This window comes from Neisseria sp. HMSC066H01 (genome assembly GCF_001837375.1).
Classification (GTDB): Bacteria; Pseudomonadota; Gammaproteobacteria; order Burkholderiales; family Neisseriaceae; genus Neisseria.
Genome location: NZ_KV832193.1, coordinates 243270 through 300464, shown reverse-complemented (window position 1 = coordinate 300464; position 57195 = coordinate 243270). Strand labels below are relative to the sequence as shown.

The window sequence follows — 57195 nt, the reverse complement described above, 5'->3', positions numbered from 1 at the left end:
CCGATACTCATTCCACGCGATTGAGATTGCATTAATTGTTTCTGTTGCTCTTCATATTCAGAGAGTTGTGCCGTTTGCTGGATTTGATTAAAACTCTTTTCCACGGGAATAGATGCAGATAGTCCTATATCCATAGAAGCAAGATTTAATGTAGGATTTCGGTTCCCGATTAGATACTGGTCGTTTTTTACACTAAATAAAGTAAGATCAGTTATATTTTTTGACTGAGCCAAGGCGGTAAGTGCCATAGCGGAATTTTGTAGTTTTCCCTCATCAATAGACAGGTTGTTTGTCTTATGATATGCCGTTAGGTGCGCCATTGCAGTATTGAAGAGCTTTTGGGTTTCAGGGGAAAGGAATTGCGGTTTGGATGAAGAAGCTGCCTGCGCGTATTGAGGCACATCTTCAATGTTTTTTATAGAAGGCAAAATATCATTAGTTTTACTTAGAATATTTTTCTGGCTCCAGCTTTGCTTCGGTAAAGGTCGTTCGATTGTTTTATTCAATGGGCTGTGAGGAATAGGATTAGAAATATCTTTTAACTCTTCAATATTTTGAGGAACACGAATAGCACCTTCATGGTCAACCAGCCCAGTAATATCATTACCATAAACTTGTTTATGATAAATATTTCCCTCTTTTAAAGCAGTATAAAGAAAATCTACACAGCTATTACTAAAAGCATTATAAACTGAAGAATTAAATCCATGTTTATCAGGATGTAATCCAAAATCTTTTAAAGCATCATATTGCTTTTTTGTAATTTCCATAGTGCGTTCAAGAACAGGGTTTTGATATATATTAAACTCATTATCCACGACCTTTCCTTTCCAAATAGGTGAAGAAATAGTAGGAGCAAACCCCCATCCCATCTTACTATTTCCATCACTTATTGAATAATATACATGCCCTACAGTTGACGTATCTTTTTTTCCATCCTTCAAAGTAGGCGTACCAGGTGCTGCAACATAAATCGTTAATGTATAACGATTTTCCATTTTTTACTCCTAAGATAAAAGTTAGTTGATTTCACGAAATATTTTTTTCAGCCAATATATCTGAAACATTGAGTTAATTATAATTGGAATTCCGCATAAAAAATATATTATTGATATTCCAATAAAGCAGGCATCTTCTTTTTGGAATACACATGTTGTAATCCATATAATTATAGATGGTATTAGAAAAGTTATTAAAAATACTACTTTTCTACCTATAGAATTATCTCTTATTTTAAATATTGAAACAAATATAGCCGTTATTATAGTTGGAATAAAAAACAAATATAGAAAATTTTCTCCAAGGCTAATTAGAAAGTCATGTAAAGCAAGCCGACTACTGGAGTCAAATTTTAATAAAACTGAAATAGATGCTGCCAATAAAAAAGACAATATGGCATTGAATAATACAAAATGCGTAATCACAGCTTTATACGGATATTTCTTTAAATAAAACATGCTTTTATCCTAATAATCAAAAATTTAACCAAATAAGCACTATAATATACTTCGATTTCGGATTGGTTCTTACTCAGTCTTAGTAGTCCTTTCTTTTAACAATGAAGTTACTTTCAAATATTGTTTCAATAGATTCCTCCCTATTTTATCTTGTTTTTGAGCGGCAAGCATCACGGGCGTGCCGTTGGCATACGGCAGCGCGGAAGTGATAAGGATTTTGCGTGTCATGGTTTGTGCTTTTAAAAACAATGAATAAAGATGTCGGGAATTATACCGCAAAACAATAGGCAAAGGCCGTCTGAAACCCGATTGCCGGTGTTTCAGACGGCCTTTTGAGACGTTATAGAAAGGTTTTGTTACCCGATACTCATTCCACGCGATTGAGATTGCGCTGTTTTAGAAATTCTGAGATGGTTGTCAATAAAAATGCTGTAAACCATAAATACAATCCTAATCCGTAAGTTGGTTTTTCATGCCCTCCCGCTTCATTCACAATTACTTCGTTTAAGGTAAATGTAAGTAGTGCCACAACCCATAATAAACCATGCAAAGTAAAGATAAGTTTTTTTGCTTGTGGTCGGATAAGAGATATGAATATTAAAATGAACCAAATATAATTTGCATAAACAGCAAAATATCCAATGTGGCCTAAACCAGGTCCAAATATTGTTCCAATAATGAGAACAAAGAATCCCTCATATTGTCCTTCTTTTCCGAAAGTAAATACATTTTGAAATAAGGAACAAATCCAAATGAAAATGGCAACAAAGAAACATAGTTTATGGCCATAATGGGTTATCCGTTTCTTTGTCGTGTGTGATGAACTGTTCATAATGAATATTGATTATATGGAAGATTAGTAGTGAATAATCATTAGGTTTACTACTGCTTTAATGATGCTTTTTGTATCAACCAGATTAATTTTGAGAAGATTGGACGGTAGGTTTTCTGAGTGGTTACTAATCGAAAAATCCTATTTCTTATCTTGTTACCTGCTTTTTATTTCACAAGTAGATAGGCCGTCTGAAAACAAGCATAGCGAGTTTGCTAGATTTTGTTTTCAGACGGCCTTTTATTTATCGGCTGCGTATGGGATTAACCGCGTACGCGTTCGATTTTTGCGCCTACGCCGCCGAGTTTTTTCTCGATGTATTCATAGCCGCGGTCGAGGTGGTAGATGCGTTCGACGATGGTTTCGCCTTCTGCGACCAAACCGGCCATGACGAGGCTGGCGGAGGCGCGCAGGTCGGTTGCCATCACGACGGCGCCGGAGAGTTTTTCCACGCCTTTGATGTAGGCGGTGTTGCCTTCGGTGGTGATGTCTGCGCCCATGCGGTTGAGTTCGGGAACGTGCATGAAGCGGTTTTCAAAAATGGTTTCCACCACGCGGCTGCTGCCTTCGGCAATGGCGTTCATGGCCATAAACTGCGCCTGCATGTCGGTTGGGAAGCCTGGGTGGACGACGGTGCGGATGTCCACGGCTTTGGGGCGTTGTTGCATGTCGATGGAAATCCAGTTGTCGCCTGCTTCGATGATGGCGCCTGCTTCGGTCAGTTTGTTTAACACAACTTCCATGGTTTTGGGGGCGGCATTGCGCAGGACGACTTTGCCTCCGGTCATGGCGACGGCGCAGAGGAAGGTACCGGCTTCGATACGGTCGGGAACGACGCTGTGTTCGCAGCCGTGCAGCTCTTTTACGCCTTCGATGGTCATGGTTGCTGTACCGATGCCGCTGATTTTTGCGCCCATTTTGACGAGGCATTCGGCCAAATCGACGACTTCGGGCTCGATGGCGCAGTTTTCGAGGATGGTGGTGCCTTCGGCGAGCGTGGCCGCCATCAGCAGGTTTTCAGTGCCGCCTACGGTCACGACATCCATGGTGACACGTGTGCCTTTCAGACGGCCTTTAGCTTTGACGTAACCGTGTTCGATGGTGATTTCCGCGCCCATGGTTTCGAGGCCTTTGAGGTGTTGGTCAACCGGGCGCGAACCGATGGCGCAGCCGCCAGGCAGGCTGACTTGGGCTTCGCCGAAGCGGGCGAGGGTCGGGCCCAAAACCAAGATGGATGCGCGCATGGTTTTCACCAGCTCGTAAGGTGCGCAGGTGTTGTTGACGGTGCCGCCGTTGATTTCAAATTCGGAGATGTTGTCGGTCAAAACGCGTGCACCCATGCCTTGCAGCAGTTTTTGGGTGGTTTTGACGTCGGCGAGCATGGGTACGTTTTTCAAGCGCAGGGTGCCGGAAGTCAGCAGGCCGGCACACATCAGCGGCAGGGCGGCGTTTTTCGCGCCGGATACGGTGATTTCTCCGTTGAGGGGGCCGTTGGCAGAGATTTTGAGTTTGTCCACAGGATGTCTTTCGTTATTTGTCTGTACGGCTTATGCCGCACAAATGAAATGAGATGGATAATAAACCATCAATTATAAGGGATTATGCCCTTGCTGTTAGATTTGGCAGTATTAAATTTTCACAAGGTTTGTTTACGTTGCGAAAGGATAAGATTTCAGGCCGTCTGAATGGTTCAGACGGCCTGTTTGCCAAGGCTTATTTTTTGGCTTTGAAGCCTAAGAGGTGTTGCGTGGTGGCCAGCCATGCGCCGAATACGCCCAGCGCGATGACGAAGCCGAATACCAGCGACACTTCGCTAAATGTGAAGAAACGCCAGCCGATGTTCAGACCGTAGGGTTTGAAAATCGCGTCCACCAGCGGCCGTACTTCGGCCAAAAGCCAAGCCGACAAGCCCAAGCTGACGGCGGCGGAGAAAATGCTCTGCCACATTGCCTGATAAAGGAAAGGACGGCGGATGAAGGAAGCGGGCGCACCCAAAAGCTTGGTGATTTCCAGCTCTTCCTTGCGGCTGAGGATTTGCAGGCGGATGGTGTTGTGTGCCACCAAGACAAAGGCCATGCCCAATGTCAGCGAGAGGAACCACAAAATCTTACGGATAAATTCGTTAATACGATAAAGGGTTTGTACCCATTCCGTATCCATGGTTGCCGATTCGACGCGCGGCAGTTTGGTAATGTCTTTATAGATGGCCTGCATCTGATCCGGCGAAGTGGCAGGGTCGGGCGTAACGATAAAGACGTCGGGCAACGGGTTGCCATCGAGCATGGAAACGAGGTTTTGGTCGAGATTGGTCTGCAATTCTTCCAAACCTTCCTGCTTGCTGATAAAGCGGACTTTATCGATACGGCTGTCGCGTTGGAGCAGGTTTTTCACCGTATCGGCATCAGAACTTGCCGCATCGGTGTCCATATAGACCGTAATCTGTGGCGACTCGTTGAGTTTGCCCAACACGCTTTGTCCGCTTTGGATACCCAAATACATAAACAGCGGCAAGGTCATGGCAACGGCAAGCATGAGCAGGGTCAGCAACGTGCCGATGGGTTGGCGCAGAAGCTCTTTGAGCGCGGCGCGCGCCGATTCGACGTGTAACGAGATGTAGTGAATCATGCTCATGCGAGGCGTCCTTTCTGCAGGCGCAAGACGCGGTGGCCGTAATCCGCCATCAGTGTTTCATCGTGCGCCGCAACGATCACGGTCGTGCCTGCTTCATGGAAGGTTTTAAACAATTCCATAATATCCAGCGCGTAGGCGCGGTCGAGGCTGGCGGACGGCTCGTCGGCAATCAGCAGGCTGGGTTGGTGAACCACTGCGCGCGCGATGCACAAACGCTGTTGTTCGCCACCGGACAAAGTGATGGGCATATCGTTTTCGCGGCCTTTCAAGCCGACTTTCTCAATCGCAATACGCGCGCGCTCTTCCGCTTTGCGCGGCTGGTAGCCGCCAATCCGCAAAGGCAGGATAACGTTTTGCAAGACATTGCGGTCATAGAGGATTTTGTGGTCTTGGAAGACAATGCCGATATGTTGGCGCATAAAGCCGATCTGATTGTCGCTCAAGGTGCCGAGGTCTTGGTTGTTGAACCAAACCTTGCCTTTGGTAGGCTTGGTAATGCCTGAAATCAGCTTCAAAATGGTGGATTTGCCCGAGCCCGAATGGCCGGCGATAAAAATCATCTCACCTTTGTTAATCTGGAAACTGACATTTTTCAGGGCTTCGAAACCGCCGGGATAGGTTTTGGAAACTTGTTCGAAACGGATCATGGGTTTTCCTGAAAATAGGGTTTCAGACGGCCGGCATCATCGATAGGGCAACATGCCGTCTGAAAAAATGGGGATATTCACAGATTATAAATATTTCGGCTGCTTTTTGATAGTGAAACCCCGGTTCTGCCGGCGGATACACTGCCGGTTTGCAACACAAAACAACATGGTTTGAAAAAAGGCCGTCTGAACGATTGGGTCTCAGACGGCCTTTTGAGTTTATCGGCGTATTCCCCCAAAAGTAGGAATACAAACAAAGATAAGCAATGTTTCTAATTGAATCCTTATTCAAAATAGGCAACAATACCCAGAATAATTTCGTAATATTAAGTGGGAATAAATATGGATCATTCCGTTCATAACAAGCTGGTTTCTTTTATCTGGAGCATTGCAGACGATTGTTTGCGCGATGTCTATGTGCGCGGTAAATATCGAGATGTGATCTTGCCGATGTTTGTACTTCGCCGTTTGGATACCTTGCTTGAGCCAAGCAAAGAAGCGGTATTGGAAGAAGTTCGCTTTCAAAAAGAAGAATTGGCATTCACCGAATTGGATGACCTTCCCCTTAAAAAAATTACCGGCCATGTTTTTTATAACACCTCAAAATGGACCTTGAAATCCCTCTACCAAACCGCCAGCAATACACCACAGTACATGCTGGCAAATTTCGAAGAATATCTCGATGGTTTCAGCGCCAACGTGCAGGAAATTATCAACTGCTTCAAACTGCGTGAACAAATCCGCCACATGTCCCATAAAAATGTTTTGCTGAGTGTATTGGAAAAATTTGTATCGCCCTATATCAATCTTACCCCTAAAGAGCAACAAGACCCGGATGGCAACAAATTACCTGCCTTAAGCAATCTTGGCATGGGCTATGTGTTTGAAGAACTGATCCGTAAATTTAACGAAGAAAACAACGAAGAAGCTGGCGAACACTTTACGCCACGCGAAGTAATTGAGCTGATGACGCATTTGGTCTTTGATCCGCTCAAAAACCAAATCCCGGCAATTATTACGATTTACGACCCGGCTTGCGGCAGCGGCGGTATGCTGACCGAATCACAAAATTTTATTGAACAAAAATATCCGCTGCCAGAATCGCAAGGCGAGCGCTCAATTTTCTTATTCGGTAAAGAAATCAACGACGAAACCTACGCCATCTGCAAATCCGACATGATGATTAAAGGTGACAACCCTGAAAACATCAAAGTCGGCTCTACCCTTGCCACTGACAGCTTCCAAGGCAATTACTTTGACTTCATGCTTTCCAATCCGCCATACGGCAAAAGCTGGAGCAGCGATCAAGCTTATATTAAAGACGGCAACGATGTTATCGACAGCCGATTTAAAGTCAGCTTGCCTGATTACTGGGGCAATGAAGAAACCCTCGATGCCACGCCACGCTCCAGCGATGGACAGCTGCTATTCCTAATGGAAATAGTCAGCAAAATGAAATCGCCGAATGACAACAAAATCGGCAGTCGAGTAGCCTCCGTACATAACGGCTCAAGCCTCTTTACCGGCGATGCAGGTTCGGGGGAAAGCAACATCCGTCGCCATATTATTGAGAACGATTTGCTGGAGGCCATCGTACAGCTGCCTAACAACCTGTTCTACAACACAGGCATTACCACCTATATCTGGTTGCTGTCCAACAACAAACCTGAAGCGCGCAAAGGCAAAGTACAGCTGATTGATGCCAGCCTCTTATTCCGTAAGTTGCGTAAAAACCTAGGCGACAAAAACTGCGAATTCGCGCCGGAGCATATTGCGGAGATTACTCAAAACTATCTTGATTTCAGCGCTAAAGCACGCGAAACCGACAGCCAAAATGAAGCGGTCGGCTTAGCTTCGCAGATTTTTGACAATCAAGATTTCGGCTATTACAAAGTCACCATCGAACGCCCAGACCGTCGTTCTGCACAATTTACCGTAGAAAATATTGCGTCTTTACGTTTTGACAAAGCCCTGTTTGAGCCGATGCAATATCTTTATCAGCAACATGGTGAACAGGTTTACAACGCCGAATTTTTAGCCAAAACCGAGCCAGAAATCAGCGCTTGGTGTGAAGCGCAGGGCATTGCCTTAAACAATAAAAATAAGGCTAAGCTGTTGGATGTCAAAACGTGGGAAAAAGCCGCCGCACTTTTTCAGACGGCCTCAACCTTACTCGAACATTTCGGTTCAACCCAATTTGACGATTTCAACCAATTCAAACAAGCCGTGGAAGGCCGTCTGAAAGCCGAAAAAATCCCGCTTTCTGCCACAGAGAAAAAGGCCATTTTCAATGCAGTGAGTTGGTACAACGAAAATGCCGCCAAAGTGATTGCCAAAACACTCAAGCTTAAACCAAACGAATTAGATGCCCTTTGCCAACGCTACCAATGCCAAGCCGACGAGCTGGCAGACTTTGGCTAATACGCCACCGGCAAAGCAGGCGAATATCTCCAATATGAAACAAGCAGCGACTTGCGCGACAGCGAATCCATACCGCTCAAACAAAATATCCACGATTATTTTAAAGCCGAAGTGCAACCGCACATCAGTGAAGCATGGCTGAATATGGAAAGCGTGAAAATCGGCTATGAAATCAGCTTTAATAAATACTTCTACCGCCACAAACCATTACGCAGCCTTGCAGAAGTAGCCCAAGATATTCTCACTTTGGAAAAACAGGCTGACGGCTTGATTAGTGAGATTTTGGGCATATAAGCTGCATTGGGTATATTCAAGCGGTCAGATTTTAAGGATTTTTTGCAAATGAGACGATACGAGAGTTACAAAGATTCAGGTGTGGAATGGCTGGGGGACGTGCCGAGTCATTGGGAAAGTTTCCCATTATTTGTACAGGCTAAAATTTCAAGTATTACTAACCATATAGATAAAGAACTACTTTCTGTTTATTTAGATAGGGGGGTTGTCAGATTTAGCGATGTTGATGAAAAGAGGACCAATGTTACAAGTTTTGATTTAAGTAAATATCAGCTCGTTAGAAAAGGAAACTTGGTTTTAAATAATCAACAAGCATGGCGTGGTTCAGTGGGGGTTTCCAGCTATGAAGGTATTGTTAGTCCAGCGTATTTAATACTTGAGTTATCTAATAAATTTGATCCACATTATGCGAATTATTTATTTAGAAATGGTTCTATGGTTTCGCATTATCTTATTGCATCTAAAGGTGTGGGAACAATTCAGAGAAATTTATATTGGGGAAATTTAAGAAGAGCGCCTATTTTTATTCCTCCTCTCTCCGAACAACAAAAAATCGCACAATTCCTAGACGACAAAACCGCTAAAATCGATCAGGCGGTGGATTTGACGGAAAAACAGATTGCCCTGCTGAAAGAGCATAAGCAGATTCTGATTCAAAATGCCGTAACCCGTGGCTTAAACCCTGATGTGCCGTTAAAAGATTCCGGTGTGGAATGGATAGGGAAAGTGCCGGAGCCTTGGGAAGTGAAGCAAATTAAATATTTAACAAAAATTTATCGTGGAAAGTTTGGACATAGACCAAGAAATGATCCTGCCCTATATGATGGGATATATCCATTTGTTCAAACAGGTGATGTTGCTAGAGCAAATAAATATATAACGAACTATACTCAAACTCTAAATGATAAAGGGATAAAAGTAAGTCAGTTATTTCCCCAAGGAGCATTACTGATGGCTATTGCTGCTAATATTGGTGATGTAGCAATTTTAGATTTTGAAGCTTATGCTCCCGATAGCATTGTTGGATTTACACCTAATAAAGAGATATCTCTAAAATTTCTCTATTACTGTTTCATTACATTAGCAGAGGAATTAAAAAGATCAGCAATTCAAAATACACAAGCAAATTTAAATATAGAAAGAATAGGGTCTATAAAATCTGTATATCCAAACATTGAAGAACAATGCCAAATTACCAATTATCTTGATATACAAATAGGCAAAATAGACCAAACGATAGAATTAAAAACAGCCCATATTGAAAAACTGAAAGAGTATAAAAGCGTGTTGATTAACGATGTGGTAACTGGCAAGGTGCGAGTATAGGGTGTGAAAAGTGCGGCCAAAAAATCCGATGGATTTTGAATATTGGCAGCGCAACTTGGGTGTAATAAATAAATTTTAAAACATTCACAAAAGGGTGAAAAATGGTCTCAGGAACTAAGGAAAAAGATTTAGAAATTGCCATCGAAAAAGCCTTAACCGGCACTTGGCGTGAAAACATGGAAAATAAGCTGGGCGAGCCGAAGGCGGAATACCTGCCGCGACATCATGGTTTTGAGCTGGCATTTTCACAGGATTTTGATGCGCAGTTTGCGATTGATACGCGCCTGTTTTGGCAATTCCTGCAAACCAGCCAAGAGGCAGAACTTGCCCGTTTTAAACAGCTCAATCCAAACGATTGGCAACGTAAAATTCTAGAGCGGTTAGACCGCCAGATAAAGAAAAACGGTGTCTTGCACCTGCTGAAAAAAGGCTTGGATATTGATAGCGCCCATTTTGATTTGCTCTACCCTGTTCCGCTTGCCAGCAGCGGCGAAAAGGTCAAGCAGCGTTTTGAACAGAATCTGTTTAGCTGTATGCGCCAAGTGCCTTATTCTGCCTCAAGCAATGAAACGGTGGATATGGTGCTGTTTGTTAATGGCTTGCCGATTATTACCCTTGAACTGAAAAACCATTGGACGGGTCAGACGGCCATTGATGCCCAAAAACAATATCGCAACCGAGATTTAAGCCAAACGCTGTTTCATTTCGGGCGTTGTTTGGCGCATTTTGCCTTAGATACGGAAGAAGCTTATATGACCACCAAATTGGCGGGGCCTGCTACGTTTTTCTTGCCGTTTAATTTGGGCAACAACTGCGGCAAGGGCAATCCGCCGAATCCAAACGGACACCGCACGTCGTATTTATGGCAAGAGGTATTCAGCAAAGCCAGCCTTGCCAATATTATTCAGCATTTTATGCGTTTAGATGGTTCAACCAAAGATCCGCTGGAGAAACGCTCGCTCTTTTTTCCCCGCTATCATCAATTAGAGGTGGTGCGCCGTTTGATTGCTGATGTCAGCGAACAAGGCGTGGGCAAACGCTATCTGATTCAACACTCTGCCGGCTCGGGCAAATCTAATTCCATTACTTGGTTGGCGTATCAGTTGATTGAGGCTTATCCGCGCAATGAAAAGGCGGCAAACGGTAGAGAGGCAGACCGCCCGATTTTTGATTCGGTGATTGTCGTTACCGACCGTCGTTTGCTAGATAAGCAACTGCGCGACAATATCAAAGATTTTTCAGAAGTTAAAAATATTGTTGCGCCGGCGTTGAGTTCGGCAGAATTGCGCCAATCGCTTGAGCAGGGCAAAAAAATCATTATTACCACGATTCAGAAATTCCCGTTTATTGTCGATGGCATTGCTGATTTGGGTGATAAACAATTTGCGGTGATTATTGATGAGGCGCACAGCTCACAATCCGGTTCGGCACACGACAATATGAACCGAGCCATCGGAAAAACGGAAGACCTTGATGCCGAAGATGTGCAAGATTTGATTTTACAAGCCATGCAATCCCGCAAAATGCGCGGCAATGCGTCGTATTTTGCTTTCACCGCCACACCGAAAAACAGCACTTTGGAAAAATTCGGCGAGAAACAGGCTGATGGTAAATTTAAGCCGTTCCACCTTTATTCCATGAAACAGGCGATTGAAGAAGGCTTTATTTTAGATGTGATCGCCAATTACACCACTTATAAAAGTTTTTATGAGATCACTAAATCGATTGAAGATAATCCGGAATTTGATAGTAAAAAGGCACAAAGCCGTCTGAAAGCTTATGTGGAGCGTTCTCAACAAACGATTGATACTAAAGCAGAGGTGATGCTGGATCATTTTATCCAGCAAATCTTTAACCGTAAAAAACTCAAAGGCAAAGCCAAGGGAATGGTGGTAACGCAAAATATTGAAACCGCCATTCGCTATTTTCAGGCGTTAAACCGATTGCTGGCTGAGCGAGGCAATCCATTTAAAATTGCGATTGCGTTTTCAGGCAGTAAAGTGGTTGATGGTGTGGAATACACCGAAGCGGAAATGAATGGGTTTGCAGAAAGCGATACTAAAGAGTATTTCGATCAAGATGAATATCGTTTGCTGGTGGTGGCCAATAAATATCTGACCGGTTTTGACCAGCCGAAATTGTGTGCGATGTATGTGGATAAGAAACTCTCCGGCGTACTTTGTGTGCAAGCTTTATCACGTTTAAATCGCAGTGCGAATAAGTTGGGTAAACGCACGGAAGATTTGTTTGTATTGGACTTTTTTAACAGCGTTGAAGATATTCAGCAAGCATTTGAGCCGTTTTATACTTCTACGTCGTTGTCGCAAGCAACTGATGTCAATGTCTTGCATGATTTGAAAGATCAGTTGGATGAAACTGGCGTGTATGAACAAGCGGAGGTCAACGACTTTACTGAAGGCTACTTTGCCAATAAAGACGCACAGCAATTAAGCAGTATCATTGATGTGGCGGTTCAACGTTTCGATCATGAGTTGGATCTTGAGCCAACCCAAAAAGTCGATTTTAAAATCAAGGCAAAGCAGTTTTTAAAAATTTACGGGCAAATGGCCTCCATCATCAATTTTGAAAATATTGCTTGGGAAAAGCTCTATTGGTTCCTCAAATTCTTAGTGCCCAAATTAAAAGTACAGGATCCGATGGATGAATTTGACGAAATTTTAGATGCAGTGGATTTAAGCTCTTACGGCTTGGCGCGCACCAAACTGAATTACAGCATTAAATTAGATGATGAAGAAACAGAGCTTGACCCACAAAATCCCAATCCACGCGGCACGCATGGTGAAGATAAAGAAAAAGATCCGATTGATGAAATTATTCGTGTATTTAACGAAAGATGGTTTCAAGATTGGAGCGCAACGCCGGATGAACAACGGGTAAAATTTATCAATATTACTGAGCGCATTCGTAGCCATAAAGACTTTGAGCAAAAATATCAAAACAACCCGGATGTTCATACCCGTGAATTAGCTTTCCAAGCCATTTTGCGCGATGTGATGAGCGAACGCCATCGGGATGAACTAGAGCTATACAAACTTTTTGCGAAAGATGCCGCATTTAGAACCGCTTGGACGCAGAGTTTGCAACGAGCTTTGGCTAGGTAGAAAAAAAGGCCGTCTGAACGATTGGGTTTCAGACGGCCTCGGTATCAGCGTAGGTTAAGCACCCTATCCGCTGTTTTATTTACATTTGGTTTTGGCCAAATTCACAGCAGCAGTCAGGCTTTTTTCGTTGACTTCGCCGGTGATGGTTTGTTTGTAGCCGCATTTCGGCGCTTCAACGACAGTGAAAGGCAATACGCCGACGTTGTTGCCGTGGGCTTTCATGAAGTTGCGGCTGTTGGCGCCGGTGTAACGCCAAATCGGATAACTGACCGGTGTTTGTTTCAGGAACTTGCCAATGTTGTCAGTGGTATCCAGCGCGATGCCGACCATATCGACGCTGCCTTTTTTCTGCGCTTTGTACCATGCGGACATGGCGGGCATTTCTTTACGGCAGGGGCCGCACCAGGTTGCCCACAGGTTGACCACGCGCACGGGGGCTTTGAGCGATTCCAGGCTTTGCGGTTTGTTGTCCTGCCAACCAGCTGTTTCATCGGCGGCAAAGGCCGGTACAGCGGTAAAAACGGTGGCGGACAAGAGAAGGGCGGTTAAGGCTTTCATGGTTGTATCCTTGAGGTTGCCAATCGAAATTGTGTTTATTGTAAAACGGTTTGGTGGGTATGCCTACCGATTCGTATCAAGATATCAAGTAAAAAGTTTGAGTAAAAATCAGTTGCAGACGATAATAACCGCCATCATTGAATGATTTTGCAATAATACGGAGACTTTCATGCCGTCTGAATTCACACTTTATCACAACCCGCGTTGCAGCAAATCGCGTGCCGCGCTGGCTTTGCTCGAAGAAAAAGGCGTTGCCGCCGACGTGGTCAAATATCTGGATACCGCGCCTGATTTGGCGACTTTGCAGGATATGTTTGCCAAACTCGGCATCGAATCGGTGCGCGGCATGATGCGCACGAAAGACGATTTGTACAAAGAATTGGGTTTGGACAATCCCGATTTGGACAATGCCGCCCTGCTTCAGGCAATCGCCGAACACCCTGCCCTGCTTGAGCGCCCCGTTTTGGTAACGCCTACGCGTGCAGCCATCGGCCGTCCGTTGGAAAACATTGCCGCCCTACTCGGCTGATAGGGTTGGATAAGGCCGTCTGAAGATGATTTCCCTGCTTAAAAGCCGCAATGGCCTGCGATATTACCTGTTTCGCGGCCTTGCTTTGAGCGTTTTGCTGGTGTGCGGTATTTTTTTGAGCGGCACATGGCAGATTTACCGGACAGGTTCGCACACCTTGCCGAAGGACGTTCATGCCGATGCGGCGGTGGTATTGGGTGCGGCAGCGTGGGACAAACGCCCGTCGCCGGTATTCCGTGAGCGCATCAACCACGCCATCACGCTCTACCAAAGCCATCGTGTCGGCAAAATCATTTTCACCGGCGGCACGCCCAAAAAAGGATTTATGACCGAAGCCGAAGTGGGGCGCCGATACGCGCTCAAGCAGGGCATACCGGCGCACAATATCCTGTTTGAAAACACATCGCGCAACACTTACGAAAACCTGCGCAATATCGTCCCCATCATGCACGCCAACGGCATCGGTAGCATTATCGTTGTCAGCGACCCGTATCATTTGGCGCGCGCCGAAGAAATGGCCGCCGATTTGGGCTTGTCAGACGCACAGTTCTCCGCCACCCCGACCACGCGCTTTGACGAGCGCAACAAGAAAGCCAAGTTCCTGATGCAGGAGAGCTATTCTTTGTTTCTCTACCGTATCGGCAAATGGAGCGATGCAGTTTGGAATTGGATAGGTGCTTGAGCTTTCGGTAATCCATGTAAAAGGCCGTCTGAAGCCTTTTAGGTTTCAGACGGCCTAAATGTATTCTTACTTATTGATATTGATTTGCAGCTACACTGCCAAAAAAGACTACAGCCAGTACCAGATAAATTACCATTACGATGGCAAACAGAATCAAGGTAGCCTTGAAATAATTAGCTTTATTTGGATTGGTGTTTGAGCCGAATGCCCATACAAGCATCATAACTATATTGACCAGCGGAATCATCATAATCAAGTTTGTTATCAACCATTCTTTGACGCTTACAATTGGAGCCTGTTGATGGCCGATTTGGTTTTGTCCGTTCATTATGTACTCAGTAATTTTGTTGAAAGAACAGTAATTATACTCATTAAATCTTTATCGGCATAGCATGCTCAGGCCGTCTGAATCTTCAGACGGCCTGAGCCTATGATTTTTGCAGCCGCTATTTCAATCGGATGTAAAACGTACCGTCCGGCACGACGGGCAGGTATTTGCGGTAGAAGTCCAGATAGGTCTTGTTTGGGTCTATGTCGGCAAACTGCTGCGGATACAGGGTTTTGGCGATAAATTGCGCGCTGGCCAAATCGGTGAGCGAGCGGGAGGCGGTGTGGTAGATGCCGTAAACGCGTTTGTTTTTGACGGCAGGAATGTCTGCCCAGCCTTTGCGTTTGACAAATCCGGCCAGTCGGCGTTGCGCATCGGCCTGGCTGATGCCTATGCCCATCGCCATAATGTCAGGCTTGTCTTTATGGCCGTTTTCCGTCCCCGAAATGACGATGACGTCGGGTTTGGCCGTCAGGAATTTTTCAGGGTTTACCGGTCCCCAGTTTTTAACGTAAGGCGCGGCGATATTGTTGCCGCCTGCTGTGTCGGCAATCGCGCCCCACATATCTTTGCCGAAGGTGTAGCTGTATTCGGACGGGCCTTTGTCGCCGAACTCGATATAGATTTTCGGTTTGGACTGCTTGGCGCGTGCGACGCGTTTTTGGATGTCGGCAATGCCTCGGGCGTATTCGGCGGCAATTTTTTGGGCGCGCGCCTGCGTACCGTTGAGTTCGCCGAAAATTTCCGCACTGCGCGTGTGCCGCGCGACGGTTTCGGCGTTGAAATCGACCACGACGACGGGTATGCCTGCCGCTTTAATGCGCGGCAGATGGGTGGCGACGGCCTTATACTGCCAGTCGGCCAGAATCAATACGTCCGGCTTGAGCGCGAGCGTTTTCTCCAGTGAAAACGTGCCGGTGTTGATGTTGCCGATGTCGGCAATGTTTTGCAGCGTAGGCAGCTTCTGTTTGAACATCGCCCAGCTGCCGGGATTGAATTTCTCCCAAAACTCACGCGAAATGCCGATGACGTTTTTAAATTTGTCCGCGCCCGTTACCGCGATATAGTCGGGATAGTAAAACGCCAAAACCGCGCGTTTGACAGGGACATCGACTTTGACTTCGCGTCCCAATACGTCTTTGATAGTTTTGATTTCGGCTTGGGCAAAAAGGGGCAGGAGGGCGAGGGCGGCAAATAAAGCGCGTTTGTTCATGAGCGGATACTTTCAAAGAAATGATTATCATTTGTTTTGTTTTCAGGAGAAAAGTTCCCAGACGGTCCTTCTGCGCCGACATTATTTTCAGACGGCCTTACATTGTTTAAACCTTGCCGAAAAAGTAAAATAACCATTTTAAAAGATTTTGGAGCCATCATGACCGTCAAAACCCGTTTCGCCCCCAGCCCCACCGGCTACCTGCACATCGGCGGCGTACGCACCGCCCTGTTCTCATGGGCGTTTGCCCGCCATCATAAAGGCGATTTCCTATTGCGTATCGAAGACACCGACTTGGCGCGCTCTACTGCCGAATCCGTCAACATCATCCTCGACGGCATGAAATGGGTCGGCCTGGACTACGACAATGCCGACAACGTCGTTTACCAAACCCGCCGTTTCGACCGCTATAAAGAAGTCATTGCCGAACTTTTAGAAAAAGGCCATGCCTATTACTGCTATTGCAGCAAAGAAGAGCTGGAAGCCATGCGCGAGAAAGCCGAAAAAGAAGGCACGGCGACTTACGACCGCCGTTGGCGTCCGGAAGAAGGCAAAACTCTGCCCGAAATCCCTGCCGACGTGCAACCCGTCGTCCGTTTCAAAACGCCTTTGGACGGCGTCACCAAATGGACGGACTTGGTCAAAGGCGAAATCTCCATTCCCAACGAAGCGCTCGACGACCTGATTATCGCCCGCGCCGACGGCACACCGACCTACAACTTCTGCGTTGTCGTGGATGACTACGACATGGGTGTTACCCACGTTATCCGCGGCGACGACCATGTGAACAACACCCCGAAACAAATCAACATCTTAAAAGCCATTGGCGCCACCCTGCCCGAATACGGCCACCTGCCCATGATTCTTAACGAACAAGGCAAAAAAATCTCCAAACGCAGCGGCGATACCGTTGCCATTACCGACTTCGGCGCAATGGGCATCCTGCCCGAAGCCATGCTCAACTATCTGGCGCGTTTGGGCTGGGCGCACGGCGACGACGAATTCTTCACGATGGAACAATTCATCGAATGGTTTGATTTGAAAGACGTTTCCCTGTCTCCAAGCCGCATGGACTTGAAGAAACTCTACTGGATTAACGGCGAACACATCAAAATCACGCCTAACGACAAACTGGCCGAAATGGTAAAACCCCGCCTCGCCCTGCGCGATATCCATGAAACCAGCAAGCCCGCTTTGGAAGACGTGTTGGCATTGGTCAAAGACCGCGCCCAAGACCTGAACACGCTTGCCGACGAGTGCCTCTACTTCTACGTCAAACAAACCCCTGCCGAAGCAGATGTGCAGAAACACTGGGACGATGAAGCCGCCGCCCGTATGCTGCGCTTTGCCGAACGCCTTGAGGGTTTGGAAGACTGGACCGCCGAAGCCATCCACGACCTCTTCAAACCTTTCTGCGACGAAGAAGGCATCAAAATGGGCAAACTCGGTATGCCCCTGCGCCTCGCTGTCTGCGGTACGGCAAAAACCCCAAGCGTCGATGCCGTATTGGCATTAATCGGCAAAGAAGAAGTGTTGAAACGGATCCGTTCGTAAGGCATGAATGATAAAAGGCCGTCTGAAAGTTTTTCAGACGGCCTTTTGAGTTGTTCAGATTTAGTCTTCAGACTATAATCATTACGTCTTTATAAGGGTATGATTATGAAAAAAATTTCTTTTAAAGTTATTCTAGTACTCATATTTATATTAATAGTGTTTATTTGTCTATTTTTTAGATTTTTAAATGGAAATAATAACTTATTTCCATTAATTCAAGGAAAAAATAGTATCCCTTTAATCGAGATTTTTAATGGGTATGATGAAGTTTGTATTCAAGAACCTTATGTATTGGAAACTGATTTTGAGAATAAATTAGGACAAGATTTATTTTTTTACAAAATGGCCGAAGATAAAACAATATTTTGGGGTAAAAAAAATGGAAAATTTGAGAAGGTTTATTACATTGAATCGTGGCCTATGAACAAACAACCCGAAGTTTGTTATCCTGTAAATGAAAATATTTGTTTACAGGCAGAAATATCAAATAATTCAAGTTTTTCTAACTTTAATTTAGGGAAGTGTGAAAATGAGTGATTACTATTTTAGTCTTAGTACTGTTAAGGCGTATGTAGCTGGTACTTTTGTGTCGCATGCAGTAAAAAAGGCTAATGAATATGGTGGCTTTGCAGGGGAAGATGATATAGACCCACATAATAATAGCTATGATGCATATAGACATGCTCTTTTAAGTGCAGTTATGACTCAAAATATTCAAGAAGTAGCTGAAGGTATATTAATATCTGATTCTGGTATTGCTTACCCTGTATCTCAGGATCAATTTCATGAATTATCCAAGGTAATAGGACGTGATCAAGCTAAAGCAATACTTGATGATCATGAAGATATTTCTAAAAAGCCTGCTAACATGAGTATGGAGGATTGGCGAAAAGAAGTTAACATGGATAAATGGAATAACGCCGTTGGACAAAAGGAATATTTCAAATGGGAACAAGCAATAATCAAAGGAGAAACTAAAGATCCATTGGAAAAATGGATCTATGATGCAGTAAAAAGAGGAGAGACAATAAATAATTTGGATGATAATCGCGTTTTTACTGAGGAAATGAAATTATCATTTAAAAATGAGAAAGAACAGCTACTACAATATTCACAGTCCTTTTTTGTATCCAAACTACAATCCCTTGCTCCTGAAACCCAAAATCTTTTCAATGCAGTAAAAGGACATCTAACCGAATACCATGAGAAAAATGGGATACCGATTGAGGAAGCAAAACTGCAAAATTCCGCAATGGCTCTTACTGCGTTGGGTTATTCCAAAAAAATGACAGATGTCACGCTGTTTAATGTAAAAGACGGACAGTATCTGATTGGTGAGCGTAATCCCGTATTGAATCGAGTATCTATGGATATGCAGACAGCAGCCTATATTCCGATAGAAGAAAGCCTTGCAAAGGTTCAAGAAGCGACGCAGCGTTTTGAGTATGAAGAACAACAAAGACAGTATGCTCAGTCACAAGCACAGGGGATGAGTCGTTCTTAAAACGTAATTGAAGGGAAGGCCGTCTGAAATGTTTCAGACGGCCTTTTCTAATAAAACCAGAAAATAATGGAATCAGGCGGAGAATATGAGAAAATAATGCCTGCCTCTCGAAACAGATGATTGGATTAACTTTTATCAGCAGCCTAAATGTCCGGATTGGATAAAATAAGCCATTAAGAACAAAGACCAATAAGCCTATTATGTAAACTTGGCGGCTGGAAAATCGGCTCTGCGCTTTACTTTACAAATCAAACAACTTTAAAGGAAAACCCATGAAAAAAACCTTACTTGCCCTGATGATGTTATCCGCCGCCGCCGCGTATGCCGGTGAGGCGGAAGACCGTTTGCTGTCCGTCCAATCGGTTTACCGCGCCGCTTTGAATGAGCAAAACAGCAACGATAGCAAAATCATTTCTCTGCAAAGCGATTTGGAAAGTGCGCAGCGCCGTTTACAGGCTGCGCAATCCGATATTGACCGTTTGAAAGGCGAAATTCAGACGGCCTTGGCTCAGAAAGAGCAGCAAAATGCCAAGCTGCAACAAGCCGGCCAGATGTTGGATGCGGCGTGGAATGCTGTTTACGGTGTAGGCGGCAGCAAGGCGAATCAATAATTTAGACATTGTATTATATTTGCGTTTTACGCTTCTTTTATTATATTTATAAGGAAACCTCATGTCCCTACCTCCCTGCCCGAAATGCCACTCCGAATACACTTACGAAGACGGCGCCCAATACGTTTGTCCTGAGTGCGCCTATGAGTGGAACGAGGCCGATGCTGCGGCCGTCGGCGATGATGCCTTGGAAGTCAAAGATGCCAACGGCGCGGTCTTGCAAGATGGCGATACGGTTGTCTTGATTAAAGATTTGAAAGTCAAAGGCAGCTCTATGGTCATCAAGCAAGGCACCAAAGTCAAAGGCATCCGCTTACAAGAGGGCGACCACAATATCGGTTGCAAAATCGATGGCAGCGCGATGAACTTGAAATCTGAGTTCGTCAAAAAAGCCTAAAGATTTTATTTTTGAAAGGCCGTCTGAAATCCTAATATCAGGTTTCAGACGGCCTTCATTTATTTCACTCAAGATAAAATAAATTCTTATTTAAAATTGAATAAGTTTTATAAATTTGAATTTTGGGCCGTCTGAAAAAACGGCGGCAAAATGTTCCGCACATACGCGGGTGCAAAACCGTTAAAATAACGCTTTCCCCTATTCTACGGAACCATTATGCCTCAGCCGACCGCCAAACAGATTTTGCACGAAGTATTCGGTTATCCCGAATTTCGTGGTAAGCAGGAGGCTATCGTCAATGCTTTGGCCGGCGGCGAGAGTTTGATGGTGCTGATGCCGACGGGCGGGGGCAAGTCTTTGTGTTACCAGATTCCGGCGCTGATGCGCGAAGGCGTGGCGGTTGTCGTATCGCCGCTGATTGCGCTGATGAACGACCAAGTGGCCAGCCTGCATGTGGCCGGGATTGAAGCGGCGGCAGTCAACAGCAGCACATCGGCGGATGAGGCGCGCGAGATTGCCGACAAGCTTGCCCAAGGCCGTCTGAAACTGCTTTATGTCGCGCCGGAACGCTTGGTTACCGACCGCTTTTTGCGTTTTCTCGACCAACAAACCGTCAGCCTGTTTGCCATTGATGAGGCGCATTGCGTCAGCCAATGGGGACACGATTTCCGCCCCGAATATCAACAGCTCGGCATGCTTGCCGAACGCTATCCGAACGTCCCGCGCATCGCCCTGACCGCTACCGCAGATGCGGCCACGCGCGCCGACATCAAGCATTATCTGCATTTGGACGATGCGCCCGAATTTATTTCCAGCTTTGACCGTCCGAATATTTATTATCAGGTTATCGAAAAAAATAATGGCAAAAAACAATTGCTGGATTTCATCCGCAAGCAGATGCATGGGCAAAGCGGCATTGTGTATTGCTTAAGCCGCAAAAAAGTCGAGGATGTGGCGCAGTTTTTGTGTGAAAACGGCTTGGAGGCGATTCCGTATCATGCCGGTTTGAGCATGGACGTGCGCGAGGAAAACCAACGCCGTTTTACGCATGAAGACAATATTATTGTGGTGGCGACCGTGGCGTTCGGCATGGGCATAGACAAACCCGACGTGCGTTTTGTCGCCCATCTCGATATGCCCCAAAGTGTCGAACATTTCTATCAGGAATCGGGGCGCGCCGGCCGGGACGGGTTGCCTGCCGTGAGCTGGCTGTGTTACGGCTTGAACGATTGGGTGTTGCTGCGAGAACGGATTGCCGAAGGCAACAGCGACGAAGTGCAAAAGCAAATCGAAATGCAAAAACTCGATGCCATGCTTTCCGTCTGCGAAACCGCCGCCTGCCGCCGCGTGTTGCTGCTCAAACATTTCGGCGAAGAATCCGGACCCTGCGGCCATTGCGACAACTGCCTGCATCCGCCTGTGCGGTTTGACGGCACGGTGTTGGTGCAAAAATTACTCAGCTGCGTGTACCGCGCCGGACAACGTTTTGCCGCCGGTTACATCACCAACCTTTTACGCGGCAAAAGCGACGATTGGATACAGCGCAACGGCCATGACAAGTTATCCACATTCGGCATCGGCAGCGAACAGACCGACAAAGAATGGCGCAGCGTTATCCGCCAGTGCATCAGCCTGGGCTATCTCTCTGTTAACGTCGAGCAGCATCAAGCCCTGCAGCTGACCGAAGCGGCAAAAAAAGTCCTCAAGGGCGAAACCGAAGTCATGCTGCGCCCCCTGCGCCGCGAAAAAACGGCCACCCAAAAGCCGAAAGACGATTGGTTGCGCACCGAGCGCGAAGAGCGTTTGTGGCAGGCATTGCGCCAATGGCGGCAACAACGCGCCCGGGCAGAGGAAGTGCCGGCCTATGTGGTTTGCGGCGACAAAACCCTGCGCGATATTGTCGAAAAAATGCCCCGAAGTTTGGAAGATTTGCATCAAATCTACGGCTTGGGCGAGGCGAAAATCAATAAATTCGGTTTGGAGATACTCGACGTTTGCGAAACGGCCGAAGCCGGTACGGTTTCCACAGACAGTACACAAGTTATCCATAGTTTGAGCGAGCGCGAACAGGCCTTAAAACAGGCTTTGGAAACTTGGCGTGAGCAGCAGGCAAGTGCCGATCAAGTCACGCTGGGAACGGTGTTCTCCAACGAAAGCATGGACGACTTACTGACCAATACGCCTGCTGAACCCATCGACCTTTTAGGCGTGTATAAACTCGGCGAAAAACGCATCGAACAATACGGCGAGGGCATTTTAAACATCTGCCGCCCGTTTTCAGACGGCCTGAGCGAAGAGGACAAACGCAAACGCCGATTGATGCGCCGTCTGCTTCAGTGGAACATCGACACTGCCCGTCATGAAGGTCTCGAAGCCTATCAGATATGCAGCAAAGTTACCCTGCGCGCCATTGCCGCCCGACGGCCGCAAGATTTGGCGGAGCTGGCGGAAATCCACGGCATGAGTGCGGAGAAAACCGACAAATACGGTGCGGAAATTGTCGAATTGTGCAAACAAGCGGATTAATGGATTGCGATTATCATCAAAGGCCGTCTGAAACCCAATCAAACATGGTGTTTCAGACGGCCTTTTTGAATTTTTAATCTTTATAAAACAATGAATAAGAAAATATCTTCATTTATTTTGTCAGTTTTTTAAAGCTGCCGCGTCTAAACAGGCATGAAAAATGGGATGGTGCCGATGGATTTTTCGTCCCATCCCATTCGACACACATCGATTAGGAAAATAAATGAACACCTCATCCAACCCCTCTTGGCAGGCCGCTTTCGGTTTGTTGGCACTCAGGCTTTTTGCCGCGTATGAATTTCTTGAATCCGGCTTGGAAAAATGGAACGGGGAAAACTGGTTTGCAGAAATAAACAGCCAATTTCCCTTTCCGTTCAATTTGTTGTCGGATACGGTCAACTGGAATTTGGCGATGTGGGCGGAACTGGTTTTGCCTGCGCTGCTCATCGTCGGCTTGGCAACGCGGCTGTCCGCGTTGGGATTGATGGTTGTGACGGCTGTCGCATGGTCTGCGGTACATGCCGGCTTGGGTTACAATGTGTGCGACAACGGTTATAAAATGGCACTGATTTATTTGGTTGTTTTATTTCCTGTCCTGTTACAGGGCGCTGGCCGTCTGTCTTTGGATGCACTGCTGAAGAAACGCTGTTGCCGCATCAAGCATTTTCTTTAAGGATTATCTTTAAGGATTAATGGTCGCGGGCCGACTTTAAATGCCCGATATTATCCCTTGATTTGTTTTAAAACCCATATTTTAAAAAGGAAGTTGAAATGAAAAAAAATGTAGCTGCTGCTCTGGCCGGTGCACTGTCCCTGTCTTTGGCTGCCGGTGTTGTTGCCGCTGATAAAGCCGCCAGCGACGTGGCCGTTGAGAAAACTGTTAAAGCTGCCGAAGGTACTTGCGGCGCGGCTGCCAAAGCCGGTGAAGGTACTTGCGGCGCAGCCATGAAAAAAGCACACGCCAAAAAAGGCAAAGTATCTAAAGCCAAAGCTGCCAAAGTAGTAGAAGGCAAATGCGGCGAAGGTAAATGCGGTTCTAAATAATCCTGCAACATACCTTTAACAAAGTCGCATTTTACAAACGAAAATGCGACTTTGTCATTCATACAGCACCATAACAGGACATCACCATGATTCAACACGCAGGCTTGGGCTACCGCCGCGACTTGGCGGAAGACTTCCTCTCGCTTTCAGACGACAGCCCGATACGCTTTATCGAAGCCGCCCCCGAAAATTGGCTGAAAATGGGCGGCAGGGCGCGCAAACAGTTTGACCGCGTGGCGGAACGGCTGCCGTTGGCATTGCACGGATTATCCATGTCGCTGGGCGGACAAGCCCCGTTGGATACTGCCTTGATAGACGGAATCAAAGAAATGATGCGCCGTTACGATTGCACGTTTTTCTCCGACCATTTGAGCTACTGCCACGACGGCGGTCATCTCTACGATTTGTTGCCGCTGCCTTTCACTGAAGAAATGGTGCAACATACCGCGCGGCGTATCCGCGAAGTGCAAGACCGATTGGGCTGCCACATTGCCGTAGAAAATACGTCCTACTACCTGCATTCTCCGCTTGCCGAAATGAACGAAGTCGAGTTCCTTAACGCGGTTGCACGCGAAGCCGACTGCGGCATTCATTTGGACGTGAACAATATTTACGTCAACGCCGTCAATCACGGACTGTTGTCGCCTGAAGCCTTTTTAGAAAATGTGGATGCAGGGCGCGTGTGTTACATCCACATCGCCGGACACGATGTCGAAACCCCTGAGCTTTTAATTGATACCCACGGCGCGGCGGTATTGCCGACCGTTTGGGATTTGCTCGAACTCGCCTATACCAAACTGCCGACGATTCCGCCCACCCTGTTGGAACGCGATTTCAATTTCCCGCCTTTTGCCGAACTTGAAGCCGAAGTCGCTAAAATCGCCGACTATCAAATGCGTGCCGGAAAGGAATACCGCCGTGCAGCCTGAAACTTCCGCCCAATACCAACACCGCTTTGCCCAAGCCATACGCGAAGGCGAAGCCGCAGACGGATTGCCGCAAGAGCGCCTGAACGTCTATATCCGCCTGATACGCAACAATATTCACAGCTTTATCGACCGCTGCTATACCGAAACGCTGCAATATTTTGACAGCGAAGAATGGGGCCGTCTGAAAGAAGGTTTCGTCCGCGACGCGCGCGCCCAAACGCCCTATTTTCAAGAAATCCCCGGCGAGTTCCTCCAATATTGCCAAAGCCTGCCGCTTTCAGACGACCTCTTGGCATTGATGGACTTTGAACACACCCAGCTGCTCGCCGAAACCGCTCAAACCGACAGCGAAGCCTCGCCTGCTGATTCAGACGATTTGGCTTACACCTTTTCTCCCGCCGCCTTTGTGCGCCGTTATCAGTATGATGTGACGGACGAATTACAGGAGGCGGAAACCGCCGTTTTGGTGTGGCGTGATAATGAAGACGACGTAATGTACCAAACCCTCGACGATTTCGACGCATTATTGCTGGAAACGCTGGCAGAGACGCCCACTTCCCTAAACGGCCTGCAAACCATGCTGGCAGAGTTCATGCCTTCTGAAAACGTTTGGCAGGACGCATTAAGGCAGAAATGGACGGATTGGCTGGAACAGGGCATTTTGGTTGCGGCATAAATCAAGGCCGTCTGAAACGGGCGCAGTCGGTTTCGGTAAAACAAAAATACTACTGAAATCGTTTATAGATTCAATCGCATGCTCTTGCCGTATCAGCGTAAAATCAGAAGCATATTGATCATTCATTTCATACTGATACATTATGGCCCTACCCGAACTGACCGATGCCGAGCTTGCCGAATCCCGTAAACTGCTGCTGCGCTTTGCCCATATCCAGCTGCCCGACCGCCCCGATTTGGCGGAAGACCTCGTCCAGGAAACCATGCTTTCCGCCTACCGTGCGGCCGAGGGTTTCAAAGGCGGCGCCCAGGTGAGCAGCTGGCTGTTTGCAATCTTAAAAAACAAAATTACCGACTGCCTGCGCCAAATCGGGCGGCAACGCCAAGTTTTCGTCACGCGCGACGAGGAAGCTTTGGATGAAGCCTTTGAAGGACATTTTGCCGCCGACGGACATTGGACGGACGAAGGTCAGCCTCAGGGTTGGGACTCGCCCGAAGCCAGTTTGAACAATAAAGAGTTCTATCAAGTTTTGCAGACCTGCCTCTACCATCTGCCGGAAAACACCGCCCGCGTGTTTACCATGAAAGAGATTCTCGGCTTTTCAAGCGATGAAATCCGCGAGCAATGCGGCATCAGCCATGCCAACTACCACACTATTATGCACCGCGCGCGCGAAACCTTGCGCCAGTGTCTGCAAATCAAATGGTTCTCCCATGTCTGACAGGAAAACGCCATGAAAAAATGCCGCAAAATAACCGATCTGATTTCCAAACAGCAAGACCAAGTGCGTCTCAGTCTTTTTAACCGCATTGCCCTTGCCGTGCACCTGTCGCTCTGTCCCCGTTGCCGCGAATATAAGAAACAGCTCGCATTAATTAGCAACGCCATGCACAAGATGTTTCGATGATTCAAAAAAGGCCGTCTGAAACCTACCCCTGTCCGTTTCAGACGGCCTTTTTGTGTCCGCTTGATTTATCGCTAATCTTGAATAAGCCGTGGCTGGCCGCTCACTTTTTTAGTTGCCTTTATTTTCAAACTTGCGCCGTTGGCCTTTGTCTTTTGAGGCATGGGAGAAAGATTCTAATACGGTAGAACAAGAAAAAGGCCGTCTGAAAGATGAATTTCAGACGGCCTTTTTCACGGCTTTTAGTGTTGTTCTTCCGGCTCGGGTTCGTCTTTGCCGAACCAGTTGTCAAAGCGGATGGTGTATTTCAACTCGCCGCCGGATGAGCGTGTGCCGATGCGGGCAATGGCTTGGATGGCGCGGGTCAGTTGGTACACGAGTTTGACGGATTGTTCGGCGCTGGAGATGCCGTATTCGTAACCTACGTAGAGGTTGTTGGTGAGCTGTTTGCCGACGGTCAGGACTTGTTCGGCAGGGTTGAGCTCGCCGGTTTGGGCGTTGCGGCTGCGTTTGCTGGTAAAGCCCAAATCATCGACAAGGCCGATGCGGTCGTTGACTTGGCCGGCAAGCAATGCGCTGGCGGCGGCGGAGAGTGTAGCGTTGTCGCCGTCGCTGCCGCTGCTGGCACGGTTGAGGATGAGCCAGGAGAGTTTGTCTTTTTCGCTCATGGCTTCTTTGGCAACCAAGGTCACGCGCGGATTGCTGAGGCTGCCGAGGACTTCGACACCTGCGCCGACCGGGGAGAGACGGCGTTCGGCACGGATGTTGAGGTTCGGATCGGTCAGCGGGCCGACAAAGGAAACCGAGCCTTTGGTGATGTCGAGGTCTTGGCCGTAGGCTTTGTAGCGGCCTTTGACAACGCGCACGGTACCGACGCCTTGGACGGCTTCGCCGGGGCGGGACGTGATGGTCAGTTTGCCGCCGATGGTAACGTCTGCGCCGTAGCCGACAAAGCGGACATTGTCGTTGATGTTCAAGACAAGGTTCAGATTAATCGGCGTGGTGGCCGTTGCTTCTTTTTTGGTTTCGCCCAGTACAACCACGTCGTCATCGAGGGTCGGCATGGAGGATTTTTGCGAACCAAACCTGCCGTAGTCGGTGTTGAGCGTGCCGTTGAGCGATACGCCTTTTTCCGGATTGTAGAGGACTTTGGCCGCACCGGAGAGCTGCAGTTGGCGGTTTGGACGCGAGAGGGTGCGGTATTTGTCGAAGACGATGTCCACGTCGACATCGGGGTTGGCGTTGGCAAGGTTGACCGCGCCTTTGAGCTCAATCGTGCCGCCTCGGTGGAATTTGAGGCTGTCGATCACCCATTTTTGACCCTGCAGGCGTGAACGCAATACGCCGTTATCGAGAATTAAGCCTTGGGTTTGATGGCGGTAATAGAGGTTGTCGCCGTTAATCAGGCCGCTCAGTTGCGGATCGTTCAGACGGCCTGCCAAGTTGACGGCGGCGTTCAGACGGCCTTTGAGGGTCTGGCCGACGGGCAGGAAATTGCGGAAGACTTCGAGGTTGGCAACGTTCAGGTTGAGTTTGCCGCTCAGAGGGGCGGTGTCGAAGCTGCTGCCCTGACCGATGTTGACGGTACCGTCGGCCCGGCCGTAATTGGTTTGGAGGTCGAGGTTGCTGTTGACGGTAGGCGAACCGAGTCGGCCACCGATAGTGGCGGTCGCGTTCAGACGGCCTGCAATGCCTTGGGCTGTCGCCGGCATAAAGGATTTGAGCGAGCCCAAATCGGGAACGCTGATATTAATCTTGCCGCTGACGGGAGCGTTGTTGATGTTGTTGCCGAACTGTTGGGCGATGCCGAGCGTGCCGTCAACTTTGCCGAAGCGGGTGTTGCCTTCCAGCGTGCTGTCGATGCGGCCGTTTTGGAAACGGGTGCGCAGGGCGAGCGCGGAAAGTCCCAAAGGCTGTTTGTTTTTCGGATCTTTGCTCGGCAGGATGATGTCGCCGCTTTGACGGTTGATGTTGAGGAAGCCGCGCGCGTTTTGACTGTACGCCAAATCCCAGTCGCCGCCCAAGACGAGGTTGTGTTCGATGGGCGGGGTGTAGAAGTTGTGCAACTCGGTAATGTGTAGATTTTGCGCGCTGCCTTTGCTGGTAATGCCGGCTTTTTTGTCCCAAACGAAATTTTGCAGGTTGAGGCTGCCGCCCATGGCCGCCCAGCGTGCGCTGCTGAGGGAGACGCGTTCGCTGCCGGCTTCGAGGTTGAGGCGGTTTTGCAGTTTGAGGTTGAATGCGCCGCTGATGTCGAGCGTGTCGACCGTGCCTTTCCATTGGGTTTGGTCTTTGTTGAGGCCGCCGGCGGCGTCGAGGTCGAGTTTGTAGCGTTTGTTGTCCACCGCCATGTTGCTGTTGCCGCGGATATGGTGGTGCGAGCCTGTGCCGCTGATGAGCAGGTTGACGTTGTCGATCATGGCCGCGCCGCCGGAGACGGCGATGTGTTCGCCTTTGATGTCGGCACTCAGCGGACGGTTGGTGTCGGGCGAACCTTTGAGCTTGAAGTCGAGGGTGCGGATGTTGACGGCATCGGCGACTTTGAAGTTGCGCGCTTCGCCGTTCAAATCGGCTTCAAGGGTTTTGAGGCCGTCTGAAAAGCTGCCGGAGATGTAGCCGCGCGCGTTGAGCAGGCCGCCCAAGCCGAAGCCGAAACGCGACAAATCGGGGGCGGTAATGTTGAGGTTGAGGCGGTCGCCTTTTTTGCCGAAGCTGCCGTTGGTTTTAACGATGTTGCTGCCGAGGGTCAGGTCGGTCAGGGCGCGCGAGAGGTGTTTGTTTTCATAGGCGACATCAGCTTTGCCGCTGAGCGGAACGCCGTTGAGCGTACTCGGTGCAAACTGCATTTTGCCGGCGAATTTTTCTTGCGCCAGTATGCCGGTCAAGTTGATGTTGCCGTTGACGCTGCCTTGCGGAAGCTGCGGATCGATGCGCGCAGGGTTGAAGGCTTTGCTGACGATGTCCAGTTGCAGTTTGCGGTCTTTGAAGAGTTCGAGCGAGCCTTTGGCGTTGAGCTCGCCGCCGTTTTGCGGAACCAGGCGGACTTTGTCGAGCTTGAGCGTGCGCTGGCCGAGCTGTTTGTCGGTTTGGAAAAACAGCATGCCGTCTGTGCGCGCGAATCCGCTGTCGAGATTCCAGTTGACGACGGGGGAGGAGGTTTCGCCTTTGACGTCGATGCTGCCGTTCAGACGGCCTGCGATGTTTTGACGGATAAAGTCGTCCGCGCCGGTATTGTTGATGCCCAGTGCGAGTTTAAGCTGGTCTTGGGCGGTGTCGATAGAGCCGGATACATCGATGCTGCCGTCTTTGAGCAGGCCGACGCCGATGTCTTCGATTTTGACCGTGCCTTTGTCGTCGACGATGAATTCGCCGAGGATGCGTTTGACGGGGATATGGTTTTCATCGGCAAAACCGGCTTGGTCGTTTTCCAAGTCTATCGAGCCTTCCAGCGCAACGCCGTCTGTAAAGGACGGAATGGTGGTGGCGTCGAAATTCAGACGTGCTTTGGGCAGGGTGGGCAGGAAGGCCTGCGGATTGATGTTGGAACCTTTAACCAGGATTTCACCGACGGTTTCGTTGAGGCTGTCGGCGAATGGGTGGATGGTGGATTTGGCAGACAAATGAACGTTGTCGCCGTCGAGCAGCAGGTCGGTGTACACGTCTTGCAGGCTGCCCCACAGGCGCACCGTGCCGTGTATGGTTTCGCCCTCAAGCTGGCCTTTGGTGTAGATGGCGGTATTGAGGACGTAGGGTTTGTTCAAACCGAGCACCACCGCGCCTGTCGAGCTGCTCCATGGAGTGTCGGCGGTTTTGATGTGGAGGCGGTGTTCTTTTTTGTCGTAATGATAGGCCGCGTGCAGATGGTCGAGATAGACGGTCTGCTTGTCAAAACGCTTGCCCACGCTGATTTTGCCGGTTTCCAAACGGTCGAGATAGGCGGTAACGGGCAGGTCTATGCTGTCGGGAAGGCCTTTTGACGGCTCTTCTTCTTTGGGCGGCGTGCGTTTGGTCACGATGGCGATGTCGCCGGCTACGACTTCAGTAATGTGCAAAGACGGACGGAACAGCTCGGACGGTTTCCAATCAAAACGGAAGCTGCTGATTTTGATGTCCGCACCGTCTGTTTCAATCAACCATTTGTCGCCTTCAAAACCTTCAATCAGCGTGCCTTTCAGTGTGTCCGAAGAGATTTTGACGCCGAACCATGACGGGATTTTGTACAAACCGAAACGCAAACCCGATTCCGTACCGACCAGCCAGCCGATTGCGCCGGCGGAAACGGTCAATACGCCCAAGGCGGACAGGACAAAGCCGCGCAACAGGCGTTTTTTGCGCTTTGGCGGGGCGGGCTGTTGTTCAGACGGCGTGGAAGTGTTTGCAGTATCGGTCATGATATTTTTCTGTTTGTCTGTTGTTCAGACGGCCTGGAATGGCTGAGGCCGTCTGAAAGAATGGATGGTGTATGTTTGTTAAAACCTTGTGCCTAAGCTGATGTGCCAGCGGATTTTTTTGTCGTGGTGGCCGTAGGCAATGTCGAAGGAGAACGGCGCAACCGGGCTGAACCAGCGCACGCCCAAGCCGGTACCGTGTTTTAAGGTCATGTGTTTGAAGTTGCTTGCCGCATCGCCGACATCGTGGAAGATGGAGCCGGAGAAGCTTTTGGTAACCGGGAATTGATATTCGAGGCTGCCGACCACCAAGGCGCGTTGCGGCAGGACGGAGCCGTTGGGGCCTGCCAAACCGATGCTGTCGAGTTCGTAACCGCGTACGGAAGTCGCGCCGCCGGTGCGGAACATCAGGCTGGAAGGCACTTCTTCGCCTTCGCGGGCGTAAACGTAGCCGGCCTGTCCGCGTACGATGAATGTACCGATTTTTTTGTTTTCAGGCGTGAAGAAATAGCCTGCGCGTGCCGTAGCGCGCGCCATTTGGGTGGAGGAGAGGAATTTGCCCAAGGTCGAGCCGATTTTGCCGTCGAGGTAATAGCCGTTTTGAGGATGCAGCTCGGTTTCGATGCTTTGCCGTTTCCATGAGGCGGTCAGCATGGTGGCATGGCTTCGGCCCAAATCGTAGCTGGTGTTGGGGACTTTGCGGTCTTCGGTAATGAATTCGAGGCCGAAGCGGGCATCGATATTGTTGCGGTCGCGGACATACCAAATGCCGCTGGACAGGGCGCGTTTTTCAAGGTTTTGCGTGGTCGAGCGGTTGTAGGAAACGTTGCTTGTCCAGTAGTTGCCGCGGTTGTTGCGCGGTTGGCTGATACCGGCGGCCAGCGTGGTTTCGTATTTGTCCATGTCCCAAACGACCGAGCCGATGTAGCCTTTGTTAAAGAGGTTGTAATAGTCGTAGGCGATGCGGCCGCCGATTCCGTATTCGGAGTCGTAGCGGATACCGGTTTCCAGTTTGTGGCGTTTGACTTCGGTCACGTTGATTTTGACGGGAACGCGGTCGCCTTGCAGTTGGTCGAAGTCGGCCTGTACGGACGCGCCGGAATAGTGGCCGTTTTGCTCGAGCGCTTGTTGCAGGTCGAGGATTTTATCTAAGTCGTAAGGCGAACCGGGTTGGAAGCGCGCCATGCCGGAAACCACGCTTTCAGGGTAGCGGCGCGTGCCGGTGATTTGGAACTCGCCAAAGTAAATCGGGCGGTTGCTCTCCACGATGACGTTTAAGTCGGCTTTTTGCGTATTGGGATTGATGGTAGCCTGGGTGGTGGTGAGTTTCGCCAAAGGGTATTTTTTGCGTGTTACCGCGCTGAGGACGGAGGTTTTACTCGTATTCCAGCCGTCTTGGTCGAAGTTTTCGCCAATGGGCTGCTGCCAGTTTTCCATCGCATTTTGGTAGTACTCGGCCAGGTTTTCGTCATTCAATACGTCGCCGAGGATGGCCACGCTGACGTTGTCGATTTTGGTGCGCGGGCCGGGGGTAACGTTGACGGTGTAGCTCTCGCCGTGGTCTTGAATATTGACGTTGCTGTTGAAGTAGCCTTTGGTCCGAAGCATGGTTTTGACGTTGTCGGGCGCCTCTTCGGCAAGGAAGCCGACCTGCTCTTTGTCCAGCTCTTCGTCCTGCTGCTGGGTAATCAGCGGCAGGTATTCTTCAAGCATTTCTTTGATTTCGCTGTCTTGGGTGTCGATTTTGACGGGGAATTTGGGCTTGAGTTTGCCTGTTTGGTCGTCTTTAGGCTGCTTGGGCATTTCGGATTCGGGGACGGCCTCGTAGTCTTCCGCTTTGGGAACGGAAGTATCTACTGCCAACGCGTGTCCGTAGGCGAGCGCCAAAGATGCGAATAAAACAGGGTAGGTCAGTTTGGTCATGATGTGTGTTCGACAGCGACAATTCTTCAGTCTGTGGATTTTAACATTATTTCTGCAAGGTTTCAGGCTATGGTTATAAACGGAAATTTAGCGCGATAATGTTGCCAAATGCGACTTAAGGGAAGATTTTGGTTTGTTTCTATACGATTGTAATATTTATGTTTTTGTATTTTGACTGATGAAGTTGCCTTTGTATTCGGCCTTATGGCGCAGATTTCAGGCCGTCTGAAATCAAGATACAGAGGGATAAAGCAACAGTATGGGTATGCTTGAAAGTAAGGTTTGAGTGGGTTTGACTGTATTTTTGGTATAAAGCACCAAATGTGTTATAAATGCTAAAATTTAATGCCGTTTTTGTGAGGTATGCATGAAAACCTCGCCGACAAATGATTTTTTATTTTAGAATGTAAGACTTTTTTAACATATCTTTAAATTGAAGGAACGGATATGGCAAGTGGCAATCCGCTTTTGAACGCGATCAACAGCGTCAGCTTGGTGGCACAAATCGCCATCGGCTTGGTTTTAGGTATTCTTGTAGGCGCAGTTGCGCCGCAAGTCGGTATCAGCGCAGGACTGCTGGGCAGCCTGTTTGTCGGTGCGCTTAAGGCTATCGCGCCGATTTTGGTATTTGTTTTGGTGACTGCCGCCATCGCGCAACACCAAAAAGGCAATCAGGCCCACATCAAACCGATTTTGATTTTGTATATTTTCGGTACGTTTGCAGCGGCTGTGGTGGCGGTTGTCGCCAGCATGGTATTCCCGACCACGCTGATTCTGCGTGCGGCCGGCGATGTATCCGTTGCGCCGCCTTCCGGCATTATCGAAGTGTTAAAAACGCTGCTGATGAATTTGGTGGCCAACCCGATTAATGCGCTGGCCAATGCCAACTATATCGGCATTTTGGCTTGGGCCTTGATATTGGGTGCGGCTTTGCGCCATCACGGTTCGGATACGACCCGCCAAGTGGCGGCCGACTTGGCCGATACCGTTTCGACCGTTGTGAAATGGATTATCCTTTTTGCGCCGCTGGGTATTTTCGGCTTGGTGTCCTCTACCATTGCGGAAACCGGTTTTGAAGCGCTTGCCGGTTATATGCAGCTGTTGGCCGTATTGCTCGGCTGTATGCTGTTTATCGCTTTGGTGGTCAACCCGATTATTGTGTGGACGCAAATCCGCAGCAATCCTTTCCCGCTGGTGTTTACCTGCCTGCGCGAAAGCGGCGTGTATGCCTTCTTCACCCGTTCTTCCGCCGCCAATATCCCTGTGAACATGGCATTGGCGAAAAAACTGGGTCTGCACGAAGACACTTACTCTATCTCCATTCCATTAGGTGCAACCATCAATATGGCCGGTGCGGCCATCACCATTACCGTTTTGGCGATGGCTGCGGCGCACACGCAAGGCATTACGGTTGACTTTGCCACTGCCCTGCTGCTGAGCCTGGTGGCTACCGTCAGTGCGTGTGGCGCGTCCGGTGTGGCCGGCGGCTCGTTGCTGCTGATTCCTTTGGCGTGCAGCCTGTTCGGTATCGATAACGATGTGGCCATGCAGGTGGTTGCCGTCGGCTTCATTATCGGCGTGATTCAAGACTCTGCAGAAACGGCGTTGAACTCTTCCACCGACGTTTTGTTTACTGCCGCTGCCGATTTGGGTCGTCAACGTAAAGAGTGATTTTTAAGGTTAAGTCCGATCCAGCAAAGGCCGTCTGAAAAGTTTCAGACGGCCTTTGTTTTATTCCAAGCAAAGGGATTTTTTAGATGGTCAAGCCGATAGATTGGTTTGGTCGGCCTGACGGTATCCGCTGTCATCAGTTGGATTTTTCCCGTAAAATACAGTCTTGAATGTATTTGAGTTATCCTTTTCAGACGGCCTGGCCGTCTTATCACATTTGCAAAAACAATGATTAAAAAAATATTCTCATGGTTCGAGTCCCGCATCGACCCTTATCCCGAAGCCGCCCCGAAAACGCCTGAAAAAGGGTTGTGGCGGTTTATTTGGAGCAACATTGAAGGCGTGCGCAAATGGATTGCCGTGTTGGCCGTGTTTACGGTCGGTGTCGGCATCATGGAAGCCTTGATGTTCCAGTTTATGGGCAAGGTGGTCGACTGGCTCGGCGCTTATACGCCGCAAACGCTTTTTGTTGAAAAAGGCCATGCATTAATCGGCATGATGGCCATGGTGGCATTTTTTGCCGTTTGGACCTTTTTCGCTTCCAATGTACGCCTGCAAACCCTGCAAGGCGTGTTCCCTATGCGCCTGCGCTGGAATTTCCACCGCCTGATGCTGGGTCAAAGCCTGGGCTTTTATCAGGACGAGTTTGCCGGCCGCGTGTCCGCCAAAGTCATGCAAACCGCGCTGGCACTGCGTGATGTCGTGATGACCGTTGCCGATATGGTTGTGTATGTGTTGGTGTACTTCATCACTTCCGGCGTAATTCTGTCCTCCTTCGATGCCTGGCTTATCGTGCCGTTTATCTGCTGGATGATTGGATTTGCCATGATTATGCGTTTCCTGATTCCCAAGCTCGGCAGAACCGCTGCGCGTCAGGCCGATGCGCGCTCGCTGATGACCGGCCGCATTACCGACGCCTACTCCAATATCGCCACCGTCAAACTCTTCTCCCACGGCGCACGCGAGGCCGCTTATGCCAAGCAGTCGATGGAAGAGTTTATGGTAACCGTCCATGCCCAAATGCGTTTGGCAACGCTGCTGCACACCTGCAGTTTTATCGTCAACAGTTCGCTGACCGTCGGCACAACCGCCTTGGGCATTTGGCTTTGGTATCACGGCCAAGTCGGCGTAGGCGCGGTAGCCACTGCCACGGCCATGGCATTGCGTGTGAACGGTTTGTCGCAATACATCATGTGGGAATCCGCCCGATTGTTTGAAAACATCGGTACCGTCAACGACGGCATGGCCACCCTGTCCAAACCCCACACCATCCTCGATAAGCCGCAAGCCCTGCCGCTGAAAGTTACCCGGGGCGAAATCAAGTTTGAACACGTCGATTTCTCCTACGAAGCCGGCAAACCGCTCCTCAACGGCTTTAACCTGAACATCAAACCCGGCGAAAAAGTTGGCTTGATCGGCCGCAGCGGCGCAGGCAAATCCACCATCGTCAACCTACTTCTGCGCTTTTACGAACCGCAAAGCGGCACGATTTCGATTGACGGGCAAAACGTGGACAGCGTGACCCAAGAAAGTCTGCGTGCCCAAATCGGTTTGGTGACGCAAGATACCTCGCTACTGCACCGCTCCGTGCGCGACAACATTATCTACGGCCGCCCCGACGCCACAGACGCCGAAATGATTTCCGCCGCCGAACGCGCCGAAGCTGCCGACTTCATCCCCAACCTTTCCGATGCCAAAGGCCGGCGCGGTTATGACGCACACGTCGGCGAACGCGGTGTGAAACTTTCCGGCGGCCAACGCCAGCGCATCGCCATCGCCCGTGTCATGCTTAAAGACGCGCCGATTCTGTTGCTTGACGAAGCCACCAGCGCGCTTGACTCTGAAGTCGAAGCCGCCATCCAAGAAAGCCTCGACAAAATGATGGAAGGCAAAACCGTGATTGCCATCGCCCACCGCCTCTCCACCATCGCCGCGATGGACCGCCTAATCGTCTTGGACAAAGGCCGCATCATCGAAGAAGGCAGCCACACCGAGTTGCTCGCGAAACAAGGCCTGTACGCCAAACTTTGGGCGCACCAAAGCGGCGGTTTCTTGAGTGAGCATGTCGAGTGGGAAAACAATTAAACGCTTTGAAAGAAGATAAAAGGCCGTCTGAAAACATTTTCAGACGGCCTTTATTCATGAAGCAAAGGGCAGGCGGGATAACTGCTTTTTCAGTTGAAACCTTAGTTTTTTACAGCCCCAGCGACCAAGCATTTTGGTGTTCGGACAAGTCTTCCAAGCGGTTTTCGTAATGGGCGAAGATTTCTTCGATGATTTCGTCTTCGTCGTCGATGACGCGGATCAGGTTCAAGTCCTCTTCCAAAATCAGGTTTCTGCCCAGCAACTGCTCGCGTATCCAGTCCAACAGTCCCGCCCAAAATGCTTTGCCTACTAAGATAATCGGGCGGTCGGGCGTTTTGCCGGTTTGCACCAAAGTCAGGCTTTCAAACAATTCGTCCAATGTGCCGAAACCGCCGGGCATGACGACATACGCCACGGCGTGTTTGACGAACATGACTTTGCGTGGGAAGAAGTGTTGGAATTTAATCGACAAATCTTGATACGGATTGGCTTTTTGCTCGTGCGGCAACACGATATTCAGCCCCACCGCCGGACTTGCGCCTGCAAACGCGCCTTTGTTGGCTGCTTCCATAATGCCCGGCCCGCCGCCGGAAATGACGGAAAATCCGGCATCCGACAGTTTGCGCGCCAAGCGCAATGTGAACGCGTAGTCGGGATGGTTTTCAGGCGTGCGCGCGCTGCCGTAAATGCTGACGGCCGGCTGAATGGCGCGTAATTCTTCGCCGGCTTCGACAAATTCGGAAATAATCTTCAATACATGATACGACTCGCGCGCCTGAATATCGCGGCGGGTTTCGTCGGGCAGCATGGGTTTGGGCAGTTTTTTGAGCAGGCTCACGGCTTTTCCTTCGTGTTTTGTGTGCCGTATTGTAACCCGAAAGGGGCGGGCCGTCTGAAAGTCGGGTTTCGGCGGCAAGTGTACCTGCCACATTTTCAAAAGCCCGTTACAATATCTGCTTTTATTCCGACTGTTCCGCCATGCTCGATATTATCCACCGCGACAGCCGCACCATCGCCGTCAACAAACCTGCCGGAATGCTGGTGCACCGAAGCTGGTTAGACAAACACGAAACCCGTTTTGCCGTGCAGACCCTGCGCGACCAAATCGGGCAGCACGTCTATCCCGTCCACCGCCTCGACCGCCCGACTTCCGGCGTTTTGCTGTTTGCCCTCGATACGGAAGCCGCACGATTATTAACGCAGCAGTTTGAAAACAAAACTATCGAAAAAACTTATTGGGCGATTGTCCGCGGTCATCTGCCTTCAGACGGCCTGATTGATTACGCCCTCAAATATATGCCCGACAAAATCGCCGAAGCGCAGACCGAAGCCACATTGCAGGAAGCGCAAACCGCCTACCGCTGTCTGGCGCAAACCGAGTTGCCGTTCCAATCCGCCCTGCGTTATCCGACCTCGCGTTATTCGTGGGCCGAACTCACGCCGCACACCGGCCGCAAACACCAACTCCGCCGCCATATGAAACACATTTTCCACCCCATCGTCGGCGACACCAACTACGGCGATTTGCGCCAAAACCATGCCGTTGCCGAACATATCGGCACGCAACGCCTGATGTTGCACGCGCGAAGCCTCAGTTTTCAAAGCATAGAAGACGGTAGCCGGATGACCGTGCAAGCGCCGATAGACAACGACTGGCGGATTTGGTTGGAAAAATTCAAAACCGAGGCCGTCTGAAAACCCAAACTGCACATTTTCAGACAGCCCGGTCATGGAAAAAAACAGGCAAATCCCTTACAATACGCCCCTAAAATTTTGAAAGAACACAAGAATCATGGAAGCCGAATTAATCAACCAGCTTAACAACACCCTAAACGACCTGGAGAAGCGCAGCGAAGACATCCGCGTCTATATGGACTATCAGGGCAAGAAAGACCGATTGGAAGAAGTCATCGGCCTTTCCGAAGACCCGGAACTCTGGAACGACCCCAAACGCGCCCAAGAAATCGGCAAAGAGCGCAAAATCCTCGAAGGCATCGTGGTAACCCTCGACAACATCGCCTCAGGCATCGAAGATAACCGCATGCTGATTGAAATGGCCGTCGAAGAAAACGACGAAGAAGGTTTCGCCGCCGTGCAGGAAGATGTGGCCGGTTTGGAAAAACAAATGGCCGACCTCGAATTCAAACGAATGTTCAACCAGCCTGCCGACCCGAACAACTGCTTTATCGACATCACCGCAGGCGCGGGCGGTACCGAAGCCGAAGACTGGGCGGGCATGCTGTTCCGCATGTACAGCCGCTACGCCGAGCGCAAAGGCTTTAAAATCGAAATCCTTGAAGAAGACGACGGCGAAATCGCGGGCATCAACCGCGCCACCATCCGCGTGGAAGGCGAATACGCCTACGGCCTGCTGCGTACCGAAACCGGCGTTCACCGCTTGGTGCGCTATTCGCCGTTTGACTCGAACAACAAACGCCATACGTCTTTTTCATCCGTGTTTGTGTACCCCGAAATCGACGATTCCATCGAAATCGAAATCAACCCGGCCGATTTGCGTATCGACACTTACCGCGCATCCGGTGCCGGCGGTCAGCACATCAACAAAACCGACTCCGCCGTGCGCATTACCCACGAGCCGACGGGAATTGTGGTGCAATGTCAAAACGACCGTTCGCAACACGCCAACAAAGCCGCCGCGATGGAAATGTTGAAATCCAAACTGTACGAATTGGAAATGCGCAAACGCAACGAAGAGAAACAGGCATTGGAAGACGGCAAGTCCGATGTGGGTTGGGGCAGCCAAATCCGTTCGTACGTCTTGGACTCCTCACGCATTAAAGACTTGCGCACAGGCTACGAAGTCGGCAACACCAAAGCCGTTTTGGACGGCGACTTGGACGGCTTCATCGAAGCCAGCCTGAAACAAGGCGTATAAACCGTAAAACATAAAATGCCGTCTGAAAGATTTCAGACGGCATTTTTCAGTTTGAAAGAAACAATATTTTGCAAATATTAAAACATGTTTTGCAAATGCAAAGATTGGCGGTAATATATAGTTTCTATAAAAATGATTGGTAGGTGCAATAGGCCGTCTGAAGCCTGATCCTGTCCGATATATTAGGAGAACTTATTAAATGTCCGGTCAAAAGCTGTCTTCTGCCGAGAAAACTTTCTTCGGCCATCCTTTGCAATTATCCACCCTATTCCATATTGAGCTGTGGGAGCGTTTTTCCTTCTATGGTATGCAGGGCATCCTGCTGATTTATCTGTATTACACCGCGAGTCAAGGCGGTTTGGGTATGGATAAAGCCTTGGCCGGCGGCATTGTCGGCGCGTACGGCGGCAGCGTTTACCTGTCCACCATTCTCGGTGCGTGGTTGGCCGACCGCATTTGGGGCGCGGAGCGTACCCTGTTTATCGCCGGCATCGTCGTGATGACCGGCCATATTTTATTGGCGATCGTACCGGGTTTGATGGGATTGTTGCTGGGCTTGGTGTTTATCGCGCTTGGCAGCGGCGGCGTGAAATCGTCTGCCGGTTCGATGGTCGGTTCTTTGTATGAACGGGAAGACCTGCGCGAATTGCGTGATGCCGGTTTCTCTATTTTCTATATTTCCATCAATATCGGCGGCTTCTTAGGCCCGTTGTTGACCGGTATTTTGCAAGACAGGATGGGTTTCCATTACGGTTTCGGCGCGGCGGCCGTCGGCATGGCATTCGGCCTGCTGTGGTATTCGCGCGGCCGTAAAAACCTGCCGCATACGCCGGTTCCCAATCCGTTGCGCCCTGAAAAGGTGCAGACCGCCATGGCTGTCGGCGTATTGCTGGTTTTGGTGTTGGGCAGCGTGATTGCTTCCGGCGCGCTTACCCTTGAAAACTTCTCCCGCTGGCTCTTGGGCGTGGTTATCGTTACCGTCGTCGCTTATTTCGCGCGCCTGTTGGGCAGCAGCCACGTTGAAGCGGCCAATAAACGCTATATTTTGGCCTATATTCCGTTGTTTTTAACCATTTGTATGTTCTGGGCGGTTTGGTTTCAGGTGTACACCGTTGCAACGGTTTATTTCGACGAAACGGTTGACCGTACTTTCTTCGGCTTTACTGTGCCTGTTTCATGGAAAGATTCGATACAGGCCATGTGGGTGGTCCTCTTTTCCGGCGTGATGGCGGCGGTGTGGACGAAAATGGGCAAGCGTCAACCTAAAACGCCGTTGAAGTTTGCACTGGCCATGTTGGTAACCGGCGTCTCTTATTTGAGTTTTATTCCGTATATTTCATCCGAAACCCCGATGCCGATTATCGTGTTTATGCTGGTGTTGCTGGCGATTACGATAGGCGAGCTGATGCTGTCGCCGATTTCGCTGTCGTTTTCTACCAAAATCGCACCGAGCATGTTTAAAACACAAATGGTTGCTTTGAATTTCTTGGCATTGTCCATCGGCTTTACCTTGGGCGGAGTGTTGTTTAAAGACTACTACAATGCTCAGTCGCCATTGGATTTCTACTGGATGCTGGCCACCATCGGCGCGGTAACCTGCGGTATCCTGTTGGTACTCGCCCCGGTATTGAACCGCATGCTCAAAGGTGTCGATTGATTTTTCCATTTAAATGGATGTGATGTACGCAGGCCGTCTGAAAATAATCTATTTCAGACGGCCTCATGTTTTATTGGGAATTGGAAAGAGGGCGGATTCGGGGCATAAATCGGATAGGCGGAGAATCCGAATGAAATGATACATGATTAAACCGAAATTAAAATTTGGAAATATTAAATACAAATAAGAATTGTTCTCATAACTTTATTGAATTTATTGAGGTTTTTTTGCTGATTTGCTGATATTTACCTTTAAATGGCTTTTGAAATTCGATAAAATGGTAATCTATTTTTAAGATTTGTCTGTCAACCAGTTAGGTACGACCATGTTGGCCAGTTATTTTCCCGTCCTCGTATTCATTCTCGTCGGCCTCGCGGCCGGTGTGCTGTTTATCCTGCTCGGCACGATTTTGGGTCCGAAACACCACTACGCCGAGAAAGATGCGCCTTACGAATGCGGTTTCGAAGCCTTTGAAAACGCAAGGATGAAGTTCGACGTACGTTATTACCTCGTCGCCATCCTCTTTATCCTCTTCGATTTGGAGGTTGCGTTTATGCTGCCGTGGGCAGTGGTATTTAAAGAATTGGGTACATACGGCTTCTGGTCTATGCTGGTGTTTATCGTCGTTTTGACGGTAGGCTTTGTTTACGAATGGAAAAAAGGTGCGCTGGAATGGGAATAGAAGGCGTTTTGAAAAAAGGTTTCATCACCACCAGCGCGGATACGGTGCTGAACTATATGCGTACCGGTTCGCTGTGGCCGGTTACTTTCGGCTTGGCCTGCTGTGCCGTGGAAATGATGCACGCGGGTATGGCGCGTTATGACCTTGACCGTTTCGGTATCATTTTCCGTCCGTCCCCCCGTCAGGCCGACCTGATGATTGTGGCGGGCACGCTGACCAATAAAATGGCGCCTGCCCTGCGCCGCGTATACGACCAGCTCGCCGAGCCGCGCTGGGTATTGTCTATGGGCTCGTGTGCCAACGGCGGCGGCTATTATCACTATTCTTATTCCGTCGTGCGCGGTGCCGACCGCGTCGTGCCGGTAGACGTTTATGTGCCGGGTTGTCCGCCGACTGCGGAAGCCCTGATTTATGGCCTGATTCAGCTCCAACAAAAAATCAAGCGCACTTCCACCATCGCGCGTGACGAGTAAGGAGAGGACGATATGGCAAGCATTCAAAACTTATACGAGACCGTCGTCGGCGTGCTCGGCGATCAGGCAAGCAAAGTCATTTCAGCTTTGGGTGAGATTACCGTCGAGTGTCTGCCCGAACACTATATTCCAGTCATGACCGCATTGCGCGACCATGAAGATTTGCATTTCGAGCTTCTGGTTGACTTGTGCGGCGTCGATTACAGCACTTACAAAAACGAAGCATGGCAGGGCAAACGCTTTGCTGTCGTCAGTCAGCTGCTTTCCATTAAAAACAATCAACGCATCCGCGTACGCGTCTGGGTTTCAGACGACGACTTCCCCGTAGTCGAATCCGTAGTCGATATTTACAACAGCGCGGATTGGTACGAACGCGAAGCCTTCGATATGTACGGCATCATGTTCAACAACCATCCCGACCTGCGCCGCATCCTGACTGATTACGGTTTTGTCGGACATCCGTTCCGCAAAGACTTCCCGATTTCCGGCTATGTCGAAATGCGTTACGACGAAGAGCAAAAACGCGTGATTTACCAACCTGTTACCATTGAGCCGCGCGAGATCACGCCGCGTATCGTCCGTGAGGAGAACTACGGTGGCCAATAAATTAAGAAACTACACCATCAACTTCGGCCCGCAACACCCTGCGGCGCACGGCGTATTGCGCATGATTTTGGAGTTGGACGGCGAACAAATCGTCCGTGCCGACCCGCATATCGGCCTCCTGCACCGCGGTACTGAAAAACTGGCTGAAACCAAAACCTATCTGCAAGCCCTGCCCTATATGGACCGCTTGGACTACGTTTCCATGATGGTTAACGAGCAGGCATATTGTTTGGCAGTAGAAAAACTTGCCGGTATCGACGTGCCTATCCGCGCCCAATACATCCGCGTGATGTTCGCCGAAGTAACGCGCATCCTCAATCACTTGATGGGCATCGGTTCGCACGCATTCGACATCGGCGCGATGACCGCCATCCTTTACGCCTTCCGCGACCGCGAAGAGCTGATGGATTTGTACGAAGCCGTTTCCGGCGCGCGTATGCACGCCGCCTACTTCCGTCCCGGCGGCGTTTACCGCGACCTGCCCGATTTCATGCCCAAATACGAGAGCAGCAAATTCCGCAATGCCAAAGTATTGAAGCAGCTCAACGAATCCCGCGAAGGCACCATGCTCGACTTTATCGACGCCTTCTGTGAACGTTTCCCAAAAAACATCGATACACTCGAAACCCTCCTGACCGACAACCGTATTTGGAAACAGCGTACCGTCGGCATCGGCGTCGTCTCTCCCGAGCGCGCCATGCAAAAAGGCTTTGCCGGCGTCATGTTGCGCGGTTCGGGCGTGGAATGGGACGTGCGTAAGAAACAGCCGTACGAAGTGTACGACAAAATGGATTTCGACATCCCTGTCGGCGTCAACGGCGACTGCTACGACCGTTACCTCTGCCGTATGGAAGAAATGCGTCAATCCGTACGCATCATCAAACAATGCTCCGAGTGGTTGCGTGTCAATCCGGGTCCGGTCATTACCACAAACCACAAATTCGCTCCGCCCAAACGTACCGAAATGAAAACAGGTATGGAAGACCTGATTCACCATTTCAAACTCTTTACCGAGGGTATGCACGTTCCCGAGGGCGAGACCTACACCGCTGTCGAACACCCGAAAGGCGAGTTCGGCGTTTACATCATTTCAGACGGTGCAAACAAACCCTACCGCCTGAAAATCCGCGCACCCGGCTTCGCCCACCTGCAAGGCATGGACGAAATGGCAAAAGGCCACATGCTCGCCGACGTCGTTGCCATCATCGGTACGCAGGACATCGTATTCGGGGAGGTTGACCGATAATGTTATCCGCAGAATCCTTAAAACAAATTGACATCGAGTTGGCAAAATATCCTGCCGACCAACGTCGCTCCGCCATTATGGGCGCATTGCGTATTGCCCAGACCGAAAAAGGCTGGCTCGCTCCTGAGACCATCGCCTTTGTCGCAGACTATATCGGCATCTCGCCTGCACAAGCCTACGAAGTCGCTACTTTCTACAATATGTACGACCTTGAGCCTGTCGGCAAATACAAATTGACCGTTTGTACCAACCTGCCCTGCGCCCTGCGCGGCGGCATGGATACCGGCGAATACCTGAAGAAAAAACTCGGTATCGGCTACGGCGAAACCACGCCCGACGGCAAATTTACCCTTGTCGAGGGCGAATGTATGGGCGCATGTGGCGACGCACCGGTCATGCTGGTCAACAACCACAGCATGTGCAGCTTTATGACCGAAGAAGCAATTGACAAGAAACTTGCCGAACTGAAATAAAAGGCCGTCTGAAAACAACGGCTGCAACCGATACGAAAACGAACAGGCACACCAAAAATGGCTATTTACCAATCAGGCGTGATTTTTGACCAAGTGGATACCGCCAATCCCGATTGCTGGACATTGGACGAATACGTCAAACGTGGCGGTTATACCGCCCTGCGTAAAATCCTGTCCGAAAACATCTCGCAAAGCGATGTGATTGACGAAGTCAAAGCCTCTGGCTTGCGCGGTCGTGGCGGTGCGGGCTTCCCGACCGGTTTGAAATGGAGCTTTATGCCCCGTTCCTTCCCGGGCGAAAAATACGTCGTCTGCAATACCGATGAAGGCGAGCCGGGTACATTTAAAGACCGCGACATCATCATGTTCAATCCCCATGCCCTGATTGAAGGCATGATTATTGCCGGTTATGCGATGGGTGCGAAAGCCGGCTACAACTATATTCACGGCGAAATTTTCGAAGGCTACCAACGCTTTGAAGCCGCACTCGCCCAAGCGCGCGCCGCAGGCTTTTTGGGTAAAAATATTTTGGGTTCGGATTTTGAATTTGAACTCTTCGCCCACCACGGCTACGGCGCATATATTTGTGGCGAGGAAACCGCATTGCTCGAATCGCTGGAAGGCAAAAAAGGTCAGCCTCGCTTTAAACCGCCATTCCCTGCTTCGTTTGGCTTGTACGGCAAACCGACCACCATCAACAATACCGAAACGTTCTCCTCTGTCCCATTCATTATCCGTGACGGTGGACAGGCCTTTGCCGACAAAGGTATTCCGAATGCAGGTGGTACCAAATTGTTCTGTATTTCCGGTCATGTCGAGCGTCCGGGCAACTATGAAGTGCCATTGGGTACGCCGTTTGCCGAAGTCTTAAAAATGGCGGGCGGTATGCGCGGTGGTAAAAAACTTAAAGCTGTTATCCCCGGCGGTTCGTCCGCACCCGTATTGCCTGCCGATATCATGATGCAGACCAATATGGACTACGATTCGATTTCCAAAGCAGGCTCGATGTTGGGTTCCGGCGCGATTATCGTGATGGACGAAGACGTATGCATGGTGAAAGCCCTTGAGCGCCTGAGCTACTTCTACTACGACGAGTCTTGCGGCCAATGTACGCCTTGCCGAGAAGGTACAGGCTGGCTCTATCGCATCGTCCACCGCATCGTAGAAGGCAAAGGCCGTATGGAAGACTTGGATTTGTTGGATTCTGTCGGCAACCAAATGGCAGGCCGCACCATCTGTGCCCTCGCCGATGCCGCCGTCTTCCCCGTCCGCAGCTTTACTAAGCATTTCCGTGATGAGTTTGTGCATTACATCGAACACGGCGGACCGATGAAACCGAATAAGTGGTGCTAAGTTTTCAGACGGCCTCTAAAAGAATTATTTATTAAATACCCGTAACTAGGAACGAACCATGTTACAAATCGAAATCGACGGCAAACAGGTATCTGTGGAGCAGGGCGCGACGGTGATTGAAGCCGCGCACAAGCTCGGTACTTATATCCCGCATTTCTGTTACCACAAAAAACTTTCCATCGCCGCCAACTGCCGTATGTGTTTGGTGGACGTGGAAAAAGCCCCCAAACCCCTGCCCGCCTGTGCCACGCCGGTTACAGACGGCATGATTGTGCGTACGCATTCGGCAAAAGCCCGAGAGGCGCAAGAAGGCGTGATGGAGTTCCTGCTCATCAACCATCCGCTTGATTGTCCGACCTGCGACCAAGGCGGCGAATGCCAGTTGCAGGATTTGGCGATGGGCTACGGCAAAAATACCAGCCGTTATACCGAAGAAAAACGTTCCGTTGTCGGCAAAGACATGGGTCCTTTGATTTCCGCCGAGGAAATGAGCCGTTGTATCCACTGTACCCGTTGCGTGCGTTTCACTGAAGAAATCGCCGGCGTGCAAGAAATCGCTATGGCCAATCGCGGCGAACATTCCGAAATCATGCCTTTTATCGGCAAAGCAGTGGAAACCGAATTGTCAGGCAACGTCATCGATTTGTGTCCTGTCGGCGCATTGACCAGCAAACCGTTCCGCTTCAACGCGCGTACTTGGGAATTGAACCGCCGCAAATCCGTTTCCGCCCATGACGCTTTGGGCAGCAACCTGATTGTACAAACCAAAGACCATACCGTCCGCCGCGTGTTGCCGTTGGAAAACGAAGCTATCAACGAATGCTGGCTGTCCGACCGCGACCGTTTCGCCTACGAAGGCCTGTATCACGAAAGCCGTCTGAAAAACCCGAAAATCAAACAGGGCGGCGAGTGGATGGACGTGGATTGGAAAACCGCGTTGGAATATGTCCGCAGCGCGATCGAATGTATCGCCAAAGACGGCAACCAAAACCAAGTCGGCGTTTGGGCGAATCCGATGAATACGGTTGAAGAGCTGTATTTGGCCAAAAAACTTGCCGACGGCTTGGGTGTTAAAAACTTTGCCACCCGTTTGCGCCAACAAGACAAACGTCTTTCAGACGGCCTTAAAGGTGCGCAATGGTTGGGACAAAGCATTGAATCACTAGCGGACAACGATGCCGTATTGGTCGTCGGTGCGAACTTGCGCAAAGAACAGCCGCTCCTGACCGCCCGTTTGCGCCGCGCCGCCAAAGACCGCATGGCCTTGAGCGTATTGGCCAGCAGTAAAGAAGAATTGTTTATGCCGCTTCTGTCTCAAGAAGCCGCACATCCCGACGAGTGGGCAGGCCGTCTGAAAAACCTGTCTGCCAATGCGGAACACGCCGTTACCGCCAGCCTGAAAAACGCTGAAAAAGCAGCGGTGATTTTGGGCGCGGAAGTGCAAAACCATCCTGATTCCGCCGCTATTTATGCCGCTGCGCAAGAGCTGGCAGATGCGACCGGCGCAGTGCTGGGTATTTTGCCGCAAGCCGCTAACAGCGTCGGTGCGGATGTTTTGGGCGTGAACTCGGGCGAGAGCGTTGCCGAAATGGCAAACGCGCCGAAACAGGCAGTCTTGCTGCTCAACGTCGAGCCTGAAATCGATACGGTTGACGGCGCAAAAGCCGTGGCCGCGTTGAAACAGGCGAAAAGCGTGATGGCGTTTACGCCGTTTGTCAGCGAAACGCTGCTGGACGTGTGCGACGTGTTGTTGCCGATTGCGCCGTTTACTGAAACATCAGGCAGCTTCATCAATATGGAAGGCCGTCTGCAATCCTTCCACGGCGTGGTACAAGGCTTTGGCGATTCGCGTCCGTTGTGGAAAGTGTTGCGCGTATTGGGCAACCTGTTTGACCTGAAAGGTTTTGAATACCACGATACCGCTTCGATTCTGAAAGATGCGCTGGATGCAGAAAGCCTGCCGTCCAAACTGGACAACCGCAGCACATGGGCAGGGGAGGGCGTTCAGACGGCCTCAGACCGCCTCGTCCGTGTCGGCGGCGTCGGTATTTATCACACTGATTCTATCGTGCGCCGTTCCGCACCGTTGCAAGAAACCAGTCATGCCGCCGTGCCTGCCGCGCGTGTAAATCCGAACACATTGGCGCGCTTGGGCCTGCAAGACGGACAAACCGCTGTCGCCAAACAAAACGGCGCAAGCGTATCGGTTGCCGTCAAAGCCGATGCCGGACTGCCTGAAAACGTGGTGCATCTGCCGCTGCATACCGAAAATGCCGCGCTGGGTGCGTTGATGGACACTATTGAACTGGCGGGAGCTTGATCATGCAAGAATGGTTCCAAAACCTCTTTGCCGCAACGCTCGGTCTGGGCGATTTGGGCATCACCGTAGGCTTGGTGGTATCCGTCATCGTCAAAATCGTGATTATCCTGATTCCGCTGATTCTGACCGTTGCCTACCTGACGTATTTCGAACGTAAAGTCATCGGCTTTATGCAGCTTCGCGTCGGCCCGAACGTAACCGGCCCGTGGGGTCTGATTCAGCCGTTTGCCGACGTGTTCAAACTCTTGTTTAAAGAGGTAACCCGTCCGAAGCTGTCAAACAAAGCCCTGTTCTATATCGGTCCGATTATGTCGCTCGCCCCGTCTTTTGCGGCGTGGGCGGTGATTCCGTTCAACGAAGAATGGGTGCTGACCAATATCAATATCGGCCTTTTGTACATCCTGATGATTACCTCGCTGTCGGTTTACGGCGTGATCATTGCGGGCTGGGCTTCCAACTCCAAATATTCGTTCTTGGGCGCAATGCGTGCTTCCGCGCAAAGCATTTCCTACGAGATTGCCATGAGTGCCGCGCTGGTGTGCGTTGTGATGGTATCGGGCAGCATGAACTTCTCCGACATCGTTGCCGCGCAAGCCAAAGGTATTGCCGGTGGTTCGGTATTCTCTTGGAACTGGCTGCCGCTCTTCCCCATCTTCATCGTTTATCTGATTTCCGCCGTTGCCGAAACCAACCGCGCGCCGTTTGACGTGGCAGAGGGTGAGTCTGAAATCGTTGCCGGTCACCACGTTGAATACTCCGGCTTCGCATTCGCGCTGTTCTTCCTTGCCGAATACATTTTCATGATTCTGATTGCCGCGCTGACATCGCTGATGTTCCTCGGCGGTTGGTTGTCTCCGTTCCCGCAAAGTTGGGGCTTTATCGGTACGCCTTCCGCATTCTGGATGTTCGTAAAAATGGCGGCGGTTCTGTACTGGTACCTGTGGATCCGTGCCACCTTCCCACGCTACCGTTACGACCAAATCATGCGTTTGGGCTGGAAAGTACTGATTCCGATCGGCTTTGCCTACATCGTGATTTTGGGCGTGTGGATGATTTCACCGCTGAACTTGTGGAAATAAGTTTCAGACGGCATCTTGAGGTCGTCTGAACAAAGCGATTTTGAATACCTAACGAAATCCCTGTTTTGAGGGAACATAAATATGGCTAACTTAGTAAAAACCTTTCTGCTTGGCGAATTGGTAAAAGGCTTGGGCGTAACGCTCAAAAACTTTTTTGCCCGCAAAGACACAATTTATTTCCCCGAAGAGAAAACGCCGCAATCCGTGCGTTTCCGCGGCCTGCACGCGCAACGCCGTTATCCGAACGGCGAAGAGCGCTGTATTGCGTGTAAATTGTGTGAGGCAGTTTGTCCGGCAATGGCGATTAACATCGAATCGGAAGAACGCGAAGACGGCACCCGCCGCACCAAGCGTTACGACATCGACCTGACCAAGTGCATCTTCTGCGGTTTCTGCGAAGAGGCCTGCCCGACCGATGCGATTGTGGAAACCCATATTTTTGAATACCACGGCGAGAAAAAAGGCGACTTGCACATGACCAAGCCGATTCTTTTGGCCATTGGCGACAAATACGAACCCGAAATCGCCAAACGCAAAGCCGCTGACGCGCCGTATCGTTAAGGAGCAGACGAATGACTTTTTCCGCGATTCTGTTCTATATCCTTGCCGCCATCGTTTTGTACGGTGCGGTTCGTACCGTTACTGCTAAAAACCCTGTGCACGCCGCTTTGCATCTGGTGCTGACCTTCTGCGTGAGCGCGATGATTTGGATGCTGATGCAGGCCGAATTCTTGGGCGTGACGCTGGTGGTGGTTTACGTCGGCGCCGTGATGGTGTTGTTCCTGTTCGTCGTGATGATGCTGAATATCGACATCGAAGCCATGCGCGCCGGTTTCTGGCGTCATGCGCCTGTTGCCGGTGTGGTCGGCACATTGTTGGCGGTTGCCCTGATCCTGATTTTGGTCAACCCGAAAACCGACCTTGCCGCATTTGGTCTGATGAAAGACACTCCGGCCGATTACAACAATATCCGCGATTTGGGCAGCCGTATTTATACCGACTACCTGTTGCCGTTTGAGTTGGCGGCGGTATTGCTGCTGTTGGGTATGGTGGCCGCGATTGCGCTGGTTCACCGCAAAACTTTCAATCCGAAACGTATGGACCCTGCAGACCAAGTTAAAGTACGCGCTGATCAAGGCCGTATGCGCTTGGTGAAAATGGAAGCGGTCAAACCGCAAGTCGAATCTGCCGAAGAAAGCGAAGTTTCAGACGGCCTCAAGCCGGAAGGGGAGGGCAAAGCATGATTACCTTGACGCATTATCTGGTATTGGGTGCGCTCCTGTTCGGTATCAGCGCAATGGGTATCTTTATGAACCGCAAAAACGTGCTGGTATTGCTGATGTCCATCGAGCTGATGCTCTTGGCGGTGAACTTCAACTTTATCGCCTTCTCCCAATATTTGGGCGATACTGCCGGACAGATTTTCGTATTTTTCGTACTGACCGTTGCTGCTGCCGAATCCGCCATCGGTTTGGCGATTATGGTATTGGTGTACCGTAACAGAAAAACAATCAACGTTGCCGATTTGGATGAGTTGAAAGGGTAATCATGAACGACATGACTTTATATTTGGTAATTGCCCTTGTGCCTTTGGCAGGCTCGCTGATTGCAGGTTTGTTCGGTAACAAAATCGGACGTGCCGGTGCGCATACCGTAACAATACTCGGTGTGGCGGTGTCTGCCGTGCTGTCGGCTTATGTGCTGTGGGGATTTCTCAATGGCAGCCGTGCCAAGTTTGACGAGAACGTCTATACCTGGCTGACGATGGGCGGCTTGGATTTCTCCGTCGGCTTCTTGGTCGATACGATGACGGCGATGATGATGGTCGTGGTAACGGGCGTGTCGTTGATGGTGCATATCTATACCATCGGCTATATGCACGATGAAAAAGTCGGCTACCAACGCTTCTTCAGCTATATTTCTTTGTTTACTTTCAGCATGTTGATGCTGATTATGAGCAACAACTTCATCCAGCTCTTCTTCGGCTGGGAGGCTGTGGGCTTGGTGTCGTACCTTTTGATCGGTTTCTATTTCAAACGTCCAAGCGCAACATTTGCTAACCTGAAAGCCTTTTTGATCAACCGTGTCGGCGACTTCGGCTTTTTGCTCGGTATCGGCTTGGTGCTTGCCTATTTCGGCGGCAGCCTGCGCTATCAAGATGTATTCGCTTATCTGCCTAATGTTCAGACGGCCACTATCCAACTGTTCCCCGGTGTGGAATGGTCTTTGATTACTGTAACCTGTTTACTCCTGTTTGTCGGTGCGATGGGTAAATCTGCACAATTCCCGCTGCATGTCTGGCTGCCTGATTCGATGGAAGGTCCGACCCCTATTTCTGCATTGATTCACGCCGCAACCATGGTTACCGCCGGTCTGTTCATGGTATCGCGTATGTCGCCGATTTATGAGATGAGCAGCACTGCGCTGTCTGTCATCATGGTGATTGGTGCGATTACCGCCTTGTTTATGGGCTTCTTGGGCGTGATTCAAAACGACATCAAACGTGTGGTTGCGTATTCCACCCTGTCGCAACTGGGCTATATGACTGTGGCTTTGGGCGCGTCTGCCTATTCCGTGGCGATGTTCCATGTGATGACCCACGCTTTCTTTAAAGCCTTGTTGTTCTTGGCCGCAGGTAGCGCGATTATCGGTATGCACCACGACCAAGACATGCGCCATATGGGTAACCTGAAAAAATACATGCCGATTACTTGGCTGACCATGTTGATCGGTAACTTGTCGCTGATCGGTACGCCGTTCTTCTCCGGCTTCTATTCCAAAGATTCGATTATCGAAGCGGCGAAATACAGCACCCTGCCGGGCAGCGGCTTTGCCTATTTTGCCGTCCTCGCCAGCGTGTTTGTTACTGCGTTCTACGCATTCCGCCAATACTTTATGGTGTTCCACGGTGAAGAGAAATGGCGCAGTCTGCCTGAGCATCATGACGATCATCATGGTGAAGAACATCACGGCTTGGGCAAAAACGACAATCCGCACGAAAGCCCGCTGGTTGTTACCCTGCCTTTGATTTTGCTTGCCATTCCGTCCGTCATCATCGGCTATGTTGCCATCGAGCCTATGCTTTACGGCGATTTCTTCAAAGACGTGATTTTCGTCAATACCGATGCGCATCCAACTATGCACATCATGAAGGAAGAGTTCCACGGCGCATTGGCAATGGTGTCGCACAGCCTGCATTCGCCTGTACTCTACCTCGCTATCGCAGGCGTGTTGAGCGCATGGCTCTTGTACGTCAAACTGCCGCACCTGCCAGCCAAAATTGTACAGGCGTTCCGTCCGATTTACGTTTTGTTTGAAAACAAATACTACCTCGACGCCCTGTATTTCAACGTCTTTGCCAAAGGCACACGCGCATTGGGTACTTTCTTCTGGAAAGTCGGCGATACCGCCATTATCGACAACGGTATCGTCAACGGCTCCGCCAAACTGGTCGGCGCGATTGCCGCACAGGTACGCAAAGCCCAAACCGGCTTCATCTATACCTATGCCGCCGCTATGGTATTCGGCGTATTGGTACTGCTCGGCATGACCTTCTGGGGATTGTTCCGATAAAAGCGGGATTTCAGACGGCCTGTCTATAGTTTGTGTATAGGGCCGTCTGAAAAAGAAAATTTGAGCAACAATGATTGAAGACAAATTACCGCAAACCCTGGACGAAGTCCGTGAAGCCATCGATGGTTTGGATAAGGGATTAATCGAATTATTCGCCCGCCGGCAGAAATTGGTACGGCAGGCTGGTCGTCTGAAACCTAAAAACGATGTGCAGGCGGTTTCCGCGCCCGAACGGGTGGCTCAAGTGATTGCCTCTCGCCGCGCTTATGCCGAAAAGGCCGGTTTGTCGCCCGAAGTAGCAGAAGCAGTTTGGCGCAGCATGATTGATGCGTTCATTAAACTTGAGATGGACACCAACCGTACCGACGGGGCGTAGTCAAAATCTTCAGATAACGGTTTTGACAAGAAAAATAGGGAAGAGGCCGTCTGAAATATAGAGGCGAGAAAAAACCATGTCGGACACACAAACCATCCGCTCCGCCGAATTTACCGCTTCCCGCGCATGGGGCGCACTCAACATCGCCAATATGAACGGCATCACCGTACGCCTGCACTGGACGAACCAGCCCTACACATGGCACATCAACGACGGCGAGGAAGTGTTTGCCGTGATGGATGGCGAAGTTGAGATGCACTACCGAGAAAACGGCGAAGAACACATCGTTCGTTTGAAAAGCGGAGATATCTTCTATGCAGGAATCGGCACGGAACACGTTGCCCATCCGTGCGGCGAGGCGCGGATTTTGGTGATTGAGAAAGAGGACAGTGTTTGAGGCCGTCTGAAAAGAAGGTTTGAGACAGCAACAGAATAAGAGAATGACGGCAGATATACATTTTTCTTGATTTTGCCGTACACAAAATACACAATCTTTTTCAGACGGCCTCCTGAAATGTCGTCTGGAAACCAACCCATACAACTATATTTTTTATTTTAACCACAGGTTAACCACTATGTTTTCCAACTACCTACTCAGCTTGGCAATATGGATACCCATCGCCGCAGGTGTGCTGGTTTTGGCGACCGGTAAGGACAGCCGTGCGCCGCTAGCGCGTGTGCTTGCCTTCATGGGTGCGCTTGCCGGTTTCTTGGTAACGCTGCCCCTGTTTACTGGTTTCGACCGGTTGAGCGGCGGTTATCAGTTTACCGAGTTCCACGAGTGGATTCCGCTTCTGAAAATCAACTACGCATTGGGTGTGGACGGTATTTCAGTGCTCTTTATCATCTTGAATGCGTTTATTACGCTGTTGGTGGTATTGGCCGGTTGGGAAGTCATTCAGAAACGTCCGGCGCAGTATATGGCGGCATTCCTGATGATGTCGGGTTTGATTAACGGTGCGTTTGCCGCGCAGGATGCGATTCTGTTTTATGTGTTCTTCGAGGGTTGGCTGATTCCGCTGTACCTGATTATCGGTGTATGGGGCGGTCCTCGCCGCGTCTATGCGTCGGTCAAGCTGTTCCTCTATACGCTGATGGGTTCGCTCTTGATGCTGGTTGCCATGGTTTACCTGTACTATCAAACAGGCAGCTTCTCTATTGTCGATTTCCAAAACATCAAGCAGATTCCATTGGGCGTACAACAGCTTTTGTTTATAGCGTTCTTCCTGTCATTTGCTATAAAAGTGCCGATGTTCCCTGTGCACACTTGGTTGCCGGATGCCCACGTTGAAGCGCCGACCGGCGGTTCGATGGTGCTGGCGGCGATTACGCTGAAACTGGGTGCGTATGGTTTCTTGCGTTTTATCCTGCCGATTATGCCGGATGCGGCACGCTATTTTGCCCCCGTGATCATCGTATTGAGCCTGATTGCCGTGATTTATATCGGTATGGTGGCTTTGGTGCAAACCGATATGAAAAAACTGGTGGCCTACTCTTCCATCAGCCATATGGGTTTTGTCACTTTGGGCATGTTCCTGTTTGTGAACGGCCAATTGAATGACTGGGCATTGAAAGGCGCAATCATTCAAATGATTTCCCACGGTTTTGTGTCTGCCGCGATGTTTATGTGTATCGGCGTGATGTACGACCGCCTGCATACCCGCAATATTGCCGATTATGGTGGCGTGGTCAATGTGATGCCTAAGTTTGCGGCGTTTATGATGTTGTTCGGTATGGCCAATGCCGGTCTGCCTGCGACTTCCGGCTTCGTGGGCGAGTTTATGGTGATTATGGGTGCGGTTAAAGTGAATTTCTGGGTAGGCGCTTTGGCTGCTATGACCTTGATTTACGGTGCATCTTATACCCTGTGGATGTACAAACGCGTTATTTTTGGTGCGATCCACAATCCGCACGTTGCCGAAATGAAAGACATCAATTGCCGCGAATTTGCGATTTTGGCGATTTTGGCGGTTGCTGTATTGGGCATGGGTCTGTATCCGCAAGCGTTTATCGAAGTGGTGCATCAAGCGGCAAACGATTTGATTGCCCATGTGGCACAAAGCAAGATTTGAGGTGTGTAAATGAACTGGTCTGATTTGAATTTAATGCCCGCCATGCCCGAAATCGTGCTGTTTGCGCTATTGGGTGTCGTATTGCTGGCAGACTTGTGGATTTGCGATAAAAACCGCTATTTGACCCATCTGATGAGTTTGGGAACGGTCATTATTGTGGCCGTCACCCAATTGGCAGTATGGGAGCAGGGCAGTGTCGATGCCTTTCACGGTATGTATATTGCAGACGGCATGTCCCGTTTGGCAAAACTGGTGCTGTATGCGCTGACGTTCGGTCTGTTTATTTACAGTAAACCGTACAACCAAGACCGCCAAATCTTCAAAGGCGAGTTTTACACTCTGTCGCTGTTTGCCCTGTTGGGTATGAGCATCATGGTCAGCTCGGCACATTTCTTGACCGCGTATATCGGTTTGGAATTGTTGTCTTTATCGCTGTATGCCATGATTGCCCTGCGCCGCGATTCCAGCCGCTCTGCCGAGGCCGCGCTGAAATACTTCGTATTAGGCGCGTTGGCTTCCGGTTTGCTGCTCTATGGTATTTCCATGGTTTACGGCGCCACCGGTTCCCTTGATTTTGCTTCCGTCTTGGCTTCCGCTTTCAATGAGCAGGCCAATGAATGGTTGTTGAAATTGGGTATGGTGTTTATTGTGGTCGCCATTGCATTTAAATTGGGTGCGGTTCCATTCCATATGTGGATACCCGATGTGTACGATGGCGCGCCGACCTCTGTTGCCGCCTTTGTGGGTACGGCTCCGAAAATTGCCGCTGTTGTCTTTGCGTTCCGTATCCTTGTTACCGGTATGGATACCATACGTTCAGACTGGGCGCCGATGTTGGCCATCCTTGCCGTTGCTTCTTTGGTGGTCGGTAACCTTGCTGCCATCATGCAAACCAATATCAAACGTATGCTTGCCTATTCCACCGTATCGCACATGGGCTTTATCCTGTTGGCGTTTATGGCAGGCGCGGTCGGCTTTACCGCAGGTTTGTATTACGCCATTACCTATGCTTTGATGGCGACAGTCAGCTTCGGTGTTTTGATGGTATTGTCCACCAAAGATATTGAGTGCGAAAACATTAAAGACCTCGCGGGTCTTAACCAACGCCATGCATGGTTTGCCTTCCTGATGTTGCTGTCTATGTTCTCCATGGCAGGTATTCCGCCGCTGATGGGCTTCTACGCCAAGTTCGGCATGATTATGGCGCTCTTGAAACAAGGCTATGTTTGGTTGTCAGTGTTTGCCGTCATCATGTCCCTGATTGGCGCGTTCTACTACCTGCGTGTGGTCAAAGTCATCTACTTCGATGCGCCTGATCATGACCAGCCGGTCGGCAGTAACTATGCCGCCAAATTTGTCCTGACGGTCAATGCCTTCCTGCTGCTCCTCTGGGGTATCATGCCGCAAACCGTTATCGACTGGTGTGCCAAAGCATTGGAAAATACCTTGTAAGCTTCAAACAAAACCAACGGCGGCTGTTCCAAAGTCGCCGTTTTTGTTAGGATTCGCATTCGGATGAAATATACCCAAAGTTCAGACGGCCTCAAGCCTTTGAACAATCATCAAGCGGGCATCATCAAGATATTGAATATCCCACGGATAATGATGGGCAAGAATGCCCATTTAACATGTTAAAATCACACGCAGGCCGTCTGAAAACAGAAAGACCATCATGACCGCATCCATGTACATTCTTTTGCTGTTGGCACTTATCTTTGCCAACGCACCATTTATTACCACCAAATTCTTCGGCATCATCGCCCTGAAACGCAAACACATCGGCCATCACTTGATCGAATTGTTGGCAGGCTTCCTTCTTACCGCGATTCTCGCCTATATCCTCGAATCGCGCGCCGGAGCCGTACATGCCCAAGATTGGGAGTTTTATGCGACCGTTGTCTGCCTCTACCTGATTTTTGCCTTCCCATGCTTCGTATGGCGTTACTTTTGGAATGAGCGGAATAGAGAGTAGGATTTGAATAAGGAAAAGGCCGTCTGAAAGATTTTCAGACGGCCTTGTATTTGAGAATGTAGGTGGCAATGACTACATCTTTGAGTTAGGTAGATATGGATTCAATAAAGACTTTATCTTCTTTTTGGATAAAAGTAGCGGAGAGACAATAATCTGTCTCATAAA

51 protein-coding genes and 1 pseudogene are annotated in these 57195 nt (G+C 49.8%); 40 read left to right on the top strand and 12 right to left on the bottom strand.

The window, feature by feature from the left end; translation table 11 throughout:
* The 6 genes and pseudogenes from HMPREF2551_RS10705 to ftsE form a co-directional block, all read right to left on the bottom strand.
* Positions 1–998: pseudogene (locus HMPREF2551_RS10705) on the bottom strand (hypothetical protein); the annotation flags it as partial.
* Positions 999–1526: 528 nt separating this feature from the next.
* Positions 1527–1685 carry a hypothetical protein gene (locus HMPREF2551_RS10585; protein ID WP_168167197.1) on the bottom strand — a complete coding sequence of 53 codons (159 nt, stop codon included), beginning with the start codon at positions 1683–1685 and terminating at the stop codon, positions 1527–1529.
* A 139-nt stretch (positions 1686–1824) separates the two neighbouring features.
* On the bottom strand, positions 1825–2289 hold the full coding sequence (locus HMPREF2551_RS10245; protein WP_083323105.1) for a protein-(glutamine-N5) methyltransferase: 465 nt from the start codon (positions 2287–2289) through the stop codon (positions 1825–1827).
* 263 nt (positions 2290–2552) lie between these two features.
* On the bottom strand, positions 2553–3806 hold the full coding sequence (gene murA, locus HMPREF2551_RS03795; RefSeq protein WP_003747808.1) for a UDP-N-acetylglucosamine 1-carboxyvinyltransferase: 1254 nt from the start codon (positions 3804–3806) through the stop codon (positions 2553–2555).
* Positions 3807–4002: 196 nt separating this feature from the next.
* Positions 4003–4920 (bottom strand): permease-like cell division protein FtsX, encoded by a 918-nt coding sequence (ftsX, locus tag HMPREF2551_RS03790; RefSeq protein ID WP_003747810.1) that lies wholly within the window; start codon positions 4918–4920, stop codon positions 4003–4005.
* Positions 4917–5567 (bottom strand): cell division ATP-binding protein FtsE, encoded by a 651-nt coding sequence (gene ftsE / locus HMPREF2551_RS03785; RefSeq protein ID WP_004519169.1) that lies wholly within the window; start codon positions 5565–5567, stop codon positions 4917–4919. Before ftsE ends, ftsX begins: the two co-directional genes overlap by 4 nt.
* A 342-nt stretch (positions 5568–5909) precedes the next feature.
* On the opposite strand from ftsE, the gene HMPREF2551_RS03780 reads away from it, so the two are divergent.
* The 4 genes from HMPREF2551_RS03780 to HMPREF2551_RS03770 all read left to right on the top strand — a co-directional run bounded on the left by HMPREF2551_RS03780 (position 5910) and on the right by HMPREF2551_RS03770 (position 12730).
* Positions 5910–7988 carry a type I restriction-modification system subunit M gene (locus tag HMPREF2551_RS03780; RefSeq protein ID WP_283122408.1) on the top strand — a complete coding sequence of 693 codons (2079 nt, stop codon included), beginning with the start codon at positions 5910–5912 and terminating at the stop codon, positions 7986–7988.
* Between the two features lie 51 nt (positions 7989–8039).
* The gene (locus HMPREF2551_RS10700) at positions 8040–8282 is read left to right on the top strand and encodes a hypothetical protein (protein ID WP_283122407.1); all 243 of its coding nucleotides are present in this window, start codon (positions 8040–8042) and stop codon (positions 8280–8282) included.
* A gap of 81 nt (positions 8283–8363) precedes the next feature.
* Positions 8364–9608, top strand: a complete 1245-nt coding sequence (locus tag HMPREF2551_RS03775; protein WP_210400278.1) for a restriction endonuclease subunit S — start codon at positions 8364–8366, stop codon at positions 9606–9608.
* A 101-nt stretch (positions 9609–9709) separates the two neighbouring features.
* Positions 9710–12730: a type I restriction endonuclease subunit R gene (locus HMPREF2551_RS03770; RefSeq protein WP_070837245.1), complete on the top strand. Its 3021-nt coding sequence runs from the start codon at positions 9710–9712 to the stop codon at positions 12728–12730.
* Positions 12731–12805: 75 nt separating this feature from the next.
* Here HMPREF2551_RS03770 and HMPREF2551_RS03765 read toward each other — a convergent pair whose 3' ends face one another.
* Complete coding sequence (locus tag HMPREF2551_RS03765) at positions 12806–13288, bottom strand: TlpA disulfide reductase family protein (RefSeq protein WP_070837242.1); 483 nt, start codon at positions 13286–13288, stop codon at positions 12806–12808.
* Positions 13289–13457: 169 nt separating this feature from the next.
* On the opposite strand from HMPREF2551_RS03765, the gene arsC reads away from it, so the two are divergent.
* Both arsC and HMPREF2551_RS03755 read left to right on the top strand, forming a co-directional pair.
* Positions 13458–13817 carry an arsenate reductase (glutaredoxin) gene (gene arsC, locus HMPREF2551_RS03760; protein ID WP_004519164.1) on the top strand — a complete coding sequence of 120 codons (360 nt, stop codon included), beginning with the start codon at positions 13458–13460 and terminating at the stop codon, positions 13815–13817.
* Between the two features lie 25 nt (positions 13818–13842).
* Positions 13843–14499, top strand: a complete 657-nt coding sequence (locus HMPREF2551_RS03755) for a YdcF family protein (RefSeq protein ID WP_070837240.1) — start codon at positions 13843–13845, stop codon at positions 14497–14499.
* 70 nt (positions 14500–14569) lie between these two features.
* On the opposite strand, the gene HMPREF2551_RS03750 is transcribed toward HMPREF2551_RS03755, so the two are convergent.
* Positions 14570–14827, bottom strand: a complete 258-nt coding sequence (locus tag HMPREF2551_RS03750) for a hypothetical protein (protein WP_070837238.1) — start codon at positions 14825–14827, stop codon at positions 14570–14572.
* A 118-nt stretch (positions 14828–14945) separates the two neighbouring features.
* The gene (locus tag HMPREF2551_RS03745; RefSeq protein ID WP_070837236.1) at positions 14946–16040 is read right to left on the bottom strand and encodes an ABC transporter substrate-binding protein; all 1095 of its coding nucleotides are present in this window, start codon (positions 16038–16040) and stop codon (positions 14946–14948) included.
* A gap of 159 nt (positions 16041–16199) precedes the next feature.
* Here HMPREF2551_RS03745 and gltX point away from each other — a divergent pair, with 159 nt between their 5' ends.
* The 12 genes from gltX (at position 16200) to HMPREF2551_RS10500 (ending at position 26188) form a co-directional block, all read left to right on the top strand.
* Positions 16200–17594 (top strand): glutamate--tRNA ligase, encoded by a 1395-nt coding sequence (gene gltX, locus HMPREF2551_RS03740; RefSeq protein ID WP_070837234.1) that lies wholly within the window; start codon positions 16200–16202, stop codon positions 17592–17594.
* A 105-nt stretch (positions 17595–17699) separates the two neighbouring features.
* Positions 17700–18131 (top strand): hypothetical protein, encoded by a 432-nt coding sequence (locus tag HMPREF2551_RS10695; protein WP_283122406.1) that lies wholly within the window; start codon positions 17700–17702, stop codon positions 18129–18131.
* A complete protein-coding gene (locus HMPREF2551_RS03730) occupies positions 18124–19098 on the top strand; it encodes a hypothetical protein (RefSeq protein WP_070837232.1) in 975 nt (324 codons plus the stop codon). Before HMPREF2551_RS10695 ends, HMPREF2551_RS03730 begins: the two co-directional genes overlap by 8 nt.
* A 272-nt stretch (positions 19099–19370) precedes the next feature.
* Positions 19371–19709, top strand: a complete 339-nt coding sequence (locus HMPREF2551_RS03725) for a hypothetical protein (protein ID WP_049333033.1) — start codon at positions 19371–19373, stop codon at positions 19707–19709.
* Between the two features lie 61 nt (positions 19710–19770).
* Complete coding sequence (locus tag HMPREF2551_RS03720) at positions 19771–20106, top strand: zinc ribbon domain-containing protein YjdM (RefSeq protein ID WP_070837230.1); 336 nt, start codon at positions 19771–19773, stop codon at positions 20104–20106.
* A gap of 216 nt (positions 20107–20322) precedes the next feature.
* Positions 20323–22632: a DNA helicase RecQ gene (gene recQ, locus HMPREF2551_RS03715; protein ID WP_070837228.1), complete on the top strand. Its 2310-nt coding sequence runs from the start codon at positions 20323–20325 to the stop codon at positions 22630–22632.
* 223 nt (positions 22633–22855) lie between these two features.
* Entirely contained in the window at positions 22856–23305 is a 450-nt protein-coding gene (locus tag HMPREF2551_RS03710) for an HvfX family Cu-binding RiPP maturation protein (RefSeq protein WP_003747831.1), read from the top strand.
* 98 nt (positions 23306–23403) lie between these two features.
* Positions 23404–23676, top strand: a complete 273-nt coding sequence (locus HMPREF2551_RS03705) for a hypothetical protein (protein ID WP_070837226.1) — start codon at positions 23404–23406, stop codon at positions 23674–23676.
* A gap of 86 nt (positions 23677–23762) precedes the next feature.
* Positions 23763–24605, top strand: coding sequence for an HvfB family MNIO-type RiPP peptide maturase (locus tag HMPREF2551_RS03700; protein WP_070837224.1), 843 nt, complete (start codon positions 23763–23765; stop codon positions 24603–24605).
* The gene (locus HMPREF2551_RS03695) at positions 24595–25281 is read left to right on the top strand and encodes an HvfC family RiPP maturation protein (RefSeq protein ID WP_070837222.1); all 687 of its coding nucleotides are present in this window, start codon (positions 24595–24597) and stop codon (positions 25279–25281) included. Before HMPREF2551_RS03700 ends, HMPREF2551_RS03695 begins: the two co-directional genes overlap by 11 nt.
* Before the next feature lie 142 nt (positions 25282–25423).
* Positions 25424–26002, top strand: coding sequence for a sigma-70 family RNA polymerase sigma factor (locus tag HMPREF2551_RS03690; RefSeq protein ID WP_070837220.1), 579 nt, complete (start codon positions 25424–25426; stop codon positions 26000–26002).
* 12 nt (positions 26003–26014) lie between these two features.
* Complete coding sequence (locus tag HMPREF2551_RS10500) at positions 26015–26188, top strand: anti-sigma factor family protein (RefSeq protein ID WP_003747841.1); 174 nt, start codon at positions 26015–26017, stop codon at positions 26186–26188.
* 239 nt (positions 26189–26427) lie between these two features.
* On the opposite strand, the gene HMPREF2551_RS03685 is transcribed toward HMPREF2551_RS10500, so the two are convergent.
* Both HMPREF2551_RS03685 and HMPREF2551_RS03680 read right to left on the bottom strand, forming a co-directional pair.
* Complete coding sequence (locus HMPREF2551_RS03685) at positions 26428–30576, bottom strand: translocation/assembly module TamB domain-containing protein (RefSeq protein WP_070837218.1); 4149 nt, start codon at positions 30574–30576, stop codon at positions 26428–26430.
* Between the two features lie 78 nt (positions 30577–30654).
* Positions 30655–32496 carry an autotransporter assembly complex protein TamA gene (locus HMPREF2551_RS03680; RefSeq protein WP_070837216.1) on the bottom strand — a complete coding sequence of 614 codons (1842 nt, stop codon included), beginning with the start codon at positions 32494–32496 and terminating at the stop codon, positions 30655–30657.
* A 447-nt stretch (positions 32497–32943) separates the two neighbouring features.
* Here HMPREF2551_RS03680 and sstT point away from each other — a divergent pair, with 447 nt between their 5' ends.
* Both sstT and HMPREF2551_RS03670 read left to right on the top strand, forming a co-directional pair.
* Entirely contained in the window at positions 32944–34167 is a 1224-nt protein-coding gene (sstT, locus tag HMPREF2551_RS03675) for a serine/threonine transporter SstT (RefSeq protein WP_070837214.1), read from the top strand.
* Positions 34168–34395: 228 nt separating this feature from the next.
* The gene (locus HMPREF2551_RS03670) at positions 34396–36252 is read left to right on the top strand and encodes an ABC transporter ATP-binding protein (RefSeq protein WP_049349253.1); all 1857 of its coding nucleotides are present in this window, start codon (positions 34396–34398) and stop codon (positions 36250–36252) included.
* A 109-nt stretch (positions 36253–36361) separates the two neighbouring features.
* On the opposite strand, the gene HMPREF2551_RS03665 is transcribed toward HMPREF2551_RS03670, so the two are convergent.
* Positions 36362–37090, bottom strand: coding sequence for an LOG family protein (locus HMPREF2551_RS03665; protein ID WP_003747857.1), 729 nt, complete (start codon positions 37088–37090; stop codon positions 36362–36364).
* 140 nt (positions 37091–37230) lie between these two features.
* Here HMPREF2551_RS03665 and truC point away from each other — a divergent pair, with 140 nt between their 5' ends.
* The 20 genes from truC (at position 37231) to HMPREF2551_RS03565 (ending at position 57030) form a co-directional block, all read left to right on the top strand.
* Positions 37231–37947: a tRNA pseudouridine(65) synthase TruC gene (truC, locus tag HMPREF2551_RS03660; RefSeq protein WP_070837212.1), complete on the top strand. Its 717-nt coding sequence runs from the start codon at positions 37231–37233 to the stop codon at positions 37945–37947.
* Positions 37948–38044: 97 nt separating this feature from the next.
* Positions 38045–39148, top strand: coding sequence for a peptide chain release factor 2 (prfB, locus tag HMPREF2551_RS03655; protein ID WP_070837210.1), 1104 nt, complete (start codon positions 38045–38047; stop codon positions 39146–39148).
* Between the two features lie 199 nt (positions 39149–39347).
* Positions 39348–40805, top strand: a complete 1458-nt coding sequence (locus HMPREF2551_RS03650; protein ID WP_070837208.1) for an oligopeptide:H+ symporter — start codon at positions 39348–39350, stop codon at positions 40803–40805.
* A 325-nt stretch (positions 40806–41130) separates the two neighbouring features.
* Positions 41131–41487, top strand: a complete 357-nt coding sequence (locus HMPREF2551_RS03645) for an NADH-quinone oxidoreductase subunit A (protein WP_003747867.1) — start codon at positions 41131–41133, stop codon at positions 41485–41487.
* Entirely contained in the window at positions 41478–41960 is a 483-nt protein-coding gene (locus tag HMPREF2551_RS03640; protein ID WP_002215610.1) for a NuoB/complex I 20 kDa subunit family protein, read from the top strand. Before HMPREF2551_RS03645 ends, HMPREF2551_RS03640 begins: the two co-directional genes overlap by 10 nt.
* Positions 41961–41972: 12 nt before the next feature.
* Entirely contained in the window at positions 41973–42566 is a 594-nt protein-coding gene (locus tag HMPREF2551_RS03635) for an NADH-quinone oxidoreductase subunit C (protein ID WP_070837206.1), read from the top strand.
* Entirely contained in the window at positions 42556–43812 is a 1257-nt protein-coding gene (nuoD, locus tag HMPREF2551_RS03630) for an NADH dehydrogenase (quinone) subunit D (RefSeq protein WP_070837204.1), read from the top strand. The genes HMPREF2551_RS03635 and nuoD overlap by 11 nt, the downstream gene beginning before the upstream one ends.
* On the top strand, positions 43812–44285 hold the full coding sequence (nuoE, locus tag HMPREF2551_RS03625) for an NADH-quinone oxidoreductase subunit NuoE (protein ID WP_049349260.1): 474 nt from the start codon (positions 43812–43814) through the stop codon (positions 44283–44285). Before nuoD ends, nuoE begins: the two co-directional genes overlap by 1 nt.
* 57 nt (positions 44286–44342) lie before the next feature.
* A complete protein-coding gene (gene nuoF, locus HMPREF2551_RS03620) occupies positions 44343–45638 on the top strand; it encodes an NADH-quinone oxidoreductase subunit NuoF (protein ID WP_003747876.1) in 1296 nt (431 codons plus the stop codon).
* A gap of 58 nt (positions 45639–45696) precedes the next feature.
* On the top strand, positions 45697–47958 hold the full coding sequence (gene nuoG, locus HMPREF2551_RS03615; RefSeq protein ID WP_070837202.1) for an NADH-quinone oxidoreductase subunit NuoG: 2262 nt from the start codon (positions 45697–45699) through the stop codon (positions 47956–47958).
* 2 nt (positions 47959–47960) lie between these two features.
* Positions 47961–49037: an NADH-quinone oxidoreductase subunit NuoH gene (nuoH, locus tag HMPREF2551_RS03610; protein ID WP_002216340.1), complete on the top strand. Its 1077-nt coding sequence runs from the start codon at positions 47961–47963 to the stop codon at positions 49035–49037.
* Positions 49038–49118: 81 nt separating this feature from the next.
* Positions 49119–49598, top strand: coding sequence for an NADH-quinone oxidoreductase subunit NuoI (gene nuoI, locus HMPREF2551_RS03605; protein ID WP_070837200.1), 480 nt, complete (start codon positions 49119–49121; stop codon positions 49596–49598).
* 11 nt (positions 49599–49609) lie between these two features.
* Positions 49610–50281: an NADH-quinone oxidoreductase subunit J gene (locus HMPREF2551_RS03600; RefSeq protein ID WP_070837198.1), complete on the top strand. Its 672-nt coding sequence runs from the start codon at positions 49610–49612 to the stop codon at positions 50279–50281.
* Positions 50278–50583, top strand: coding sequence for an NADH-quinone oxidoreductase subunit NuoK (gene nuoK, locus HMPREF2551_RS03595; RefSeq protein WP_003747881.1), 306 nt, complete (start codon positions 50278–50280; stop codon positions 50581–50583). Before HMPREF2551_RS03600 ends, nuoK begins: the two co-directional genes overlap by 4 nt.
* A gap of 2 nt (positions 50584–50585) precedes the next feature.
* On the top strand, positions 50586–52610 hold the full coding sequence (gene nuoL / locus HMPREF2551_RS03590) for an NADH-quinone oxidoreductase subunit L (protein ID WP_070837195.1): 2025 nt from the start codon (positions 50586–50588) through the stop codon (positions 52608–52610).
* 70 nt (positions 52611–52680) lie between these two features.
* Positions 52681–52986: a chorismate mutase gene (locus HMPREF2551_RS03585; protein ID WP_070837193.1), complete on the top strand. Its 306-nt coding sequence runs from the start codon at positions 52681–52683 to the stop codon at positions 52984–52986.
* 76 nt (positions 52987–53062) lie between these two features.
* On the top strand, positions 53063–53383 hold the full coding sequence (locus tag HMPREF2551_RS03580) for a cupin domain-containing protein (RefSeq protein ID WP_070837191.1): 321 nt from the start codon (positions 53063–53065) through the stop codon (positions 53381–53383).
* Positions 53384–53561: 178 nt separating this feature from the next.
* A complete protein-coding gene (locus tag HMPREF2551_RS03575) occupies positions 53562–55058 on the top strand; it encodes an NADH-quinone oxidoreductase subunit M (protein WP_070837189.1) in 1497 nt (498 codons plus the stop codon).
* 9 nt (positions 55059–55067) lie between these two features.
* Entirely contained in the window at positions 55068–56510 is a 1443-nt protein-coding gene (nuoN, locus tag HMPREF2551_RS03570) for an NADH-quinone oxidoreductase subunit NuoN (protein ID WP_070837187.1), read from the top strand.
* Positions 56511–56730: 220 nt separating this feature from the next.
* Complete coding sequence (locus HMPREF2551_RS03565) at positions 56731–57030, top strand: DUF2818 family protein (protein WP_003686671.1); 300 nt, start codon at positions 56731–56733, stop codon at positions 57028–57030.
* The last annotated feature ends 165 nt before the right edge of the window (positions 57031–57195 follow it).

Coding starts and splice junctions, on each gene's coding strand:
- HMPREF2551_RS03685 (WP_070837218.1), bottom strand. CDS start 30,576: ATGACCGATACTGCAAACACTTCCACGCCGTCTGAACAACAGCCCGCC.
- HMPREF2551_RS03770 (WP_070837245.1), top strand. CDS start 9,710: ATGGTCTCAGGAACTAAGGAAAAAGATTTAGAAATTGCCATCGAAAAA.
- nuoI (WP_070837200.1), top strand. CDS start 49,119: ATGGCTAACTTAGTAAAAACCTTTCTGCTTGGCGAATTGGTAAAAGGC.
- gltX (WP_070837234.1), top strand. CDS start 16,200: ATGACCGTCAAAACCCGTTTCGCCCCCAGCCCCACCGGCTACCTGCAC.
- HMPREF2551_RS03600 (WP_070837198.1), top strand. CDS start 49,610: ATGACTTTTTCCGCGATTCTGTTCTATATCCTTGCCGCCATCGTTTTG.
- HMPREF2551_RS03670 (WP_049349253.1), top strand. CDS start 34,396: ATGATTAAAAAAATATTCTCATGGTTCGAGTCCCGCATCGACCCTTAT.
- HMPREF2551_RS03745 (WP_070837236.1), bottom strand. CDS start 16,040: ATGAACAAACGCGCTTTATTTGCCGCCCTCGCCCTCCTGCCCCTTTTT.
- nuoK (WP_003747881.1), top strand. CDS start 50,278: ATGATTACCTTGACGCATTATCTGGTATTGGGTGCGCTCCTGTTCGGT.
- HMPREF2551_RS03645 (WP_003747867.1), top strand. CDS start 41,131: ATGTTGGCCAGTTATTTTCCCGTCCTCGTATTCATTCTCGTCGGCCTC.
- HMPREF2551_RS03780 (WP_283122408.1), top strand. CDS start 5,910: ATGGATCATTCCGTTCATAACAAGCTGGTTTCTTTTATCTGGAGCATT.
- ftsX (WP_003747810.1), bottom strand. CDS start 4,920: ATGAGCATGATTCACTACATCTCGTTACACGTCGAATCGGCGCGCGCC.
- nuoE (WP_049349260.1), top strand. CDS start 43,812: ATGTTATCCGCAGAATCCTTAAAACAAATTGACATCGAGTTGGCAAAA.
- HMPREF2551_RS03705 (WP_070837226.1), top strand. CDS start 23,404: ATGAAAAAAAATGTAGCTGCTGCTCTGGCCGGTGCACTGTCCCTGTCT.
- recQ (WP_070837228.1), top strand. CDS start 20,323: ATGCCTCAGCCGACCGCCAAACAGATTTTGCACGAAGTATTCGGTTAT.
- HMPREF2551_RS03750 (WP_070837238.1), bottom strand. CDS start 14,827: ATGAACGGACAAAACCAAATCGGCCATCAACAGGCTCCAATTGTAAGC.
- HMPREF2551_RS03690 (WP_070837220.1), top strand. CDS start 25,424: ATGGCCCTACCCGAACTGACCGATGCCGAGCTTGCCGAATCCCGTAAA.
- HMPREF2551_RS03700 (WP_070837224.1), top strand. CDS start 23,763: ATGATTCAACACGCAGGCTTGGGCTACCGCCGCGACTTGGCGGAAGAC.
- nuoL (WP_070837195.1), top strand. CDS start 50,586: ATGAACGACATGACTTTATATTTGGTAATTGCCCTTGTGCCTTTGGCA.
- HMPREF2551_RS03640 (WP_002215610.1), top strand. CDS start 41,478: ATGGGAATAGAAGGCGTTTTGAAAAAAGGTTTCATCACCACCAGCGCG.
- HMPREF2551_RS10500 (WP_003747841.1), top strand. CDS start 26,015: ATGAAAAAATGCCGCAAAATAACCGATCTGATTTCCAAACAGCAAGAC.
- HMPREF2551_RS03650 (WP_070837208.1), top strand. CDS start 39,348: ATGTCCGGTCAAAAGCTGTCTTCTGCCGAGAAAACTTTCTTCGGCCAT.
- truC (WP_070837212.1), top strand. CDS start 37,231: ATGCTCGATATTATCCACCGCGACAGCCGCACCATCGCCGTCAACAAA.
- nuoH (WP_002216340.1), top strand. CDS start 47,961: ATGCAAGAATGGTTCCAAAACCTCTTTGCCGCAACGCTCGGTCTGGGC.
- HMPREF2551_RS10245 (WP_083323105.1), bottom strand. CDS start 2,289: ATGAACAGTTCATCACACACGACAAAGAAACGGATAACCCATTATGGC.
- HMPREF2551_RS03565 (WP_003686671.1), top strand. CDS start 56,731: ATGACCGCATCCATGTACATTCTTTTGCTGTTGGCACTTATCTTTGCC.
- nuoN (WP_070837187.1), top strand. CDS start 55,068: ATGAACTGGTCTGATTTGAATTTAATGCCCGCCATGCCCGAAATCGTG.
- HMPREF2551_RS03580 (WP_070837191.1), top strand. CDS start 53,063: ATGTCGGACACACAAACCATCCGCTCCGCCGAATTTACCGCTTCCCGC.
- HMPREF2551_RS03730 (WP_070837232.1), top strand. CDS start 18,124: ATGAGTGATTACTATTTTAGTCTTAGTACTGTTAAGGCGTATGTAGCT.
- nuoG (WP_070837202.1), top strand. CDS start 45,697: ATGTTACAAATCGAAATCGACGGCAAACAGGTATCTGTGGAGCAGGGC.
- sstT (WP_070837214.1), top strand. CDS start 32,944: ATGGCAAGTGGCAATCCGCTTTTGAACGCGATCAACAGCGTCAGCTTG.
- HMPREF2551_RS03765 (WP_070837242.1), bottom strand. CDS start 13,288: ATGAAAGCCTTAACCGCCCTTCTCTTGTCCGCCACCGTTTTTACCGCT.
- HMPREF2551_RS03720 (WP_070837230.1), top strand. CDS start 19,771: ATGTCCCTACCTCCCTGCCCGAAATGCCACTCCGAATACACTTACGAA.
- HMPREF2551_RS03680 (WP_070837216.1), bottom strand. CDS start 32,496: ATGACCAAACTGACCTACCCTGTTTTATTCGCATCTTTGGCGCTCGCC.
- HMPREF2551_RS10695 (WP_283122406.1), top strand. CDS start 17,700: ATGAAAAAAATTTCTTTTAAAGTTATTCTAGTACTCATATTTATATTA.
- HMPREF2551_RS03710 (WP_003747831.1), top strand. CDS start 22,856: ATGAACACCTCATCCAACCCCTCTTGGCAGGCCGCTTTCGGTTTGTTG.
- prfB (WP_070837210.1), top strand. CDS start 38,045: ATGGAAGCCGAATTAATCAACCAGCTTAACAACACCCTAAACGACCTG.
- HMPREF2551_RS03725 (WP_049333033.1), top strand. CDS start 19,371: ATGAAAAAAACCTTACTTGCCCTGATGATGTTATCCGCCGCCGCCGCG.
- HMPREF2551_RS03755 (WP_070837240.1), top strand. CDS start 13,843: ATGATTTCCCTGCTTAAAAGCCGCAATGGCCTGCGATATTACCTGTTT.
- HMPREF2551_RS03585 (WP_070837193.1), top strand. CDS start 52,681: ATGATTGAAGACAAATTACCGCAAACCCTGGACGAAGTCCGTGAAGCC.
- nuoF (WP_003747876.1), top strand. CDS start 44,343: ATGGCTATTTACCAATCAGGCGTGATTTTTGACCAAGTGGATACCGCC.
- HMPREF2551_RS03635 (WP_070837206.1), top strand. CDS start 41,973: ATGGCAAGCATTCAAAACTTATACGAGACCGTCGTCGGCGTGCTCGGC.
- HMPREF2551_RS10585 (WP_168167197.1), bottom strand. CDS start 1,685: ATGACACGCAAAATCCTTATCACTTCCGCGCTGCCGTATGCCAACGGC.
- ftsE (WP_004519169.1), bottom strand. CDS start 5,567: ATGATCCGTTTCGAACAAGTTTCCAAAACCTATCCCGGCGGTTTCGAA.
- HMPREF2551_RS03575 (WP_070837189.1), top strand. CDS start 53,562: ATGTTTTCCAACTACCTACTCAGCTTGGCAATATGGATACCCATCGCC.
- arsC (WP_004519164.1), top strand. CDS start 13,458: ATGCCGTCTGAATTCACACTTTATCACAACCCGCGTTGCAGCAAATCG.